At 68.2% G+C, this 57,055-nt stretch carries 54 protein-coding genes and 1 pseudogene (2 of these 55 running past the window's edge); 24 read left to right on the forward strand and 31 right to left on the reverse strand.

The window, feature by feature from the left end; genetic code table 11:
* Positions 1–840: the 3' portion of an ABC transporter ATP-binding protein gene (locus DQW50_RS05940; protein ID WP_112078371.1), read on the forward strand. 1,104 nt of this gene lie to the left of the window's left edge; 840 of the gene's 1,944 nt are visible here — the last part of the coding sequence; its start codon lies off the left edge, out of view; its stop codon occupies positions 838–840.
* Between the two features lie 80 nt (positions 841–920).
* Here the strand turns inward: DQW50_RS05940 and DQW50_RS05945 are convergent, their stop codons facing one another.
* Complete coding sequence (locus tag DQW50_RS05945; protein ID WP_112078372.1) at positions 921–1,244, reverse strand: hypothetical protein; 324 nt, start codon at positions 1,242–1,244, stop codon at positions 921–923.
* Between the two features lie 118 nt (positions 1,245–1,362).
* On the opposite strand from DQW50_RS05945, the gene DQW50_RS05950 reads away from it, so the two are divergent.
* Positions 1,363–2,142 (forward strand): creatininase family protein, encoded by a 780-nt coding sequence (locus DQW50_RS05950; RefSeq protein ID WP_112078373.1) that lies wholly within the window; start codon positions 1,363–1,365, stop codon positions 2,140–2,142.
* 31 nt (positions 2,143–2,173) lie between these two features.
* Here the strand turns inward: DQW50_RS05950 and DQW50_RS05955 are convergent, their stop codons facing one another.
* The 4 genes from DQW50_RS05955 to mdh form a co-directional block, all read right to left on the reverse strand.
* Positions 2,174–2,458 (reverse strand): hypothetical protein, encoded by a 285-nt coding sequence (locus DQW50_RS05955; protein ID WP_112078374.1) that lies wholly within the window; start codon positions 2,456–2,458, stop codon positions 2,174–2,176.
* An 81-nt stretch (positions 2,459–2,539) separates the two neighbouring features.
* Positions 2,540–2,941 (reverse strand): DUF5790 family protein, encoded by a 402-nt coding sequence (locus tag DQW50_RS05960; RefSeq protein ID WP_112078375.1) that lies wholly within the window; start codon positions 2,939–2,941, stop codon positions 2,540–2,542.
* A gap of 147 nt (positions 2,942–3,088) precedes the next feature.
* Positions 3,089–3,250 carry a hypothetical protein gene (locus DQW50_RS17820; RefSeq protein ID WP_157964848.1) on the reverse strand — a complete coding sequence of 54 codons (162 nt, stop codon included), beginning with the start codon at positions 3,248–3,250 and terminating at the stop codon, positions 3,089–3,091.
* Positions 3,251–3,372: 122 nt separating this feature from the next.
* Positions 3,373–4,287 carry a malate dehydrogenase gene (gene mdh / locus DQW50_RS05965; RefSeq protein ID WP_112078376.1) on the reverse strand — a complete coding sequence of 305 codons (915 nt, stop codon included), beginning with the start codon at positions 4,285–4,287 and terminating at the stop codon, positions 3,373–3,375.
* Between the two features lie 146 nt (positions 4,288–4,433).
* Here mdh and DQW50_RS05970 point away from each other — a divergent pair, with 146 nt between their 5' ends.
* From DQW50_RS05970 to DQW50_RS05980, 3 genes are all read left to right on the forward strand, one after another.
* Positions 4,434–5,027 carry a hypothetical protein gene (locus tag DQW50_RS05970; RefSeq protein ID WP_112078377.1) on the forward strand — a complete coding sequence of 198 codons (594 nt, stop codon included), beginning with the start codon at positions 4,434–4,436 and terminating at the stop codon, positions 5,025–5,027.
* 39 nt (positions 5,028–5,066) lie between these two features.
* Positions 5,067–6,497, forward strand: a complete 1,431-nt coding sequence (locus tag DQW50_RS05975) for an MFS transporter (protein WP_394338572.1) — start codon at positions 5,067–5,069, stop codon at positions 6,495–6,497.
* Between the two features lie 71 nt (positions 6,498–6,568).
* Positions 6,569–8,380, forward strand: coding sequence for a histidine kinase N-terminal 7TM domain-containing protein (locus DQW50_RS05980; protein WP_112078378.1), 1,812 nt, complete (start codon positions 6,569–6,571; stop codon positions 8,378–8,380).
* A 321-nt stretch (positions 8,381–8,701) separates the two neighbouring features.
* Here DQW50_RS05980 and DQW50_RS05985 read toward each other — a convergent pair whose 3' ends face one another.
* From DQW50_RS05985 to DQW50_RS05995, 3 genes are all read right to left on the reverse strand, one after another.
* On the reverse strand, positions 8,702–9,445 hold the full coding sequence (locus tag DQW50_RS05985; protein ID WP_112078379.1) for a DNA polymerase sliding clamp: 744 nt from the start codon (positions 9,443–9,445) through the stop codon (positions 8,702–8,704).
* A 92-nt stretch (positions 9,446–9,537) separates the two neighbouring features.
* The gene (locus tag DQW50_RS05990; RefSeq protein WP_112078380.1) at positions 9,538–10,917 is read right to left on the reverse strand and encodes a phosphoglucomutase/phosphomannomutase family protein; all 1,380 of its coding nucleotides are present in this window, start codon (positions 10,915–10,917) and stop codon (positions 9,538–9,540) included.
* A 275-nt stretch (positions 10,918–11,192) separates the two neighbouring features.
* Complete coding sequence (locus DQW50_RS05995; RefSeq protein WP_112078381.1) at positions 11,193–11,435, reverse strand: amphi-Trp domain-containing protein; 243 nt, start codon at positions 11,433–11,435, stop codon at positions 11,193–11,195.
* A 130-nt stretch (positions 11,436–11,565) separates the two neighbouring features.
* On the opposite strand from DQW50_RS05995, the gene DQW50_RS06000 reads away from it, so the two are divergent.
* On the forward strand, positions 11,566–12,099 hold the full coding sequence (locus tag DQW50_RS06000) for an NADPH-dependent FMN reductase (protein ID WP_112078382.1): 534 nt from the start codon (positions 11,566–11,568) through the stop codon (positions 12,097–12,099).
* A gap of 104 nt (positions 12,100–12,203) precedes the next feature.
* On the forward strand, positions 12,204–13,451 hold the full coding sequence (locus tag DQW50_RS06005) for a magnesium transporter (RefSeq protein ID WP_112078383.1): 1,248 nt from the start codon (positions 12,204–12,206) through the stop codon (positions 13,449–13,451).
* 20 nt (positions 13,452–13,471) lie between these two features.
* Here DQW50_RS06005 and argF read toward each other — a convergent pair whose 3' ends face one another.
* The 15 genes and pseudogenes from argF to DQW50_RS06080 all read right to left on the reverse strand — a co-directional run bounded on the left by argF (position 13,472) and on the right by DQW50_RS06080 (position 29,923).
* Positions 13,472–14,383: an ornithine carbamoyltransferase gene (argF, locus tag DQW50_RS06010; RefSeq protein WP_112078384.1), complete on the reverse strand. Its 912-nt coding sequence runs from the start codon at positions 14,381–14,383 to the stop codon at positions 13,472–13,474.
* 128 nt (positions 14,384–14,511) lie between these two features.
* Positions 14,512–15,702, reverse strand: a complete 1,191-nt coding sequence (locus tag DQW50_RS06015) for a [LysW]-lysine hydrolase (protein ID WP_112078385.1) — start codon at positions 15,700–15,702, stop codon at positions 14,512–14,514.
* A complete protein-coding gene (locus tag DQW50_RS06020) occupies positions 15,699–16,826 on the reverse strand; it encodes an aspartate aminotransferase family protein (RefSeq protein ID WP_112078386.1) in 1,128 nt (375 codons plus the stop codon). The genes DQW50_RS06015 and DQW50_RS06020 overlap by 4 nt, the downstream gene beginning before the upstream one ends.
* A complete protein-coding gene (locus DQW50_RS06025; protein WP_112078387.1) occupies positions 16,823–17,797 on the reverse strand; it encodes an acetylglutamate/acetylaminoadipate kinase in 975 nt (324 codons plus the stop codon). The genes DQW50_RS06020 and DQW50_RS06025 overlap by 4 nt, the downstream gene beginning before the upstream one ends.
* Positions 17,794–18,879 carry an N-acetyl-gamma-glutamyl-phosphate reductase gene (gene argC, locus DQW50_RS06030; RefSeq protein WP_394338573.1) on the reverse strand — a complete coding sequence of 362 codons (1,086 nt, stop codon included), beginning with the start codon at positions 18,877–18,879 and terminating at the stop codon, positions 17,794–17,796. Before argC ends, DQW50_RS06025 begins: the two co-directional genes overlap by 4 nt.
* A gap of 65 nt (positions 18,880–18,944) precedes the next feature.
* Positions 18,945–19,844: pseudogene (gene lysX, locus DQW50_RS06035) on the reverse strand (lysine biosynthesis protein LysX); the annotation flags it as partial.
* A 41-nt stretch (positions 19,845–19,885) separates the two neighbouring features.
* Positions 19,886–20,074, reverse strand: coding sequence for a lysine biosynthesis protein LysW (gene lysW / locus DQW50_RS06040; protein WP_112078390.1), 189 nt, complete (start codon positions 20,072–20,074; stop codon positions 19,886–19,888).
* 259 nt (positions 20,075–20,333) lie between these two features.
* Complete coding sequence (argH, locus tag DQW50_RS06045; RefSeq protein ID WP_112078391.1) at positions 20,334–21,920, reverse strand: argininosuccinate lyase; 1,587 nt, start codon at positions 21,918–21,920, stop codon at positions 20,334–20,336.
* The gene (locus DQW50_RS06050) at positions 21,921–23,150 is read right to left on the reverse strand and encodes an argininosuccinate synthase (protein ID WP_112078392.1); all 1,230 of its coding nucleotides are present in this window, start codon (positions 23,148–23,150) and stop codon (positions 21,921–21,923) included.
* Between the two features lie 318 nt (positions 23,151–23,468).
* Complete coding sequence (locus DQW50_RS06055) at positions 23,469–24,806, reverse strand: glutamate-1-semialdehyde 2,1-aminomutase (protein ID WP_112078393.1); 1,338 nt, start codon at positions 24,804–24,806, stop codon at positions 23,469–23,471.
* Positions 24,807–24,955: 149 nt separating this feature from the next.
* Positions 24,956–25,402 (reverse strand): hypothetical protein, encoded by a 447-nt coding sequence (locus tag DQW50_RS06060; RefSeq protein WP_112078394.1) that lies wholly within the window; start codon positions 25,400–25,402, stop codon positions 24,956–24,958.
* 121 nt (positions 25,403–25,523) lie between these two features.
* Complete coding sequence (locus tag DQW50_RS06065; RefSeq protein ID WP_112078395.1) at positions 25,524–27,203, reverse strand: ammonium transporter; 1,680 nt, start codon at positions 27,201–27,203, stop codon at positions 25,524–25,526.
* Positions 27,204–27,681: 478 nt separating this feature from the next.
* Positions 27,682–28,713 (reverse strand): DNA repair and recombination protein RadA, encoded by a 1,032-nt coding sequence (radA, locus tag DQW50_RS06070; RefSeq protein WP_112078396.1) that lies wholly within the window; start codon positions 28,711–28,713, stop codon positions 27,682–27,684.
* A gap of 150 nt (positions 28,714–28,863) precedes the next feature.
* Positions 28,864–29,364, reverse strand: coding sequence for an amino acid-binding protein (locus tag DQW50_RS06075; RefSeq protein ID WP_112078397.1), 501 nt, complete (start codon positions 29,362–29,364; stop codon positions 28,864–28,866).
* 85 nt (positions 29,365–29,449) lie between these two features.
* Positions 29,450–29,923 (reverse strand): DUF6789 family protein, encoded by a 474-nt coding sequence (locus DQW50_RS06080; protein WP_112078398.1) that lies wholly within the window; start codon positions 29,921–29,923, stop codon positions 29,450–29,452.
* Between the two features lie 234 nt (positions 29,924–30,157).
* Here DQW50_RS06080 and DQW50_RS06085 point away from each other — a divergent pair, with 234 nt between their 5' ends.
* Positions 30,158–32,347 carry an ATP-dependent DNA helicase gene (locus DQW50_RS06085; RefSeq protein ID WP_112078451.1) on the forward strand — a complete coding sequence of 730 codons (2,190 nt, stop codon included), beginning with the start codon at positions 30,158–30,160 and terminating at the stop codon, positions 32,345–32,347.
* 28 nt (positions 32,348–32,375) lie between these two features.
* Here the strand turns inward: DQW50_RS06085 and DQW50_RS06090 are convergent, their stop codons facing one another.
* Positions 32,376–32,735, reverse strand: coding sequence for a hypothetical protein (locus tag DQW50_RS06090; protein ID WP_112078399.1), 360 nt, complete (start codon positions 32,733–32,735; stop codon positions 32,376–32,378).
* 53 nt (positions 32,736–32,788) lie between these two features.
* Entirely contained in the window at positions 32,789–33,349 is a 561-nt protein-coding gene (locus DQW50_RS06095; RefSeq protein ID WP_112078400.1) for a TATA-box-binding protein, read from the reverse strand.
* Between the two features lie 666 nt (positions 33,350–34,015).
* Between DQW50_RS06095 and DQW50_RS06100 the strand changes: the two genes are divergently transcribed.
* The gene (locus DQW50_RS06100; protein ID WP_112078401.1) at positions 34,016–34,918 is read left to right on the forward strand and encodes a CoA ester lyase; all 903 of its coding nucleotides are present in this window, start codon (positions 34,016–34,018) and stop codon (positions 34,916–34,918) included.
* A gap of 2 nt (positions 34,919–34,920) precedes the next feature.
* Here the strand turns inward: DQW50_RS06100 and DQW50_RS06105 are convergent, their stop codons facing one another.
* The 3 genes from DQW50_RS06105 to DQW50_RS06115 all read right to left on the reverse strand — a co-directional run bounded on the left by DQW50_RS06105 (position 34,921) and on the right by DQW50_RS06115 (position 37,704).
* Positions 34,921–35,715, reverse strand: a complete 795-nt coding sequence (locus DQW50_RS06105) for an IclR family transcriptional regulator (RefSeq protein WP_112078402.1) — start codon at positions 35,713–35,715, stop codon at positions 34,921–34,923.
* Positions 35,716–36,141: 426 nt separating this feature from the next.
* The gene (locus DQW50_RS06110; RefSeq protein ID WP_112078403.1) at positions 36,142–36,960 is read right to left on the reverse strand and encodes an aldo/keto reductase; all 819 of its coding nucleotides are present in this window, start codon (positions 36,958–36,960) and stop codon (positions 36,142–36,144) included.
* A gap of 60 nt (positions 36,961–37,020) precedes the next feature.
* Positions 37,021–37,704, reverse strand: coding sequence for a 4-carboxy-4-hydroxy-2-oxoadipate aldolase/oxaloacetate decarboxylase (locus DQW50_RS06115; RefSeq protein ID WP_112078404.1), 684 nt, complete (start codon positions 37,702–37,704; stop codon positions 37,021–37,023).
* Positions 37,705–37,815: 111 nt separating this feature from the next.
* On the opposite strand from DQW50_RS06115, the gene DQW50_RS06120 reads away from it, so the two are divergent.
* Complete coding sequence (locus DQW50_RS06120; protein ID WP_112078452.1) at positions 37,816–39,255, forward strand: amidase; 1,440 nt, start codon at positions 37,816–37,818, stop codon at positions 39,253–39,255.
* Between the two features lie 23 nt (positions 39,256–39,278).
* On the opposite strand, the gene DQW50_RS06125 is transcribed toward DQW50_RS06120, so the two are convergent.
* Positions 39,279–39,725, reverse strand: a complete 447-nt coding sequence (locus DQW50_RS06125) for a universal stress protein (RefSeq protein ID WP_112078405.1) — start codon at positions 39,723–39,725, stop codon at positions 39,279–39,281.
* Between the two features lie 213 nt (positions 39,726–39,938).
* Between DQW50_RS06125 and DQW50_RS06130 the strand changes: the two genes are divergently transcribed.
* The 10 genes from DQW50_RS06130 to rpiA all read left to right on the forward strand — a co-directional run bounded on the left by DQW50_RS06130 (position 39,939) and on the right by rpiA (position 51,481).
* Positions 39,939–40,604 carry a hypothetical protein gene (locus DQW50_RS06130; RefSeq protein ID WP_112078406.1) on the forward strand — a complete coding sequence of 222 codons (666 nt, stop codon included), beginning with the start codon at positions 39,939–39,941 and terminating at the stop codon, positions 40,602–40,604.
* Positions 40,605–40,764: 160 nt separating this feature from the next.
* A complete protein-coding gene (locus DQW50_RS06135; RefSeq protein ID WP_112078407.1) occupies positions 40,765–41,670 on the forward strand; it encodes an ABC transporter permease in 906 nt (301 codons plus the stop codon).
* Positions 41,671–42,714 (forward strand): ABC transporter ATP-binding protein, encoded by a 1,044-nt coding sequence (locus tag DQW50_RS06140; protein ID WP_112078408.1) that lies wholly within the window; start codon positions 41,671–41,673, stop codon positions 42,712–42,714.
* Positions 42,711–43,775 (forward strand): ABC transporter ATP-binding protein, encoded by a 1,065-nt coding sequence (locus DQW50_RS06145; RefSeq protein ID WP_112078409.1) that lies wholly within the window; start codon positions 42,711–42,713, stop codon positions 43,773–43,775. Before DQW50_RS06140 ends, DQW50_RS06145 begins: the two co-directional genes overlap by 4 nt.
* Before the next feature lie 115 nt (positions 43,776–43,890).
* Positions 43,891–44,889, forward strand: coding sequence for an ABC transporter permease (locus DQW50_RS06150; RefSeq protein ID WP_127341312.1), 999 nt, complete (start codon positions 43,891–43,893; stop codon positions 44,887–44,889).
* A gap of 141 nt (positions 44,890–45,030) precedes the next feature.
* Complete coding sequence (locus DQW50_RS06160; RefSeq protein ID WP_127341313.1) at positions 45,031–46,881, forward strand: ABC transporter substrate-binding protein; 1,851 nt, start codon at positions 45,031–45,033, stop codon at positions 46,879–46,881.
* Between the two features lie 140 nt (positions 46,882–47,021).
* A complete protein-coding gene (locus DQW50_RS06165) occupies positions 47,022–47,801 on the forward strand; it encodes a fumarylacetoacetate hydrolase family protein (protein WP_112078412.1) in 780 nt (259 codons plus the stop codon).
* 592 nt (positions 47,802–48,393) lie between these two features.
* Positions 48,394–49,431, forward strand: coding sequence for a THUMP domain-containing protein (locus DQW50_RS06170; protein ID WP_112078413.1), 1,038 nt, complete (start codon positions 48,394–48,396; stop codon positions 49,429–49,431).
* Between the two features lie 145 nt (positions 49,432–49,576).
* Positions 49,577–50,704: an ORC1-type DNA replication protein gene (locus DQW50_RS06175; protein ID WP_112078414.1), complete on the forward strand. Its 1,128-nt coding sequence runs from the start codon at positions 49,577–49,579 to the stop codon at positions 50,702–50,704.
* Positions 50,705–50,779: 75 nt separating this feature from the next.
* A complete protein-coding gene (rpiA, locus tag DQW50_RS06180) occupies positions 50,780–51,481 on the forward strand; it encodes a ribose-5-phosphate isomerase RpiA (protein WP_112078415.1) in 702 nt (233 codons plus the stop codon).
* 71 nt (positions 51,482–51,552) lie between these two features.
* Here the strand turns inward: rpiA and DQW50_RS06185 are convergent, their stop codons facing one another.
* Positions 51,553–51,720: a DUF1931 family protein gene (locus DQW50_RS06185; protein ID WP_004267503.1), complete on the reverse strand. Its 168-nt coding sequence runs from the start codon at positions 51,718–51,720 to the stop codon at positions 51,553–51,555.
* A gap of 182 nt (positions 51,721–51,902) precedes the next feature.
* Between DQW50_RS06185 and larB the strand changes: the two genes are divergently transcribed.
* Positions 51,903–52,733 carry a nickel pincer cofactor biosynthesis protein LarB gene (gene larB / locus DQW50_RS06190; RefSeq protein WP_112078416.1) on the forward strand — a complete coding sequence of 277 codons (831 nt, stop codon included), beginning with the start codon at positions 51,903–51,905 and terminating at the stop codon, positions 52,731–52,733.
* 6 nt (positions 52,734–52,739) lie between these two features.
* Complete coding sequence (locus DQW50_RS06195; RefSeq protein ID WP_112078417.1) at positions 52,740–52,988, forward strand: GIY-YIG nuclease family protein; 249 nt, start codon at positions 52,740–52,742, stop codon at positions 52,986–52,988.
* A 60-nt stretch (positions 52,989–53,048) separates the two neighbouring features.
* Here DQW50_RS06195 and hisG read toward each other — a convergent pair whose 3' ends face one another.
* A complete protein-coding gene (gene hisG, locus DQW50_RS06200; protein ID WP_112078418.1) occupies positions 53,049–53,939 on the reverse strand; it encodes an ATP phosphoribosyltransferase in 891 nt (296 codons plus the stop codon).
* Positions 53,940–54,100: 161 nt separating this feature from the next.
* On the opposite strand from hisG, the gene DQW50_RS06205 reads away from it, so the two are divergent.
* Entirely contained in the window at positions 54,101–56,011 is a 1,911-nt protein-coding gene (locus DQW50_RS06205) for a hypothetical protein (protein WP_241964364.1), read from the forward strand.
* Positions 56,012–56,083: 72 nt separating this feature from the next.
* A protein-coding gene (gene uvrB, locus DQW50_RS06210) for an excinuclease ABC subunit UvrB (protein ID WP_112078419.1) crosses the window boundary here: on the forward strand, positions 56,084–57,055 show its beginning. 1,083 nt of this gene lie beyond the right edge of the window; only the first 972 of its 2,055 coding nucleotides appear in the window; it begins with the start codon at positions 56,084–56,086; its stop codon lies off the right edge, out of view.

Raw genomic sequence — 57,055 nt, forward strand, 5'->3', positions numbered from 1 at the left:
CAGGACGCGGACGCCCCGGACCTCGTCGTCGACGATGGCGACGTGATCTACGATGGCGTGACCTTCGGCTACGACGACGAGCCGATAATCCGGGACGTCGACTTCGCCGTCGAGGGCGGCGAGACGCTCGCGCTCGTCGGCCCGACGGGGGCCGGCAAGTCGACCGTGCTCAAGCTCCTGCTCCGGATGTACGACGTCGACGAGGGGGCGATCCGGATCGACGGCCAGGACGTGGGCGAGGTCACGCTGCGGTCGCTGCGGCGGTCGATCGGCTACGTCGGGCAGTCCTCGTACCTGTTCTACGGGACCGTCCGCGAGAACATCACCTACGGGGCCTTCGACGCGACCGACGAGGAGGTCCGCGAGGCCGCGAAGGCCGCGGAGGCGCACGCGTTCGTCGAGAACCTTCCCGACGGCTACGACACGATGGTCGGCGAGCGCGGCGTAAAGCTCTCTGGCGGCCAGCGTCAGCGGATCACCATCGCCCGCGCGGTGCTCAAGGACCCGGAGGTCCTCGTGTTGGACGAGGCCACCTCGGACGTCGACACGGAGACCGAGATGCTGATCCAGCGGTCGATAGACCGGCTCACCGCCGACCGGACGACGTTCGCGATCGCCCACCGGCTCTCGACGATCAAGGACGCGGACACCATCCTGGTGTTGGAAGGCGGCGAGGTCGTCGAGCGCGGCACCCACGACGAGCTGTTGGAGAACGCCGGCCTATACGCGCACCTCTGGGGCGTTCAGGCCGGCGAGATCGACGAGCTCCCACAGGAGTTCATCGACCGAGCCCAAGAGCGGACGGCGCGCGTGCTCGAGGACGCGGAGAGCGACGACTAACGACTCGGAGGACCGACTGGGAGCGACTAGCCGGCGATCCGGGCCGACTGCGAACGACTAGCTGGCGATCCGGGCCGACCTCACGGCGACAGCGGGCTCCAGTCGCCCGTCTCGACCCCGACGTCGTTCGCGTCCGGATCGACCGGGGCCCCGGATCCGTCGACCCCGACCACGCCGAGGATCGCGTCCCGGACCTGCCGCGGGTCGCGGAACGACGCCACGTCGGCACGGCGTAACACCTCCTCCAGCCGGTCGGTGCCGTCGGCGTGTTCGAGTTCGAACCCGCCGTACTGCTCTATGAGTTCCTCCTTCGTCACCGGGTATGCGTGCTCGCGGAGCGCCGGTTTCAGCGGGCCGAAGACCACGCCGTAGACGGCCCGCGAGGCGACTTCGTCGTCGGGCATACCTGCCGATCCACGCGCGACGAATTAAGTACCGGGGCCGAGGCAGGGGGCAAGTCGGGTCCCGGGCGGGCGCGGCGTCGACCGTCGACTATACGGGGCCGGTCGACGCAGGGAGGGTATGCGACTCGCGGACGCGACCTGGACCGACGTGCGGGACGCCGACGTCGACGTGGCGCTCCTTCCCGTCGGCAGCACCGAACAGCACGGCCCCCACGCGCCGCTCGGCACCGACACGCTGAACGCGGTCGCCGTCGCGGAGGCTGCCGCAGCGGCGTACGACGCGGAGCCGCGGGGCGGCGTCGCCGACGGCGTCCCCCGCGGCGAGGCGCTCGTCGGCCCCCCGATCCCCGTGGGCGTCGCCGAGGAGCACCGCGCGTTCGACGGGACGATGTGGGTGAGCCCCGAGGCCTTCCGGGCGTACGTCCGGGAGGCGGCGGCCTCGCTTCCGGCACACGGCGTCGACCGCGTCGTGTTCGTGAACGGCCACGGCGGGAACGTCGAGGCGCTCGCGGAGGTCGCCCGGCGCTTCTCGCGGGACCCCGCACACGACGGCTACGGCGTGGCGTTCACCTGGTTCGAGGCGGTCGGCGAGCACGCGGGCGACATGGGCCACGCAGGGCCGCTGGAGACGGCGCTCCTTCGCGCGACGAACCCCGCGCTCGTCCGCGAGGACCGCGTCGACGACGCGTGCGACGGCGGGAGCGACCGCTGGGGCGAGTGGGTCTCGGGCGTCAACCTCGCGCACGACTCCGACGAGTTCACCGACAACGGCGTCGTCGGCGACCCGACCGCGGGCGACGCGGCGCGCGGGCGGGAGCTCCTCGAGCGGGCGAGCGACGCGCTCGCCGAACTGGCGCGGGCGGTCGCGGACCGGGAGGAGCGGTCCGACCGCGAGTGAACGCGACGGCTCGAACCGTTCGGCGACCGGCTCAGATAACGTCGTCGGGGTCGTGAGCCACGCGCATCCGTCGCGCCTCCGTGGCGTACCGCTCGCGTAGCTCCGGGTCGTCGACGGAGCCGAGCTCCCCCGGGCCGGCCTCGACGGCGGCGGTGGTGTCCCGGACGTCCGAGAAGGACGTGAGCGCGCGCTCCTTCCGGAAGTACTGCGTTCCGTCGGGCGTGGCGTACGTCAGGATCACCACGTTCTGCTCGTCGTCGGAGTACGTCCGCTCGACCAGCCAGACGCGAACGTCCTCCGTGGTTGATTCCACCATACCCGGTGTTTCGGACCCACGAAACATAAACGAGGGAGGGTCTTCCCGCTCGAAGGGGACGGGAGGCTCGAAACGGGAGAGCTACTCGTCGTCGTCCACAGCGTCCTGGAGCGCGCCGCGGATCGCGGGGATCGTCCCGGTGAGCGAGCCGACCTCCTCGGCAGCTGACTCGATGTCGCCCACGAGCGACTCCAGGTCGGCGATCTCGCTCTCGAGGTCGTCGGCGTCCTCGAAGGCGTCGGCGCGCGCGCCGAGGACGTACGCCTTCTTCGCCGACCGGACGTGATCGATCGCGTCGCCGACGTCGAGAGCGGATTTGAGCCCGTTGAGCGCGCCGAGCACGTTCTCGGCGTCGGTCACCCACACGTCGTCGGGGTCCGGTAGCTCCTCGCGGGCGGCTGCGAGGTGCTCTTCGACCTCCGCGCGGGTCTCCGCCGCGGCCTCCCCGAACAGGTCGTCGTCGTCGAACGTGGACTGGCTCATGCGGGGACCGTCGTCCCGACGGGCTTTATATTCGAGCCCGAAAGCGAAAGTGAAATCCGTCGATCGCGGGGCCCTCCGTGAGATCGACGGCGACGTGGGACGGGATCGACGGCGACGTGGGACGGGATCGACGGCGACGTGGGACGATCAGAACCGTCCGAGGAGTTCGAGGGTCACGAGGAGGATCGCGAGCGTCAGGAATCCGGCAAGGGTCGCGAGCGTGCGGAGCCACGGCAGTACCACCTCGGCGTCCGGGATCGTCGCGATGAGGGGACGGGGCGCGCGACGGTCGGCGTCGTTCTCGCTCATGATCGCCCCTCGTCGCGGCGACCACAAGAACTCGACTATGAGGGAACCGTCCGGGATCGGAGCGAGACGGAGAGTTCGGGAGCGATACGGAGGAGTACGTATCCCCCGGGAAGCCCCGTCGTCTACGCGATCTTCTCGTACTGTTCGGAGAGCTTCTCGGCGGCCTCGTCGAGGAGGTCGGCCTCGTACTCGTCGAGCTCCCACTCGATCACCTCCTCGACGCCGTTCGAGCCGAGCTTCGCGGGCACGCCGAGGGCGGTGTCGTCGTAGCCGTACTCCCCGTCGAGCACGACCGAGCAGGGGAGCACCTCGCCGGTGTCCTCCAAGATCGCCTCGACGGTGTGGGCGACGCCGGTGGCGGGCCCCCACTGGGTCGCACCCTTCCGGCTGATGACGTCCATCGCGGACTCCTGGAGGTCCGCGAGGATCTCCTCCCGCTCGTCGGCGTCGAATTCGGGGTCCCGGCCGTTGACGCGCACCTTCGAGAAGACCGGTGCCTGCGCGTCGCCGTGCTCGCCGAGGATCGTCGCCTCGACGTTCTTGACGGGCGCGTCGAACCGCTCGGAGAGGACGTAGCGGAAACGTGCGGAGTCGAGCCGGCCGCCGAAGCCGACCACCTTGTGGCGGTCGCGGTCGCCCGCCTCGTAGAGGTGACGGTTCAGCAGGTCGACCGGGTTGGAGGTGGTGACGGTGACGAAGTCGTCGTTGTGCTCGGAAAGTGACGAGCCGATGTCCTCCATGATGGGCGCGTTGTCGCCGGCGAGGTCGATCCGGGTCTGTCCCTCCTTTCGGGGGATCCCGGCCGTGATCACGACGACGTCGGAGCCGGCGGTGTCCGCGTACTCGCCCTGTCGGACGGTCGTGTTCGAGTCGTAGGCGACGCCGTGGTTCGTGTCGGCTGACTGGCCGATCGTCGTCTCGCGCTGGTCCGGAATGTCGACGAAGACGAGCTCGTCGACCACGTCGCGCAGTGCGAGGTTGTAGCCGGCCGCGGCCCCGACGGTCCCCGCTGCGCCGATCACACTGACTTTTGTCATACCACCTGATACCGGGACCGGGCAGTGAGTAAACGTTTCGGAACCCGTGGGGACCCGTGGCACGTGTGTGGCGTGGGTGTCGGTGGTGGGTGACGTGGACGGCGCGTCACGAAAACGCTAACTCCGGCGGCCGCACACGGGAACCCGTGCCGACGTTCCGCTACCCGTGTCCCGGTTGCCGGACGACCAACAGCCTCCACGACGCCGACTGCGACTTCGAGGGCGTGAGCTGGCCCACCGTCGAGAAGGCGTACACGGACCTGCTCGCGGTCCTCACCGCCGAGCCCGACGGGCTGTCCGAGTCGGCCCTCCGCGAGGCCGTCGACGACGAGTGGAGCGGGCTCCACAAGGCCGGGTTAGGCGCGCTCGAACGCGAACAGCGGGTCGTCCGCGAGGACGACCGCCTCCGCCTGCTCACCGCCGCGGAGTTCAAGGAGCTCGTTTCGGAGCCGACCCGCGAGCCGATGCGGACCGTCTACGAGCGCGGCTCCGTCCCCGGCTGTCACGACAACGCCGTCTTCGCGATGGTCGCGTGGTACGAGATGGTCGGGCTCTCCTGGCCGGAGACCAAGGAGAACGTCGTCGAGTGGCTCCGCACCTCCGGCGCGTGGGACCGCGGCGGCTTCGAGGAGTCCACCCCGGAGGAGCTCGTCGAGGCGAAACGCCACGTGTACGACGCGGGATACGGCTGGAAGGAGAAGGGACAGGCGGCGAAACGCGTCATCGAACGACACGGCTGACGCCCGCCCGTTTAACACCCGGGAGAACGTTTCACGACCGTGACACACCCCGAGGCGGGAACAGCGTCGATCGGGGGCGCGGGATCCGACGGTCCGGACCCCGACGACCCGGAACCCGGCGGGGACGACTCGGGACCCGGCGGGGACGACCCGACGACGGCCCCGTCCGGGGAAGACGCCGACCACGGCGTGGCCAACCCGCGGCGCGCGCTCGCGGTCGTGGTCGGCGTCGTGTTCATCGACCTCGTCGGCTTCGGGATCGTGATCCCGATCCTCCCCTTCTACGTGCGATCGTTCGGCGTCAGCGACGCGTACATCGGGCTGTTGGCCGCGTCGTACTCGCTCGCGCAGTTCCTCGCCGCGCCCGCGCTCGGCCGACTCTCCGACCGGATCGGTCGCCGACCCGTCCTGCTCGCGTCGCTTTCGGCCGCCGGGGTCGCGTGGGTGACGTTCGGCTACGCCGGCGAGTCGGGCGCGCGGTTCGGGACGACGGCCGCGCTCGCGACGCTCTTCGCCTCCCGGGGGCTCGCGGGGGCGATGGGCGGCAACATCGCCGCTGCGCAGGCGTACGTCGCCGACATCACCCCGCGCGACCGACGGGCTGGCGCGCTCGGGCTGGTCGGCGCGGCGTTCGCGCTCGGCTTCGTCTTCGGCCCGGCGATCGGCGGGCTCCTCGCTGCCGACCCGGTCGTGGCCCGCGCCGACGCGCTCTTTCCCGCGTTCGTCCCGGCGACCCCGTACTCGCTCCCGAGTTTCGCCGCAGCCGGGATGAGCTTCCTCGCGGTCGGGGTCGGCGCCCTCCTCTTGGAGGAGCCGAACCGGGACCGGTCGCGGGACCGGCGAACGACCGCGGTCGGCCAGTTCCGCGACGCGCTCGCGTCCCCTGCGCTCCGGCCGCTCACGGTCGCGTACTTCGTCGTCGCCGTCGCGTTCGCGGGCGTCCAGGTGATGTTCATCCCGTACGTCGCCGACCGGTTCGGGTACGACGCGACCGCCGCGGCGTTCCTGCTCACCTACGTGGGCGTCCTCGGCGCGGTGAACCAGGGCGTGCTCGTCGGACGGCTCTCCCGGATCGTTCCCTCGCGGACCCTCGTGGCCGCCGGCGCGGGGGTCCTCGCGTGCGCGCTCGCAGTGCTCCCGGCGACCGCGGGGGTCGGCCGGAGGATCGACCTCGGCGGTCCGGCGTGGCTCACGGTCCCGCTCGTCGCGCTACTCGTCGCCCTCGCGGGGCTGTCGCTCGGGAACGCCCTCGTGAACGTCTCGCTGGCGACGCTGGTCTCGACGTCGGCCGACGACGCGGGCCAGGGCGCGGCGTTCGGCGTCACGCAGGGCGCGGCGAGCCTCGGACGGACCGTCGGCCCGCCGGTGATGGCCGTCCTCTACACGGTCGCCGTCGCGTCGCCGTTCCTCGCGGGCGCGGCGCTCCTGGTCCCGGTCGCCGTCGCCTTCGGGCGACGCGCTGTGGAGTGAAGACGCCGAACCGACGGACGGGGGGAACTACACGACAGCTTTAGGCTGGGCGTCTCCGTCGTACCGGGCGTATGGTCCCCCTCCCCGCGTGGCCCGCCGTCGGGTCGCTCGCCGGCGGGGTCGGCGCGCTCGCGCTCGCGTGGGCGATCCGTCGTCACCGCGGCCGGCCGGGCGTCGACTGGTTCCTCGGCGTGTTCGCGGCGCAGGCGACGTGGTGTCTCTCCTACGGGGTCGCCCTGCTCGTCGACGACCCGACGCTTCGGGTCGTCCTGGAGGCGACAACGTGGCTCGGTATCGTCTGGACGGGGATCGCCTTCCTCGGGTTCGCGCTCGAGTACACCGGGCGCAGCGACGTGGTCCGGAGCCGCCCCTTCGCCGCCGTCGTCGGGTTCGGGCTCCTCTCGACGGTCGTTCTCGCGACGAACCCGTTCCACGGCGCGTTCTGGACGGGGCTCCGGTTCGACCCGGTCTTCGGCGTCTCGGCCGTCTCGTACGCCTTCGGCCCGTGGGCGTACCTCGTCGTCGCCGTCGAGTCGGTCCTCGTCGCGAGCGCGGTCTTCCTGCTCGTCGACACCCTGCTCAGCTACGGGCCCCTCTACCGGCGCGAGAGCACGGCGGTGGCGTTGAGCTCGCTGCCGCCGGGGTTCGCCCTCGTCGCCTGGACGCTCGGAGCGGGACCGGTGTCACAGCTCCAGTTCGCGCCCCTCATGTTCGTCCCGCACGTGCTACTCGACGCGTACGCGTTCAACCGCGCGGAGATGTTCGACCGGAACCCGACCACCAGCCGCACAGCAGAACGCACGGCGATCGACGACCTGGCAGACCCCGTCGTGGCGCTCGCGCTCGATCACCGGGTCGTCCGGCTCAACCCCGCCGCCGAGACGGTGCTCGGCGTCGACGCCGAAACCGCCCGCGAACGCCCGTTCTCGGCGTTCCTCGACGTGCCGGTGACCGTCGACGAGGACGCCGAGATAACCGTCGACGCCGGCGGTCGACGTCGCACCTACGCGGTGTCGACCTCACGGCTGGCCGACCCGAACGGGACCCACGTCGGGTACACCGTCGTCCTCTCGGACGTCACCGAGCGCGAGCGCCGCCGCCAACAACTGGAGGTGCTCAACCGGGTCCTCCGGCACAACCTCCGCAACGACGCCGGCCTCGTCCACGGGTACGGCGAACTGCTCGTCGACCGGCTCGACGACCCCGAACTCGTCCGGATGGCCGACGCGATCGAGCGACGATCGGGGGCGCTGACTGCGCTCGGCGAGAAGGCCGGCACCGTCGAGTCGCTGCTCGCCGACGCCGACCCCGTCGCGATCGACGCCGCCGACGTCGTCGAGGGGGCCGTCGCCGACGCGCGCGAGCGCGACCCGGACGCGGCCGTCGACCTCACGATCGACGTGGGCGAGGAGGGAGGGGGAGAAGCGGCGGGGACGGGAGGAACGGGAGAAGCGGAGGGAGCGGAAGGAGGGAACGTGGCGGGCGGACCGACCGCCCGGCTCAGGCCCGACGCGCTTCGGGCGGTCGTCGTGAACACCGTCGAGAACGCGCTCGAGCACCACGACGGCGCGGGCACCGAACGCGAGGACGGCGGCGCGTGGGTCCGGGTGACGCTCCGACGCGAGGGCGTGGAACGCGACGAGGGTCCCGCCGGTGGCGACCGGCTCGTCCTCGTCGTCGAGGACGACGGTCCCGGGATCCCCGACCACGAGGTGAGCGCGGTCGAGTCCGGCCAGGAGACCGCGCTCGAACACGGCTCGGGGCTCGGGCTGTGGGTCGTCGAGTGGGCCGCCGGCGCGCTGGGTGCCGACGTGGCGTACGCCGACCGCGACCCGCGCGGGACGCGGGTGGCGGTGGAGATGCCGATCGAGAGCGATCTATAACGCCCGCGCCTCGCCGTACGCCTGTGCCTTCAGGCGGTCGTAGCGTTCTCGTGAGTCGAGAACCCACTTGTATTCGAAGCCCGGGGGCGGGTTCCCCATCCAGTCGAGAAAAGCGGGAGATTCCGGGCGTGAGAATCGGATCTCTCCCCGTTGGAAACCGGGATCGAACCCGTGACTCCGGAACAGATCGAGAAGGAATTCGGATCGATTCGACTCGGTTCGTACTCGGATCGTGGCTCGTGGCGTTCGATCGCGATCGACGTCGAGACAGCCCTCGGAAATGTACCAAAATTTTACTATTTCCAGGTCGGACAGACCGCGTTAGTCACTTTGTATTCTCGGAGCTAGCATGAACGTAACGTTCCCGAGCCCCTCAGCGAACCCGTAGTGGAGCTTGACGGGGAACTCCTCGCCGAGCTCGACGGTGACCTCGGCGTCGCCGGGGATCGCCTTGTTCATGTCCTTGAGGTAGTCGAGGCTGAAAAGCGAGTCCGCGGGGCCGGCGGTGAGCGCGATGAGGTCCTCGCGGGCGAGTTCCAGGTCGACGTCGTCGGTGTCGCCCTCGGCCTCGATGAGGAACGTCTCGGCGGCCTCGTCGACGCGCAGGCGGATGTGGTCGGAGACCATGTCGGCGGCTTTCACGCCGCGGTCGAGCTGGGCCCCCTCGACGACGATCTCGGCGGGGAGATCGAGCTCGGGGATGTCCGGCTCCTGGCGGATGGAGTCCGGGTCGATGAGCGCGAGGGTGTACGAGAGCCCGTCCGTCTCGATGTGGAGCTTGCGGGTCTCCTCGTCGAGTTCGAGGTGGATCAGGTCCCCGGAGTTGGCCATGCCGGCGATGTCCTCGAGGCGGGCGAGGTTGACGCCGATGACGCCGCCGTCGGCCTCGTAGGACTCGAACGCGGCGGCCTCGAGGGTGAGATCGACCATGCCGACGTTCGCGGGGTCGACCGCGCGGATCGAGAGCGCCTCCTCGTTCAGGCGGATCTTACACTCGTCGACCAGCACGCTCACCGAATCGAGCGCGTCCTGTAGCGTCGACGCGCTCACGATGGCCTTGAACATATACGCCCGACTAGGGTGGTATCCCCTAAAAAGGCACCCAATCCGAGCGCGTCGGGACGGGGCGCCCGGGGCGTCTGCCCGATGTGCTCGGCTCAGACGAGCGGCTCGACGAGTTCCCGGCCCGCCGCCAGCAACGACTCGACGCGCTCGTCGCTGTCGGCCTCGGCGTACACCCGCAACTTCGGCTCGGTCCCCGAGGGGCGGACGAGCAGCCAGGATCCGTTCTCCAGGAGGAGCTTGAAGCCGTCGAGCGTGACGACCTCGGCGACCGCGTGCCCGTCGACGGACTCGGGGATGTGCGCTTCCAACTCGTCGAGGACGCCCGCCTTCCGGTCGTCGGGACAGTCGAGCGAGACCTTCCCGGCGACGATCCGGCCGTGTTCCGCGAGCAGGCGGTCGACGCGGGCGTCGAACGGCTCCGCGACGGCGGCGTCGGCCGCGAGTAGCCCCATCAACACGCCGTCCTTCTCGCGGACGTGCCCCCGCACGGAGAACCCCCCGGACTCCTCGCCGCCGAACAGCGCGTCGTGTTCGCCCATCGCCTCGGCGACCCACTTGAACCCGACCGGCGTCTCGTACACCGCCTCGCCGTGTGCCTCCGCGATCCGGTCGACGAGGAACGTCGTCGAGACGGTCCGGACCGCCGGGCCGGAGTCGTCCTCCAGCAGGCGGTCGTAACAGGCGACGTAGAACAGGTTCGCGTCGAGGACGCCGCGTTCGGGCGTCACCACCGCGACTCGGTCGGAGTCGCCGTCGTTGGCGACCCCCAGGTCGACGTCGGTGCCGGGGTCGGTGACGAGGTCGGCCAGCTCCTCGAGGTGCTCCGCGCTGGGCTCCGGGGGCTCGCCGCCGAACGTCGGATCCCGGCCACAGCGCAGACGGCGCACCTCCGCGCCGGCCGACTCGAGCAGGGCGTCCGTGACTCCGCGGCCGCTGCCGTACATCGCGTCGTACGCGACCGTGAGCCCGTCGAGGTCGGCGTCGACGAGGTCGCGGGCCGCCTCCGCGTGTGGGGTCACGAAGTCGTGTCGGCGGACCTCGCCGTGTTCCTCCTCGGGGAGGAGGTCCGGTTCCGCGAGCCGCGCGACGACGTCCTCGGTCACGTCGGGGAGCGCGGGGGCCCCGTCGCTGGGGATGAACTTCACGCCGTTGTATTCGGGCGGGTTGTGGGAGGCGGTCACCATACACGCGCCCGCGAGCCCCTCCGCGACGATGGCGTACGCGACGAGCGGGGTGGGGACGTCGCGCTCGGGGATCAACACGTCGAAGCCGTTCCCCGAGAGCACCTCCGCGAGGCTCTCCGCGAACCCCTCCGAGGTCTCGCGGGCGTCGTAGCCGACGGCGACCGGCTCGTCGTGGCCCGCCGCCGTGAGATGGTCGGCGACCGCCTGTCCCACGATCCGCACACGGTCGTCGGTGAAGACGTCGAGGGTCGCTCGCCAGCCGTCCGTGCCGAAAGATATCTCGTCCATGTTCGTCCCTCGGATGCCGGGACCATAACGTCCGGTGTCGCCTGCGAACCTTGCGTGGGCGAGTCGACGGGGCCGATCCGGTGAGAGTCGACGGGGCCGATCCGGTGAGAGACGAGAGCAGACCTCTCGCGTACAACCGACGCTACGCGCCGGCGACGAGGGCGAGGAATCGTGAGGTGCGGGGCCGTGTCGGGTGCGCTTCGCGAGCGTTCTCCGCGGAAGGATCGGTCTCGTCCCGAACGGCTCGAGGAACCCACCGTAACACGACGAGCGGACTACGCCGTCCACCTGATCTCGTACTCGAGTTCGTACCGCTGTTCGCCGGTCTCCGAATCCGTGAGTCGTTCGAGTTCGACTTCGAACCGAGGTCGCTCCGGGACGGTTACGTGCCGTTCTTCCGCGTCGCTCACTAACGTGACGTCGCCCGTTTCGACCTGCTCAGCCGCGTCGCGTAACGCTTCGGCGATCTCCGTTCTCGACACCTGTTTTTCGGTTTTGAACAGCTCTTCTTCGGGCATCAGTTCCGACTACGAACCCAACTGTCATATAGCCAATCGTTGATCCCGGACCGAGAGGACCGATCGACACGGCTCGGATACCCTACGGCGAACCGCCCCCGTTTTTGCCGCCACACCCCGAACCCGCGGTATGACACGGATCGTCGCGATCTCCGGCAGCCGAAGCGGAGCGAGCACGACGCGGGCCGCCCTCCGGGTCGCGCTCGGCGCCGCGGCCGACGTCGGCGCCGAGACCGACCTGATCGACCTCGGTCGGGTCGAGCTCCCGTTGTACCACCCCGACGAGGACGAGCAAGGCGACAGCGAGCGGCTCACACGGCGGGTCAGGGAGGCCGACGGGGTCCTCGTCGGCACGCCGGTGTATCACGGCTCCTACTCCTCGACGTTCAAGAACTTCCACGACTTCTGTGGCTCCGAAGAGTACGAGGACACCGCGGTGGGGCTGCTCGCCACCGCCGGCGGGGGTTCGTACGGCGGCACGCTCGAACACCTCCGATCGACGTTCCGGAACGTCCACGCGTGGACCGTCCCCCACGAGGTCGGGATCCGCGGGGCCTCCTCGGAGATCGACGAGGAGGGACGGATCCGCGACGGGGACCTGCGACGGCGGACAGAACAGCTCGGCCGCGTCGTCACCGAACACGCCGAGCGGATGCGGGAGTGACTTCTCCCACGACTACAGTCGTGGGCTTCCCTCACTGAGGGTAACCCGGAACGGGACCCGTCCGGACACGACCGTTTAATTGACTCCGCTCCGTTCCACGAGGAATGAACGATCTGACAGGCGCCCAACAGTCGATCGCGACCTCCGCGAACCCGTCCGCGGAGTTCGATCGGCTGTCGCCGAGCCGGCGACGGGAGGTGTTCTTTCTGCTTCCGGAGACGATGCGACGGGCCCTCGTCGAGGACCTCGACGACGAACGGCTGGGCCGGTTCGTCAACCGGCTCGACCCCGACGAGGTGGCGGACGTGCTCGGGCTCGCGGACGAAGCGAGACGGGAGACGGTGCTCCGGCGGCTCGAGGAGGATCGCCGCAGGAAAGTCGAGTTCCTGCTCGAGTTCGGCCCGGAGAGCGCGGCCGGCCTCATGCGGCTCAACTACGTCACCGTCGACGTCGACCGCGACCTCGACGTCGTCGCGAGCAGGGTCCAGCGACACGAGGAGCGTACCGGCGAGTTCCCGACGATCCTGCTCACCGAGGGCGAGGAGCTCCTCGGCGAGCTTCCGGGACAGGTGCTCGCGATGGACCACGGGGGGACCGTCGACCTCCGGGGGCACGTCCTCGAGCTTCCGGTCGTCGCCTACGACACCCCCCAGGAGTCCGTCGTCGACGTGTTTCGGGAACATCCGGAAAGCACGGTCGCGGTGTTGAACGACGACCGGACCGTTATGGGGGTCATCCACGCCGAGGACCTCCTCCGCGTCGTCGAGGAGAGTGCGGCCGGCACGCTCTACGAGTTCACGGGCGTCAGGAAGGAGGAGAGCATCCTCGACGGCCCGGTCTCGAAGATCCGGTACCGGTACAAGTGGTTGATAATCAACCTCGGGACGGCGTTCCTCGCAGCCGGGATGGTCGGCGTCTTCGAGGACACCATCCAGGCGTTGACGCTACTCGCGGTGTACATGCCGGTCGTCGCCGGGATGGGCGGGAACGCGGGCACGCAGTCGATGGCCGTGACCGTCCGCGGGATCGCCCTCGAGCAGATCTCGCTGGCGACCGGGAGTCGTGCCGTGGTCAACGAGGTGATCGCGGGGGCCGCGAACGGGCTCATCACGGGCGTGCTCGTCGCGATCATCGCGTCGGTGTTCAACCAGAGCCCGCTTCTCGGGCTCGTCCTCGGCGTCTCGATGGTGTTGAACCTCGTCATCGCGGGCTTCTTCGGGACGCTCATCCCGTTGCTACTCGACCGGATCGACAAGGACCCCGCGACGTCGGCGACCATCTTCATCACGACGATGACCGACGTGCTCGGGTTCTTCGTCTTCCTCGGGCTGGCGCGAGCCGTGCTGATGTGAAGCGGACGCGTCGGGGGGCCCTACGACACGTCGTCGTCGGCACCCAACAACTCGACCAGCAACGCGTTCTGGGCGTGCATCCGGTTCTCCGCCTGTTCCCACACCAGGGCACGGTCGGACTCGAGCACGTCGTCCGTGATCTCCTCGCCGCGGTGGGCGGGCAGACAGTGCATCACCGTCGCGTCGGTGCCGGCGAGGAGGTCGGCGTTCACCTGGAAGCCGTCGAAGGCGGCCAGCTTCTCGTGGCGCTCGTCCTCCTGGCCCATCGAGATCCACACGTCGGTGTAGACGACGTCGGCCCCGTCGACGACCGCCTCCGGGTCCGTCGTCGGCTCCACGTCCGCGCCGAAGGCGGCCGCCCGCTCGAACACCCCGGGGTCCATCCCGTAGTCGGCGGGGGTGGCCACCCGCACGTCGATGCCGGCCATCGCCGCGCCGACGACGAAGGACTGACCCACGTTGTTGCCGTCGCCGACCCACGCCACGGTCGCGTCCTCGCCGACCGACTCCCGGATCGTGAGCAGGTCGGCGAGCGTCTGGCAGGGGTGGGCCTCGTCGGTGAGCCCGTTGATCACTGGGCAGTCGGCGTGCTCGGCGAGCGTCTCGACGTCGGCGTGGTCGAACAGCCGCGCCATCACGACATCGACGTAGCGACCGAGCACGCGGGCGGTGTCCCGAAGCGGCTCGCCGTGGCCGAGATGGACGTCGTCGGGGCCGAGGAACATCGCGTGGCCGCCGAGCCGCGTCATCCCCGTCTCGAAGGAGATCCGCGTCCGCGTCGAGGGTTTCTCGAAGATCATCCCGAGCGTGGTGTCGGGGAGCCGCGGGTCGGTTTCGCCCGCCTTCATCGCTGTCGCGCGATCGAGCAGGGCGTCCAGTTCGGCTGGCGTCACGTCGTCGATGTCGAGGAAGTCGTCGGTAGCGAGTGGCATGTGGGTTCGTGGATGTGGTGGGTACGGGTGGCGTCGTTCGTCGGGTTCGAGTCGGTCGGATCGGCCGGATCAGGTTCGGTAGCGTCGGTCCCGTCGAGATGGGTGCGCCGCGGCACGCGGCCGCGACGCTAGGGTCGGTCGCGACAGACGTCCGCGAGGACGGTCGTCGCCCGGTCCAGCTCCGAGAGCGGGAGCCGCTCGTCGGGCGCGTGGTCCAGCTCGGAGTTCCCGGGGCCGTAGGTGACCATCGGGCAGTCCCACTCGGCTGCGAAGAGGTTCATGTCGCTCGTCCCGGTCTTCCTGAGCAGGCGGACGTCGCCGCCCGCAGAGCGGATCGCCACGCGGAACGCCCGCGCGAGGTCGGTCCGGGGGCTCTCCATCACGGGCGGGATCGGCTCCTTCCAGTGGACCGACCCCGTCGAGAGCTCCGCTTCGGCCAGCTCGTGGACCTCGTCGACGGTCCGCGAGGGCGGCACGCGGAGCTGGACGTCCATCGCGGCCTCGACGGCGAGCCCGTCGTCGGTCAACCCGCCGTCCATGGAGACGGGTTTCGTCGTCACCTGCTCGAAGACGGGCGTCCCCGGGTCCGCCGGCGAGAACGCCTCCTCGACGCCGTGCCACCAGTCGATCGCGTGCTGGATCGCGTTCGGCTCCGGCCGCGAGGAGTGGCCCGACTCGCTAGTGTTGACGTACGTGCCGGCGAGGAAGCCGCGGTAGCCGAGGGTGACGCCGTCCCAGCCGGACGGCTCGCCGTTCACCACGGCGTCGGGCGCGTCGCGGTCGGCGACGAGGTGGCGTGCCCCCCGCGAGCCGGTCTCCTCGCCGACGACCCCCGCGAAGGAGACGCCGGTCTCGACGGCGGCGACCGCCATCGCGACGAGCGGCCCGGTCGCGTCGACCGACCCCCGACCCCACAGCACGGGCTCGCCCGGCTCCCCGATCCGGACGTCGCTCGCACCGAGGTCGTCGGCCTCGGCGGGGGCCGGCCGTACCTCGACGGGGATGTCGCCGGGGACGGTGTCGACGTGGGAGGTGAGGAGGACCGCGTCGTTCGCGGGCGCGCGGACGTTCCCGACCTCGTCGATCCACGCCTCGCGGCCGTTGGCCTCGAAGAAGTCGACGAGCCGCTCGGCGGCTGACGCCTCCTCGCCGGAGGGTGAAGGGATCGACACGAGGTCGAAGAGCAGCTTTCGTCCCGGCGTGTCGCAGGCCTCGGGGTAGCCGCCGCCGGCGACGACGTCGGTGCCACGTTCGTCGGTGGCAGTATCGCCGGTTGTGTGCTCATCGGTCGACTCCGCCGAGTCGGGCGCGGCGGTCACGCGATCACCTCCGCCAACGCGTCGACCACGGTGTCGACGTGCCCGCGATCGACCGTCAGCGGGGGGAGTAGCCGCAACACGGTACGACCCGCCGGCAACGCGAGGATCCCGTGGTCGAGGGCGAGGTCACGGAGGAGCCGGTTGGAGCCGCGTTTCACCTCGATCCCGACCATCAGGCCCTCGCCGCGGACTTCGCGGACGTCGTCGCCGAGCCGCGTCTCGACCTCCTCGCGGAGGTACGACCCGACCTCGGCAGCGTGGTCGGCGAGCGCCTCCCGTTCGATCACGTCGAGGGTCGCGCCGGCCGCCGCCGAGACGACGGGGCCACCCGAGAAGGTCGAACCGTGGTTCCCGCAGTCCTCCGCGATCCAGTCGCGACACAGCGTCGCGCCGATCGGGAGCCCGCTCGCGAGCCCCTTCGCCGTCGTGAGCACGTCGGGGACCACGCCGTGGCGCTCGACAGCCCACATCGAGCCCGTCCGGCCGAGGCCGGTCTGGATCTCGTCGAGGACCATCGCCGCGCCCGCCTCCTCCGTGGCCTCCCGCACCGCACGCAGGTAGTCGGTCGAGGCCGGGTTGATCCCCCCCTCACCCTGGAGGGGCTCGAGGATCACCGCGGCGGTCTCCTCGTCGACGGCCTCCAGCATCGCCGCCGTGTCGCCGTACTCGACGAACTCGACGCCGCCGGCGAGCGGCTCGAACCCCCGCTTGTACTTCCCCTTCCAGGTGGTCGCGAGCGCGCCCATCGTCCGGCCGTGAAAGCCCTGCGTCGTCGCGACGATCTTCTCGCGACCGGTCGCGTGCCGCGCGAACTTCAGGGCGGCCTCGTTGGCCTCGGTGCCGGAGTTACACAGCCAGACGTCGTCGACGTCGCCCGGCCCCGCGTCGGACAACCGCTCGTACAGCGCCGTCCGCGCTGCGTGCGGGTACGACGCCTGGACGTACATGAGCTCCTCCAGCTGGCTCGTCGCCGCGTCGACGACCTCGGGGTGACAGTGGCCGACCGGGGTACACGCGTAGCTCGCGCCGAAATCAAGGTACTCGGTGCCGTTCGTGTCGGTGAGGTGGACCCCCTCCCCGCTGGCGATCGCGATCGGTTTCTCCGAGAAGACGAAACCGCTCATGCGTCGACCGCCTCCGTGTCCTCGGCGTCGTCGCCGTCCTCGACGCCATCACCGTCCTCGACGCCATCACCGTCCTCGACGCCGTCCGCGCCGAGCGCCGAGCGCTCGATCGTCGTCCCGCCGCCGCCGAGCGCGGCGAGGACCGGATCGTCGGCGTTCGCGTCCCCGACGACGACGCGACCGGAACCGCCGGCGAGCGCCTCCGTCGCGGCCATCACCTTCTTACCCATGAACCCCTCCGCGGCCCCTTCGAGGGTCGCGAGTTCGTCGGGCGTCGCCGCAGACTCGATCAGTGTGTCCGGGTCCTCGGGGTCGGCGTAGACGCCCGCCACGTCCGTCAGCAGGACGAGGTCCGCGCCGAGCGCGCCCGCGACCGCCCCAGCTGTGCGGTCGGCGTCGGCGTTGACGGGGGTCACGCCGCCATCACCTTCGTTGCCCGCCATCGGGGGCGAGACGACGGGGGTGTAGCCGTCCGCGAGCAGGCCGGCCAGCAGGTCGGCGTTCACCGACTCGATCCTGCCGGAGTGTTCGCCGCGGCGGATCTTCCGTTTGCCGTCCTCGACCACGCGGACCGCGGACTTGCGGGGCCCCGAGAGGAGCCCGCCGTCGACGCCCGAGAGGCCGACCGCGTCGACGCCGGCCCCGCGGAACAGCGCCGTCAGTTCGGTGTTGAGTTTTCCCGCCATCGCCATCGTGAACGCCTCCATCGCGTCGGCGTCGGTGAACCGGCCGGTGACGCCGGAGGCGGACTCGACGTACTCGGGTTCCATCCCCAACTGCTCGATGGTCTCGTCGACGACCGTCGAGCCGCCGTGGACGACGACGACCTCTCTGCCGTCGTCGACGAGGGTTGCGACGTCCGCGACCGCGCCGGCCGGGTCGACCGCCTTCGCGCCGCCGATCTTGACGACGACGGGGGGGTCGACAGCGTCGCCTCCGCCGTCGGCGGACGCGCGTCCGGTCCCGCTCATGGCGACCCCACGGGGTGAAGCCCCCCGAACTCCAGGCCGGCGGTCTCGGGCAGTCCGAGCGCGACGTTCACAGCGTGGACCGCCTGGCCGGCCGAGCCCTTCGTCATGTTGTCGATCGCCGAGAAGACGACGACGCGCCGGTTGCCGGGGTCGAGTTCGAAGCCGACCTCGCCGTGGTTCGTCCCCGCGACCGACTTCGGCTCGGGGTAGCGGTAGACGCCGCCCCCGCCGGAGACGATCCGCATGAACGGCTCGTCCGCGTACGCGTCGCGATAGCTCGTCCAGAGGTCCGCCTTCGAGACGGGCTCGTCGGGGAAGACGTGGCAGGTCGCGCTCGCGCCGCGGACCATGTCGACCGCGTGGACAGTGAAGGAGACGGAGAGTCCGAGGTACGCCTCGATCTCCGCCTCGTGGCGGTGGCCGGTCGGCGCGTACGGCCGCACGACGCCCGAGCGCTCCGGGTGCGAGGAGGCCGCGCCGCCACCGGCGCCTCCCTCCGAGGAGCCGACTTTCACGTCGACGACGACCTCGCCGGTCTCGGAGCCGAGCACGCCCGCGTCGACGAGCGGTTTGAGCCCGAGGATCGTCGCGGTCGCGTTACAGCCGCCGCCGGCGATCAGCTCCGCGCCGGGGAGGTTCTCGCGGTTAAGCTCGGGGAGCGCGTACTCCGCGCGCTCGAGGTACTCCGGCGACTCGTGGCCGTCGTACCACTCGTCGTAAGCGTCCTCGGCGGGGAGCCGGAAGTCGGCCGAGAGGTCGACCACCGTGTCCGCGACCTCGAAGTACTCGTCGACCCGTCCCATCGAGACGCCGTGGGGCGTCGCCGAGAAGAGCACGTCGACGGACTCGAGGTCGTCGGGGTCCGAGAAGCGCAGGTCGAGCCCGCGCAGGTTCGGGTGCGAGCGACCGACGGTCATGTTGTCGGCCGAGCGCGACGTGGCCTGGACGACGTCGAAGTTCGGGTGGGACGCGAGGATCCGCAACAGCTCGCCGCCGGTGAAGCCGGTGCCGCCGACGACGCTCGCGGTGTAGGTTTCGGCCGTTTCCCGTTCTGCGTCCATCCCTCCGGCCGTCCCGCTCATAGGACGACCTCGTCGGCGGCGTCTTCGGCGTCGGCGTCTTCGGCGTCGGCGTCTTCGGCGTCCGCGTCGATAGCGTCACCGTCCGAGCCCGCGGCGTCGGCCGCGAACGCCTCGGCTTTGGTCTCCAGCCAGTCGACGACCCGTGCGGGGACGTCGACCTCGCTGGCCTCCGTGAGCGCTTTGAACTCCACCGTGTGGTTCACCTCGTGGACGGTGTACTCGCCGGAGTCCTCGCCGCCGACCTCCATCAGGTCGATGCCGAGCATCCCGCCGCCGACGGCGTCGGAGGCCCGCTCGACCAGGTCGAGCGCGCGGTCGTCGATCTCGAACTCCGCGGTCGTCCCGCCCTTCGCGGCGTTCGTGAGCCAGTGGTCCGACGAGCGCGTCATCGCGGCGATCGGCTCGCCGTCGACCGCCACGACCCGGATGTCCCTGCCGGGTTTGTCGACGAACTCCTGGACGTAGAACACCTTGTGCTCGTAGTGACCGAGCGTCTCCTTGTGCTCTAAGATCGCCTCGGCGGCGCTGCGGGTGTCGATCTTCGCCATCAGCCGGCCCCACGAGCCGACGACGGGTTTGAGCACGCAGGGGTAGCCGAACGACTCGATCGCCTCCATCGCGGCCTCCTTCGTGAACGCGACCTCCGTCGCGGGCGTGGGGACGTCCGCCTCCGCGAGCGCGAGCGAGTTCTTCGCTTTGTCCGCACAGACGTCGCCCGTCTCGGGGGAGTTCACCACGGGGACGCCGTAGCTGTCGAGGAACTTCGTCGCGTACAGCGAGCGGCTCGTGGAGAGACAGCGGTCGACGACGATGTCGAGGTCGGCGACGTTCGCCGTCGTCGACTCCAGGCCGAACCGCTGTTTGCGCACGTCGATCTTCTCGACGTCGTGGCCGCGGTCGCGGAGCTCCTCCAACAGGAGCTTCTCGTCGCGGCGGACCCGCGAGTAGAGGATCCCTATGCGCATGTCGACCACTCGCGTGTCGCCGTCGTGACGGTCGTCACCATCTATTCTCCCCAGTCCTCCTCGAGTTCGGGCGCCTCCTCCAGCGTGACGGGGTCGAGCGAGATGACCTCCAGTTCGGTCCCGGTGACCGGACTGTCGATTATCTCGCCGACCTCGACGTCGGCCGGAAGTTCGATCTCCTCGCCCGTGATCGGGTCCTCTGCCAGCACCGGGTCGGTTTCGGTCGTCATCGTGAACGGTACTCGCCGCCGATAAAACATAAACCCTTCGAACTTATAATCTGTGTTACATTACACGAAGAGTCCTCTAACGGTACAGAAAGGCAACGGACGGGCCGTGTGAAATCCGATATCAGATTTCAGTAATTAGTTGTCCCCTCGCGGGGACGGCGGCGATCGCGGCGGTCGCGGCGGCTGTTTGGGCTGCCGGGAGCGCTGGAACCGTTTGGGGTGCTGGGACGGGGGGGTCGAACCCGCGTCGCGGACCGGCTCAGACATACGTCGCCACCTCCGCCTCCAGCCGGTCGCTCGCGACGGCGAGCGCGTCACTGCGCGCCTCCAGCGCCCCGCGGTCGTCGTCGATACCCGCCTCGCTCGCCGCGAGCGCCTCGGCGACCGCCCCGGGGGCGGGCCCGCCGGTCGAACCGCGGCTCGCGACGCTGTGGACGGGGTCGAGCACAGCCTCCACGTCCTCGCGGCTCACGTACGTCGAGAGGGGGTCACCCGTGATCTCCCGTGCGGCCTCGTCGACTTTCCCGGCCGCGGTCGCCGGCGTGTCGTCGTCGCCGATCCCCTCGGCGGCGGCCGCGACGATCTCGTGGGCGCTCCGGAAGGGCATCCCCCCCATCGCGAGCAGGTCGGCGACGCCCGTCGCCGTCGAGAAGCCGTCGCCGGCGGCCGACGCGAGCTCCTCGACCGCCCAGTCGGCGGTCGCGACCGCGCCGGCGGCGACCGCTGTCGCCTCCCGCACGTCGTCGGCGATCGCGAACACGCTCGCGTGCGCGCGCTGGAGGTCGCGGTTGTACGCGCGGGGGAGCCCCTTCAGAAGCGAGAGCGTCCCCGTCGCCTCGCCGATCGCGTCGCCGGCGACGCCGCGGGTCAGCTCCAGCGTGTCGGGGTTCTTCTTCTGGGGCATGATCGAGGAGGTCGACGAGTAGTCGTCGGACAGCTCGAGAAACCCCCTGTTCGAGAAGAGGATCAGGTCCTCCGCGAGCCCGGACAGCGTCGTCGCGAGCGTCGCGCACGCGGTCGCCCCCTCCGCGAGGAAGTCGCGGGCGGAGGCCGCGTCCATCGAGTTGTGGACGAGCCCGTCGAACCCGAGCAGGTCGGCGGTGCGCTCGCGGTCGACGTCGAACGGCGTGCCCGCGAACGCGGCCCCGCCGAGCGGCGAGCGGTTCGTCCGGTCGTACGCGCCGAGCAGGCGCTCGGTGTCGCGGGCGACCCCGCCCGCATACGACAGCAGGTAGTGGCCGACCGTCGTGGGCTGGGCGGGCTGGAGGTGGGTGTACCCCGGCATCACGGTCTCCGCGTGCTCGCCCGCGACGTCGACGAGCGCCTCCCGCAGGGTCAGCGTCGCCTCGGCCGCCGAGAGCAGGTCCTCTCGCAGCCGGTAGCGGATACACGTCGCCACCTCGTCGTTCCGGGAGCGCGCCGTGTGCATCCGGCCGCCGTCGGGGCCGATCCGGTCGATGACGGCCGTCTCGATCGCCTCGTGGACGTCCTCGCCGTCCGGGAGCGCGCCGTGGCCGGCGTCCTCGACGTCCGCGAGCGCTACGAGGATCTCCCCCGCGACCGCGTCGTCGACGATCCCCTGCTCCGCGAGCATGACCACGTGCGCGCGATCGACCGCGAGGTCGGCGGGGAAGATGGCCTCGTCGGCTGTGAGACTCGAGAGGAACTCGCGGGCGGGGCCGCCGCTGAACCGATCGCGGCGGACCGCGGTACCGCCCTCGGCCGCGTCGCCGTCGCTCGAGGAGCCCGCGGCCGCGTCGCCGTCGGCACCGATCCCGCCAGGAGCGGGGCCGTCCTCGCCGGGAGCGGAGCCGTCCTCGCCGGAACCGGAGTCGTCCTCGCTCATCTACGCGGAGTCGTCGTTCGTGGCGCCGCCGTCGGTGGCGATCTCGGGCTTTCTCACGCCCGCGCTCACGTCGTTGGCGAGGCGCTCCTGGAGCCCGTGGTACTTCGCGACGCCCGTCGCGTCCGACTGGGCGATACCGGCGACGTCCTCCGTGTTGAACGAGGCCATCTCCTCGGAGTACACCGCGTACTCGGAGTCGCGGGCGACGACGCGGCAGTTGCCGCCGGAGACCTTGACCGTCGCCGTGCCGGTCACCACGTCCTGCGTCTCGTCGATGAAGGCGTTCAGCGCGTCCACGACGGGCGCGAAGGTGAGCCCCTGGTAGGCCTTCTCGGACCACTCGTGTTCGATCCCCTTCTTGAACGAGCGCTCGTTCTTCGTCAAGACGAGGTCCTCGAGCGCGCCGTGGGCGGTGAGCAGGACGGTCGCGGCCGGGTGCTCGTAGTTCTCGCGCACCTTCAGCCCGAGCATGCGGTCCTCCATCACGTCGGTGCGGCCGATCCCGTAGCCGCCCGCGTACTCGTTGAGGTGCTGGATGAGCGGGACCGGGTCCATCTCCTCGCCGTCGACGGCGACGGGGACGCCCTCCTCGAAGGTCACCTCGATGGTCGTCTCCCCCTCGGGCTCGGCGGTCCACTCGTAGATGTCCTCCGGCGGCTCGTAGTTCGGGTTCTCCAGTTTCCCGCCCTCGACCGCGCGTGACCAGATGTTCTCGTCGATGGACCAGACGCCGCCGTCGCCGGCCTCGACGGGCAGGTCCTTCTCGGCCGCGTACTCGATCTCCCACTCGCGGGTGAGCCCGAGCTCGCGGACGGGCGCGATGACCTCGAGGTCGGAGCCGCGCCAGACGGCCTCGAACCGGAGCTGATCGTTCCCCTTCCCCGTACAGCCGTGTGCGATCGCGTCACAGCCCTGCTCCTCGGCGACCTCGAGGATCGCCTCGGCGATGACGGGACGCGCCAGGGCGGTCCCGAGCGGGTAGCCCTGATACGTCGCGTTCGCCTTCACCGCATCGAAACAGAGATCGGCGAACTCGGCCTTGGCGTCGACGACGTGGAGGTCGAGTCCCAGCGCCTCCGCGGTCTCTTCGGCCTCGTCGAACTCGTCGGTCGGCTGCCCGACGTCGACGTTGACGCCGATGACCTCGTCGTAGCCGTACTCCTCTTTCAGGATCGGTACGCAAACCGTGGTGTCGAGTCCTCCGCTGAACGCGAGTGCAACGCTCGTCATTACCGGGATAGAACCACCTCACACCCTTAAATTCATCGGTTTAGATATTGTAACAAATTTACGGAGCCGACGCTCGCGAACGATATGGAGACGGCTCTTGGGGACGAAACGGCGCGAACGCGACGAGTGAAACCTACGGCCTCAGGGGGCCGGTCGTCGCGCCGCGCCGGAGACCGGTCGCGGCGGTCGGACTGCTCGTCGCGGTCGCGGGGCTCGTCGCTGTCGGAAGAGGGCGAGGTCGCGACGAGCCTCCGCGGTCATCACTAGGACGTAATTCCGTTCCCGGATAAAAAGGTTCCGCAACCGTCCCGGGCGACGTCAGAGCGCCTCGCGGTACGCCTCCAGCGTCTCCTCGACGTCCGCCTCGGTGTGTGCGTAGGAGGTGAACTGACACTCGAACTGGTTCGCGGTGAGGAAGACGCCGCGGTCCTTCATCTCCTGCCAGAACACCCGCTCCCAGCGGTCGGTGGCGGCGTCCGCGACGTCCGCGCCAGTCTTCGGACAGGCGTCGTAGCGGGCGCAGTCAGGGCTCTGTCGACAACCGCCCGCACAGCAGGCGTCGACGTCGTCGGGGGCCTCCCGGGTGAAGATCGTCTTGAACATCGAGTCGGTGCCGACGACGGTGTACTCGGGCGCTCGATCGGCACAGATCTCCGCGATCCCCTCCCTGAGCGTCCGGCCGAGCCGGTTCACGTGTTCGTACACGTCGTTCTCGGCGGCGTACTCCAGGGTGGCCTTCCCCGCGGCCATCGTGACCGGATGGCCGGAGAACGTGCCCGACTGGAAGACGTCGCCGGCGGGGGTGAACCCCTCTATCACGTCCGCCCGGCCGCCGATCGCGCCGACCGGGAACCCGCCGCCGAGTATCTTCCCGAAGGTGGTCACGTCCGGAGTGACGCCGAACTTCGACTGCGCACAGCCGAGCCCGCCCACGCGGAACCCGGTGATCACCTCGTCGAACACGAGGAGCGCACCGTAGTCGTCACAGAGGTCCCGAAGCGTCTCGTGGTAGCCGTCGACCGGCATGACGATACCCGTGTTCGCGAGGATCGGCTCGACGAGCACCGCCGCGATCTCGTCGCCGTGTTCGGCGAACACCTCCTTCGCGGCTGCCGGGTCGTTGAACGGGATCGGCAGGGTGTGTTCGGCGAACGACTCCGGGATCCCCGCCGTCGACGGACGGGGGTTCTCGGCGGAGCCCTCCACGAGCGTCGACTCCTGTGCGCCGTGGTACCCGCCCTGCATCACGACGACCTTGTCGCGGCCGGTGTGGCCGCGCGCCAGCCGGACCGCCGACACCGTCGCCTCCGTCCCCGAGTTGACGAACCGGATCGACTCGACGCTCGGGACGTGTCGCGCCACGAACTCGGCGTGTTCGACCTCGACCTCCGTCGGCGCGCCGTACATCGGCCCGGCAGCGACGTGCGACTGGATCGCCGCCTCGACCGGCTCGGGGAGGTCGTGACCGTACAGCAGCGGCCCGTACCCCATGACCCAGTCGACGTAGCGGTTGCCGTCGGCGTCGATCACGTGACCGCCGTCGCCGCGCTCGATGAAGAACGGGTGCGGCATCGTCGCCCGGACCGAAGAGTTGACCCCGCCCGGCATGACCGACAGCGCGCGGTCGTACAGTTCGCGGGAGCGCTCGTGGTTCATACGTACCGGTTCGGCCGCCCCGTGGAAAGGTGTTACCGAGTCGGCCGCGGTCGCCTCAGTCGGCCCAGTCGTCTCCGCCGGCCCAGTCGCCTCAGTCGGCCCAGTCGTCTCCGCCGGCCCAGTCGCCTCAGTCGGCCGGGACCGATCGCCTACATACCGTCGTCGCTGCGGAGCATTATCGCGCCGCTGGCGAGCATGAGGGACGCGAGCACGACCATCCCGAGGTCCCACGGCATCGCCGCGGTCATCGTTGCGTCACCGCCCATGCTCCCCATCGCGCCACCCCCACCGTCCATCGATCCGTCCACGCCACCCATACCGTCCCCGGCCAGTCCACCCATCAGGCCGGTCGCCAGCGCCGCCTGGTTCGCGAGCATGACGACGGCGTACGCGAGCATCAGCCCGCCGCTCGTCCCGTCGGCGAGGGGAACCGACGGCGCGAGGAGGAGGGCACCGTGGACGACGACCACGAGGCCGAGAAGGAGCATGAGCCACATGCTCGCCGTCGTTCGAGTCGCCCCGAGCGCGCTCGCGAGCGAGTAGCCGCCGGAGGCGAACGCGATCGCCGCGCCGTACAGTCGGCTGTCGGATACCATGCGGTACGTGGCGACGGTGGGGACAAAAGCGTTGGTCGGTCGTGTGCCGGTTCCGCGAGGAAGTGGTCCGCGGAGGGTCACCCCCGAGAAGCCACCGGAGCGAGCGCGTTCGGCCGTCGAACTACACCGCCTCGGGACCGGTCTCGCCGGTCCGGACCTGAAGGGCGTCCTCGACCGGCAGGATGAACACCTTGCCGTCGCCCGGTTCGCCGGTCTCCGCGGCCCCGCGGATCGCCTCCGCGACTTCGTCGGCCGGGATGTCGGCGACGACCACGTCGACTTTCACCTTCTGGTGGAGGTCGACGGTGAACTCCTCGCCGCGCCACTGGCCCGTCTTCGCGGGCTGTGAGCCGCGTCCGGAGACGTTCGTCACGGTGAGCGAGGGCGCGTTGACCTCGGCGAGCGCCTGTTTGATGTCGCCGAGCTTGTCCGGGCGGACGATGGCGGTGACCATCTTGATCGCCGTGCCGTCCTCCGCGCCGCCGTCGGCACGCGGGGAGCCGTCGACATCGCTCGAGGAGGCGACCGTCCCGCCGTCGGTGCTGACGGTCGGCTTGCCGAACTCGGGATACGTCTCGACGCCGTGTTCGCTGACGTCGAGGCCGTCGCGCTCGTGTTCGGGCGTGACGCGGGCCTGACCGACGGCCTTGAACACGCCGAAGACGGCGGCGGTCGCGGCGACCGTCCAGACGGTGATGACGGCGACCCCGATCACCTGCGAGACGAGCAGGCTGGAGGAGAAGCCGTCGACGTGGACGAACGGCAGCGCGAGCACGCCGATGACGCCGGCGGAGCCGTGGACGGGGAACACCGCACAGACGTCGTCGATCTTCATCCGGTCGGCCGCGAACTCGAAGACGAGCGGGAGCTGGAGGCCGCAGACAAGCGCGACCAGGATCGCTCCCCACCACGTGACGGCGTTCGCGATACCCGTCACGCCGACGAGACCCGCGAGCAGGCCGTTCGCGACGTACAGCGTGTCGACCTTCTTCGTGAGGTACAGCGAGGCGAGCGCGCTCCCGACCCCGCCCGCGGCCATGCCGAGCGTCGTCGCCAGGGCGACCCGGCCGACGACGGCGTAGCCGCCGAGCACGAGTTCGCCGCCGTCGACCGCGAACACGGTGGCGGTCGTGCCGACGTTGAAGCCGTACCAACCGAACGCCAGGACGAGGGTGCCGAGCACCGCGAACGTCATCGAGTGACCGGGGATGACGTTCGTGGAGCCGTCCTCCGCGTAGCGGTCCATGCGCGGACCGATCACGTACGCCGCGGTGAGGCCGGCGATGCCGCCGACCCCGTGGACGATCATCCCGCCCGCGAAGTCGGTGAATCCGAGCCCCGCGCCGCCGAGGAAGCCGCCGCCCCAGGTGATGCCCGCGACGACGGGGTAGATGACCGCCGAGAGGGCGATCGTGTACCCGACGTACGCGCGGAGTTTGGCTCTGCCGGCCACCGCCCCGGAGACGATCGTCGCGGCCGTCATCGCGAAGACCGCCCCGAACAGCCAGCTGTTGACCCAGTCGCCGTCGCCGAGGGCGGTCGCCGGGGAGAAGCCCGCGCCGCCGGCGACGCCCTCGATCCCGAAGCCGATCAGGAAGTACACGAGGACGCCGACGCTCCACGTGAGCAGGTTCTTCGTGAGCTGGTTGGCGACGTTCTTCGCGCGGACCTGCCCCGCCTCGAGCATCGCGAAGCCGGCGTGCATGAAGAAGATGAGGAAACACACCACCGCCACCCACATCAGGTTCACCCCTTCCGCGAGCACGCTCGGGTCGATGCTCGCGAGAACGCCGGTCGTCACGCCGAAGGCACCTCAATTAAACGTACGTCTAGCAGACGGTTCGATTTATCCGTGTTCATGTGCTGAATCACGTTCCTGGGTCGGGTATCACGGATATATAAACGTTTGAGTTGAGTTTCACAGGAAATATCTCTAATAATACAACTGATGTCAGATATAAGGACAACACTATTGAATATAAGGACGTATTCTCGCCGATCGTTCGGCAATCATTGCGAAAGAATCGATCGGATGTAGTGTACTATATTCGATGGTTCCGCTCGAACGGCGGGGATCGTGGGGGCGTCACGCCGGCCGCGACGCCTTCAAGCGAATATTGCCGACCGGGAACCCGGACTCATCATAGAACATCCGGTAGATCGGCCGATATCGGACGATACAGCGGGTGTATAGAGAAGTTGACGTTCGTACACCGGACGACGACGGGCATCGCGAAAGAACGCGACGGATACGGGTGAACTGGGGGCGAACGGCCAGATTACTCCGGTTTCAGTCCCTCACCCTGAACGCGCATCACGGCCTCGCCGTCGGCGAGGTTCGGCGCGTCGACGAGCCGGACGATCCGCTTGTTCCCCTTCGACTTGCGGAGGTACATCCGGAACGTGGAGGCGTGTCCGAGGATGTTGCCGCCGATCGCCTGGGTGGGGTCGCCGAAGTAGGAGTCGGGGTTCGACGCGACCTGGTTGGTGACGAGGATGGCGGTGTTGAACAGATCGCCGATCCGCATCAGGTCGTGGAGGTGTTTGTTGAGCTTCTGCTGTCGTTCGGCGAGTTCGCCACGCCCGACGTACTCGGCACGGAAGTGGGCGGTCAGCGAGTCGACGCAGACGATCCGGATGGGCCACTCGCCCTCCTCGTGTTCGCCCGCGAGTTCCTTGGCCTTCTCGGCCAGCAGGATCTGGTGGTTGGAGTTGAACGCCTTCGCGACGTGGATCTGATCGAGGAAGGCCTCGATCAGTTCCTCCATCGCCTCCTCGTTCCCCGGCGTGCCCTCGATCTCGCGCCGTTCCATCTCGTCGGCGAGGACCTCGTCGTCGAGCCCGCGTACCATGTCGTCGATCCGCTCGGGCCGGAACGTGTCCTCGGAGTCGACGAAGATACAGCCGCCGTCGAGACCGCCGTTCTCCCGCGACAGCTGGACGTTGACGGCCATCTGGTGGGTCACCTGCGACTTGCCGGACCCGAACTCGCCGTACACCTCCGTGATCGACTGGGTCTCGATGCCGCCGCCGAGGAGCTCGTCGACCTCCGGGATCAGCCAGGAGAGCTTGCCGATCTCCTGGCGGCGTTCGAGCACGGTCGCGCCCGTCTCGAACCCGCCGACGTCGGCGGCGTCGCGGGCGGCGTTGATGATGTCGCTCGCGGACGACTCGCCGATGTCGGCCGTGTTCGACATCTCGCCGGGGCTCGCCACCGCGATCGACTGGTAGCTCTCGAATCCGTTCTCGACGAGCTTGTCCGCGGTCGCCGGGCCGACTCCTGGGAGGTCCTCGAGTTCGTCTTCAGGCATGTACACCCGGCTTGTGCGGCTTCGGATATAAACCCTGGTTAACAGCCAAGTGGAAGTGAAGTACAGCCGACGGTGATGGACAAGTGGAAGTGAAACGGCCGACGGATCGACGGGCCAGAGAACGGTTCGCGCGTCCGAACGCGAGCCGGGTCAGAACCCGACGCGACGGACGTATCCCAGTTCGCGGATCTCGACGAGCAACTGGCCGGGAAGTTCGACGTCCGTGATCACGTACAGTTTGGGGTCGTCGGTGAACTCGGGGTCGTCGCTCAACACCTGTCGGATGGGAACGCCGTGGTCCGCGAGGATCCCGGTGACCTCGGCGACGATCCCGGCCTCGTCGGCCGCGGCGACCTCGATCGTGAGGACGGTGAGATCGAGGACGGGAGCCAGGTCCATCAGACTCGGTACCGACGAGATGTTGGTGAAGATGCGTTTCAGTTCGGGGTCCGCGAGGATCGCGTCGGTCGTGGAGTCGACGACCCGCCGGTCGACGTCGAGCTCGCGCGCGATCCCCGTGTAGGGGATCTCGATCCCGCCGGAGACGACCCGCCCCTCCTCGTTGATGGAGAAGCCGCGCTCCAAGAAGAGCCGGATGACGGCCTGCTGGCTCGGGGACCCCTCGAACTTCTCGAGGATCTCGTCGAACATTCGTTACTACCGATGATCGTCGCTCGTTCTTAAAAGGACGCGGTGACGAGCGGACGGGGACGACCGCGGAGCGAGTGGTACAGCCCTACTCCGCGAGCGCGGAGTAGACGCCGCCGAGGACCGTCCCGTAGACGACGTGGCCGACGAGGCTCTCGACGCCGACGTTCGGTAGCGGCGGCGCGCCCGGGAAACCGACGGCGCCCAGCCAGATCGGCATCACGATCACCGCGAGCACGATCCACACGAGGAGCCCGTAGCCGGCACCGACGGCGAGACTCGTTCCGGCGGAGCGTCCGAGGTCCGGCTTCAGGCTCGCGATCGCCGCGAACCCGAGACCGATGACCGCGCCGTGAGACATGTGGATCGCCCAGCCGACGGCGCCGGCCGGACCCTCGATTCCGTACATCGCCGGGATCGCCATCTGCAGTACGCCGGGGGTCATCATCGACATCATCGCGCCGAAGACGAGACCGCCGACCAGTCCACCGGTCACGCCCGCCTTCCAGTTACCGGTCTCCGTCGATACCTCGGTCGTCGCGGTGGCGGTTTCGGTTGCCATACCGGTCCGTCGACACGTAACCGGTAATATATGCCGCAATGTGGCGGGGAGGACGCACGCTCGCGGAACGTATATATACGTTGTGAAACTAATGTGATGGGGGAAACTCGCCGCGACCGTTCGTTCGGAGGCAACTCCATCGAGTTCTCGTTCGACCGCCCATCGGCGTTCCCCCCCGACCACTTCCGCCGAGGTACCCGACCCCTTTTGCCCGATGGCGCCGAAACGGCGACCGTGTCAGAGTCGCCGCACCTGCGGTTCTTCCCGTACGAGGAGCCGTACCCGAACCAGCGCGAGGCGATGGATCGGGTCGCCAACGCGCTCTCTCGGGGCCAGGACGTGCTGTTCGAGGGCGCACCGGGGACGGGGAAGACCCTCTCCGCGCTCGTGCCCGCGCTCGAGCACGCACGTGAGAACGATCGAACGGTCGTCATCACGACGAACGTCCACCAGCAGATGCGCCAGTTCGTCGAGGACGCCCGGTCGATCACCCGGACCGAGCCGATCCGCGCGGTCGTGTTCAAGGGGAAGTCGTCGATGTGTCACATCGGCGTTGACTACCAGGAGTGTCAGACGCTCCGGGACACCACCCGCTCGATGGTGGAGACGGAGTCCGAGAAACGCGAACTCGAACGGCGCCAGCGCGAGCTGCTCGCGGAGAGCCGCGAGGGCGACGCCGGGGCCGCCGAGGCCCGCGAGGCCGTCATGGACGAGCTCGACGACCTCGAAGGGGAGCTCGACGAGTTCGAGGCGACCAACGTCTGTGAACACTATCACAACAACCTGACCCGAGATACGGACGGCTTCTTCGAGTGGCTCTTCGAGGACGTTCGGACCCCGGAGGACGTCTACGAGTACGCCGAAAAGCGCGACCTGTGCGGATACGAGCTGTTGAAGGAGGGGATGAACGGCGTCGACCTCGTCGTGTGTAACTACCACCACCTGCTCGATCCGAACATCCGCGAGCAGTTCTTCCGCTGGATCGACCGCGACCCTTCGGAGGTGATCACCGTGTTCGACGAGGCGCACAACGTCGAGGACGCCGCCCGCGAGCACGCCTCCCGGTCGCTCACGGAGAACACCCTCGACGGCGCCCTCGAGGAGCTCGCCGACAGCGACGACTCCCGTGCCGAGCCCGCAGCGAACGTGCTCTCGGCGTTCCGCGACGCCCTCGTCGACGCGTACGACGGCGCGCTCGGGTTCGGCGCGCGCGAGTCCGTCGGCGAGGGCTGGGAGGACGTCTCGATCGCCAACGACGACCGCCGGGACGACCTCACGCTGGCCTTCCTCGAGCGGTACGAGGGCCGGGGGATCGACGCCGAGCTCGAGCTCGCCGTCCAGCTCGGGAAGGCGATAGACGAGGAGTACGAGCGGGCCTACCGCGAGGGCGAGGCGACGAGTCGGGCGGAGTGTCGCACGCTCCAGGCCGCCCGGTTCGTCTCGACGTGGATGGAGGAGGGGACCACGCTCGGCCAGTACCCGGTCGTCTCCGTGCGCAGGGACGGCGGCACCGACGAGGTGTACGGCCGCGCCGAACTGTACACGTGTATCCCGCGTGCGGTCACCTCGGCGCTGTTCGAGGAGGTCGCAGCCTCGGTGTTGATGAGCGCGACCCTCCGCCCCTTCGACGTGACCGAGGACGTGCTCGGCCTGGCGGACGTCGCCACCCTCGCGTACGGGATGGGGTATCCGGCGGGGAACCGGCGGACGTACGCCGTCGACACGCCGCCGCTTTTCGCCTCCGAACGGAACGACCCGGAGACCCAGGAGGCGGTGGCCGGGCTCCTCCGCGACGCGATCCGGTTCACGCCGGGCAACACGCTCGTCTTCTTCCCGTCGTACGGCGAGGCCGAACGGTACTACGAACGGCTCGGCGGCGGCGGCGGGCTCTCCGGGGCCGACCTCGGATCGCTGTACCTCGACGGCCCCGGCGAGGACGAGGAGGACCTCCGTCGGCGGTTCGTCGCGAGCGACGACGCCGCGCTCTTCACCTCCCTGTGGGGGACGCTCGCGGAAGGGGTGAGCTTCGACGGCGACGACGCCCGGACGGTCGTCGTGGTTGGCGTTCCGTACCCGCACCTCTCCGACCGGATGGAGGCGGTCCAGGACGCCTACGATCGGGCGTTCGCCGACCGTGACCGCGCACGCGATCCCGGCTGGGCCTACGCCGTCGAGATACCGACGGTTCGAAAGACGCGGCAGGCGATCGGTCGGGTCATCCGCGGACCCGACGACTTCGGCGTCCGGATCCTCGCCGACCGGCGGTACACGACCGCCGACATGGGGAAGTACTCCGTGCGGGGGACGTTCCCGCCCGAGGAGCGTGAAGAGTTACTCGACGTCGACCCCGGGAAGCTGAAGTTCGCGATGCTCAACTTCTACGGCGACCACGACGCCTACGGCGGTGACCCGCCGCAGCCGTGATTGGCCCCTTCTCGGACCGAACCCGAACTCACGTCGGGCGCGTCGAGAGCAGTAGCGCGACGCCGCCCAGAACGACGCCGACGAGGATCGTGACGGCAGCGTGGATGACGGTCAGCAACGCGACGACCCGCGGCGGCTGGTCGTAGCTCCACCGGAACATGAGGGCGTCGAGCGCGAACGCGACGGTCACCGTCACGCCTGCCGGAACGGCGAACCCGCCGCCGACGACGCTGACGGCGGCTGGGAGCGGCCCGACGTAGAGCGCGCGGCGCGGGTCGACGTCGCCGAGGACGTTGCGGGCGGCGAGGTGGGCGGTGACGGAGAGGAACAGCGCGAAGAGCAGGGTCGTCACCAACACCGACAGCGGCGTCACCGTCTGAGCGGGCATACCCGGCGTAGGCGGCCGAGACTAAAAGGACCGACGGGATCCGGCGGTCGGGGTCACCCGAGGAGACCGAGCCCCGAGAGTTCCTCGACGATCACGTCCACGGCCGCGGCCGCGTCCGCCGGATCGGTGCCGCCGGTGACGACGAGCTTGCCGCTGCCGAAGAGCAGGGCGACGACGTCGGGCTCGTCGATCCGATAGACCAGTCCGGGGAACTGCTCGGGCTCGTACTCGATGTGCTCCAACCCGAGCCCGATGGCGATCGCGTTGAGGTTGAGGCTCTCGCCGAGGTCGGCGGAGGTGACGATGTTCTGGACCGTTATCTCGGGGTCGTCCTCTATCGGGATCTGGAGGGCTCGAAGCTTCTCGAAGACGATATCGAGGCTCTCGTGGACCGCCTCCGTCGAGTTCGCGCCGGTACAGACGATCTTCCCGGAGCGGAAGATGAGCGCCGCCGACTTCGGATCGGTCGTGCGGTAGACGAGTCCGGGGAACTGCTCGGGGTCGTAGTCCGCGCCCTCGAGGTCCATCGCGACGCTCTGGAGGTCGAGCTCCTGTCCGATCCCGGTAGAGGCGACGACGTTCTCTATTGTGATCGTGTCCTTCGGGTCGGCCATTCACCCGGACGTACGACGGTCGGGATCTTAAAGCGGTCGGTAGCCGGATCGACGGATCAGTGACCCAGGGCTTCATCGTGGGTGATTTCCTCGTACGTCCGGGGAAGGGGACGAACAGCCCGACCACAAACCTATTCAATAAAAATAATACAATTTTTTCTGATAAGTATGCGCAGAGAGGGCGGCCGATCCCTCGAAAACTGACGTAAGGGATCGATCCGGTTCGAGTCGCTCTCCGGTCGTAAAGTCCAAACAGCGCCACGAATCGGGAGATACTGTTTTCATATGCTCTTCGTCACGGATAGTCGTGAGAACGTATTCGAGCGATAGAACAAAAAAAAAACGATTTACACGGGAAATAGCTAGGATACGAACTCTTTAAGCGATATAGTAGAGAATAGATAGCAGGCTATGAGAGAGAAGACAATGTTCGTTGGAAAGTGAGCGGTATAAAGTATAATTCAAATAGATGGTTAGAGAAATACTAATTTAGATTAGTAATTTGACGCCACGCCGCCGGAAGCGTCGAACGGGAGTGTACACACATACATTACAACAATAGGATTGTAACGCCAACGGCGGGCAGCGAGCCCGACTGGACCTCACGATCTGTCGAAGGTGATCGTCGGGTGAGGGTTTTTTACCTCAGTGCGTGATACGGAATCCATGAACCTCAAACGCACGCTCCTCATCACGCCCGCCTCGGACGAGGAACTGATTCGAAAGGGTCGTACGACGGACGCGGACGCGTTGTTCCTCGACCTAGAGGACGCGATCCTTTCCGAGGAGAAAGCGAGGACCCGGAGCGACCTCGTGGAGTTCTTGACGTCCGGTCCGGACCTCGAGAAGTCGGTCGCCGTGCGGATCAACGCGGTGACCACCAAGTGGTGGTACGAGGACCTGATCGAGACCGTCACCGCCGCTGGAGGGGAGGTCGACAGCCTCATCGTCCCGAAGGTCACGGAGGTGGAACAGCTCCACGCCGTCGACTTGCTGTTGCGACAGGTGGAGCGGAACGCCGGGATACCAGTCGGCGAGATCGGACTGATCCCACAGCTGGAGAGCGCGGAGGCGATCAACAACGCGACGGGGATCGCTCGGTCGGTCGATCGGTTGACCGCCCTGCTCTTCGGGCCGGGCGACTACGCGGCCAGTATCGGCGTCGGGGAGACGAGGGACGGCACCGAGGCCGGTCAACACTGGGAGTACGCCCGTTCACGGGTCGTGAACGCCGCGCGGGAGGTCGGGATACAGGTGATAGACGGAATGTATCCCGACACCGGCGACACACAGGGGTTCCGCACGGCGTGTCAGCGGAGCCGTGCCCTCGGGTTCGACGGGAAGACGGTCGTCCACCCGAACCAGATCCACATCGCGAACGAGATATTCACCCCGAGTCCACAGGACGCCCGTCGGGCGCGCCGGATCTACGAGGCGTACACGGCGTCCGATCACGGCGAACACGGGACGGTCGAGGTCGACGGACAGGTCATCGACGAGGAAACGTTCGCGATGGCGAAAGAGATCGTCGAGAAGGCGACGGAGGCCGACGAACTGGACGACCTCTGAGGTCACTTGAAGTGGCCGTGCCAGGAGTGCTTGGGGGAGAACGTCGAGCGGGAGTCGTACCAGGACGTGAGCGAGAGTTCGATGCGCTCGACCGTCTCGAGCAGCTGATCACCCGCCGAGAGCGGGCTGCCGACCTCGCCCGGAACGGTCACCGTCAACGCCCCGATAACCGTCCCGTCCCGGCGAGAGAGCGCGCCCGCGAACGTCCGGTCCGACCCCTCCGGTCCCGGTTCGACCGCGTATCCCCGGCGGCGGATGCGGTCGAACCGGTCCCGGACGTCGTCGGCGATCTCGGGTATGTCCCCGGCGGCGGTGCGATCGTCGCCCCCCTCGTCGTCCTCGCCGGCTCGCTCGTACTCGACGAGCATCACGGGTCCGGCGATCGACTCGGAGAGCGGCGTCCGCTCCCCGAGGTGTCGCTCCCGAACCCCCGGGTAGTACCCTTCCTCGGCGATCATCGTCGCGTCGTCCCCCTCTTTGAGGTAGAGACGGACGACGCCGTCGGTCTCGGTCGCCAGCGACTTCATCTCGATCCGCGCCGCCTGATACAGCGGCGACTGGTCGCGGAGTCTGCCGCCGAGCCGGAGGAGCTTCGTCGAGACGTGGTACTGTCTGTCGTGATGGGTCACGTATCCGCAGTCGACGAGCGTCGTCAGGTGACTGTGGACGGTGCTCTTGCTCATCCCGAGCGCGGTGGCCACCTCGGTGACGCCGGCACCGTCCTCCCGCTGGAGGAACTCCAAGATGGTGAACGACTTCTCGGTGGTCCCCACCCGGTTCCGCGATGGTTCGGTCATACGTAACGATCGATCTATGTATACTAATCTGTTCGGATATGCTAAATATATGATGTGTATGTCGACGCGATCGGCGTCCGATCGGGGATGGGGACGGTGCGATCCTGGTCCGAGAACCGCTATACTACACAGATATTCATTATAGTTGAACGGGATCGTGGGTTGTGAAGACAACCCACACGAGAATACGGGATATATAGCCGTCAAATCGGTCGTTTTCGGGTCTCACGTCCGTTCGCGAGTTCAGCGGATCGAAGCAGAACGTCGGCGTTCAGCGATATTGAACGGGTCATCGAGGAGGATTCGACACCTCGGGTACGGGACGACGAACGGTGGCGAAAAGGGATGGAACGTCGAGGGTGGCGAAGGTGGCGAAGGCGGGGTGAGGGTGGCGAGAACGGACAGCGTAGGAGAGTCTCCCGACCGTCAGTTCGACCACGTCGGCGCGTACGGCGGGTCGTACTGCCGGTCGCGCCGATCGAGCGCGTCGATCCGGTCGATCTCCTCGTCGGTCAGATCGAGGTCCCGAGCCCGAACGTTGTCGACGATGTGGTCGCGGCTCGTCGCCTTCGGGATCGGGACGACGCCCTTCCTCATGGCCCACGCGAGGCTGACGCGTGCCGGGCTGACGTCATGGGCGTCCCCGATCTCGGCGAGTTCCGGCACGTCGAGGACGCGTCCGTTCCCGAGCGGCGCGTACGCGACGAGGTCGATGTCGTGGGAGTCACAGTACGACCGGAGTCGTCGCTGGGGGAGGAGCGGGTGCATCTCGACTTGAAGCGCGTCGATCGGGATGGGTGACCGATCGCGTGCTTCGTCGATCCCGTCGGGGGTCATGTTACAGACACCGAGCCGGTCGAAGAGTCCCTCGTCGTGGAGCTCGGCGACCGCGTCGAACGTCGTCTGCGGGCCGTAGCCGTCGGCGGGCCAGTGGACGGCGTAGAGGAGGTCGACTCGATCGACCCCGAGCCGGTCGAGACACGCACGCGCGTTCTCCTTGACGCTCGCCGCCGAGTAGTCGTCGGTGAACTTCGGGTGTAACACTTTGGTGGCGAGGAAGACGTCCTCGCGGTCGACGTCGGCGGCGGCGAGTCCCTCACCGACGGCGACTTCGTTCCCGTACGCCTCCGCGGTGTCGACGTGGCGATACCCCTCCTCCAGTGCGGTCCGGACGCTCCGGACGCAGTCGTCGTGGTCCGTGACCCGATACGTACCGAGCCCCGGCGCAGGGATGTCCGTTTTCATGCGAGCGATTCACACATGCGGAACGAGGGTAGTAAGTGTTGTCCTCGCCCCGGGTTCAGCTCAGACGTCGTCGGGCGAGTCGACGACCCGGACGTCGGCGTCGTCGATCAGTTCGTGGATCCCGAGCAGGTCGGCCAGGGTCTCCCCGTCGTCGATCCGCTCCCGCAGGGTGGCCTCGTGGTCGGCGATCCCGGCGACAGCCGTAGCCGTCGCGTCGACCGCCTCACGCGGGACCACGGTGACCCCGTCCCGGTCGCCGACGACGACGTCGCCCGGGCGGACGGCGACGCCGCCGACCGAGACCGGCACGTTCACCGACCCGGGGGTCTCCTTCACCGCGCCCGCCTGCGAGACGGCAGACGAGAACACCGGAAACTCGCTTTCCGACAGGTGTGCCGTGTCCCGGACGTTGCCGTCGGTGACGATCCCTCCGAGCTCCTGTCGCTTCGCGTTGCGCGTGAGTAACTCCCCCCAGACGGCCGCCCGACGCGACTCGGCGGCGACGACGAGGACGTCGCCCGGCTTCGCCAGGTCGGACGCGAGGTGGACCATCGCGTTGTCGCCGGGCGGAACCCGGACCGTACAGGCGGGGCCACAGACCGTGACGTCCTCGTTTATCGGGCCGATCTCCGGGTCCATCGCCGTCCGTTCCCCCACCGCCTCGTGGACGCTCGCGGCATCGAACCGGTCGAGCGCGTCGATCGTGTCCCGGTCCGGCCGTTCGAAGTCCTTCACGACGACCATACGAGCGAGTGTCACCCGCGGGTCAAGAACGTATCGGCGATCGGAGCCCCGCGACGTTCGTGTCCGGGCCGGGAGCAAACACTTTTTCCGGTCCGCGTGTTCGGTCGGATCGTGAGCCGAGTTCACACACGATCGGCGACGGCGCTCGCCGAGGACATCCGCAGGGGGGATCGATCCCCGGTCGAAGTCGTCGAACGCCTGCTCGACAGGATCGACGAGCGGAACGACCGGACGAACGCGTTCGTGACGGTGGCCCGAGAACGGGCGCTCGAGCGCGCGAGGGAGGCGGAACGGGCCGTTGAGGCCGGCGAGGACCTGGGGCTGATCCACGGAGTCCCCGTGGCGATCAAGGACCTCGACGACGTGGCGGGCGTGCGGACGACCTCCGGCTCGCTGCTGTTCGAGGACCGGATCGCCGAGGAGTCGGACCCGTTCGTCCGCCGGCTGGTCGACGCGGGGGCGATCGTGATCGGGAAGACGAACACGCCGGAGTTCGGGCTCGGGTGTACGACGGACAACCGGGTCGTCGGCCCGACGGGGACCCCGTTCGACCCGACGCGGATCGCCGGCGGCTCCTCCGGGGGAGCCGCCGCGGCGCTCGCGGATCGGCTGGTTCCGCTGGCACAGGGGACCGACACCGGCGGGTCGATCCGAACGCCGGCGTCCTGTTGCAACGTGTTCGGTCTCAAGCCGTCCTTCGGCCGGGTCCCCCGCGTCGGTCGACCGAACGCGTTCGGCGACCACACGCCGTTCTCGCACACGGGTCCGATGACCCGAACGGTCGAGGACGCCGCGCTCATGCTCGACGTGATGGCCGGGCCGGACCCGCGTGACCCGTTCAGCCTGCCCGACGAGGGGACGGACTACCTCGCTGCGACCCGGGAACCGATCGACGACCTCACGGTCGCGTACAGCCCGGACCTCGGCATCTATCCGGTCGCGTCGTCGGTTCGGGCCGTCGTCGACGAGGCGGTCGGAGCGTTCGAGGACAGCGGGGCGACCGTCGAGCGAGCCGACCCCGACCTCGACCTCGAGAACTCGGACGTCCTCGACGCGTTCTACACGTTCGCGAAGGTGAAGTGGGAGGCGTTGTTCGACGGCCTCGAGGAACGGGGGTTGGACCCACGGGGGGAAGACCGGTCCGAGCTTCGACCGATCACGGTGGAGACGATCCTCGAGAGCGACCCGGTCACGACCCGGGAGTACAAGACGGCCGACCGGACCCGGACGCGAGTGTACGACGCGGTCGTCGACCTCCTCGGGGAGTACGACCTCCTCGTGACGCCGACGCTCGGCGTCGAGCCGTTCCCCCACGGGGAGTACCCCACGGAGATCGAGGGAACCGAGATCGAGCCGCTCCGTGGATGGCTCCTCACCCAGCCGTTCAACTTCTCGGGCCACCCCGTGGGGGCCGTCCCCGCCGGGATCTCCGAGGACGGGCTCCCCGTCGGGATGCAGGTCGTCGGGCGACGTCACGCCGAGGCGGACGTGCTGGCCGCCAGCGCCGCGATCGAGCGCGAACGCTCGTGGCACGACGACTACCCGGCGTGAGATCTGGTCGCGGTGGCGGACCGTCAGTCCGTCATCACGGTGACGACGGGACAGTCCACGTCGAGTAGCACGTCCTGGGTGACGCTCCCGAACAGCGCCTTGCCGACGGGCGATCGGCGTCGACCGCCGAGCACGAGGAACCGCGGATCGAGCTCGTTCGCCATCGAGACGATCTCCTCGGACGGCTCTCCGACGGCCCCACGCGCGTCGACTCGCGCGTTGTCGGACTCCGGGACGGCATCGCGGACCGCACGGCGGGCGAACCGGGCGGCGCTCTCCTTCTCCTGGGTGATCGAGATGTCGTGAAACCGCTTCGAGCTCTCGATGGTTTCCTTGTGGTCCTCGAACTCCGATCGCGGGACGACGTGGAACGCCGTGGCGGTGTCGTCGTATCGCTCCGCGAGCTCGTAGCCGAGAGGGATGACACGGTTCATGGCCTCGGTCTCGCCGACAGCTATTAGAACGGTCATACCCGTGATGATCGATTCCACCTGTAATATAGGTTGGCCCGGGACCGACAGCAGTCCACGTGTCCGTGCTGAACGGTGTTCGGAGGGAGGAGGCCAACGGTGTTCGGAGACGGAGGAGGGCGACCGGAGCAGAGGAGATGGCGCGTCCGTCGACGACCGAACCGTTCCGTTGCGGAAGCGTTTATATAGATACGGTGACCGGATAGGGACACCATGTCAGCCGACAACCCGCTTTTCGCGTCCGGCGTCCTCACCACCGAGGAGAGATCGGTGACGCTCTCCGAGGGGTTCGAGGAGGCGGTCGAAACGTACCTGTCACGGTTCGAGGGACACACGAGCGAGGAGTTCGCCGCCGAGATCGAAGCCGCCGTCGACGACGACGTCGCGGTCGAGCCGCTCGCGGCGCTCGGCGAGGAGGACCCGCGAACGATCGCCGAGCTGTGCGTCCTCGCCGAGCGCCTGGGGGCCGACGACGCCAAGACGGACGGAAACCCGGTACAGCTGCTTCCGTCCCTGCGGCTGTTTCGGGACGACGACGTTCGGTCCGACGGCGCCCCCGAGTCGTTCGTCCCCGTTGCTGCGACGCAGCTTCCACAGCTGTTACGGATCTACTCGCCGGCGCTGGTGTACGTGTGGCTGGACGACTCCGAGAAGTGTGACCTCGCGAAACGCGACCTCGAGACGGTGTTCGAGGAGCCACAGGATGTGATGCCGTTCGCGGTGTACGGCCCGGCGTACAAGGAGTTCCTCGACCGGGAGTACTCCCTGACGGCGGGTCCGGCGGTGTTGTTCACGCGTGACGGCGCGGTAGAGGCACGGATCTACGGCGCTCACGGACCCGGGACCATCGAGACGGAACTCGAACGACATCGACGGTGAACACGTCCCGCCGGACACTGACCCGAGAGGATCACCGAGCCGTCCCGGATTGACACCCTCATCCACCCGAACTTTTATTAAGTATTGGAAGAAGCCGACATACACCCCACAATGGCAATAACGGAGAGTATACACACTATCGAGAGGTCCGCACAGACCGATGAGCATTGCTGACAAGATCCACGCGTACCGCAACAGCGATCTCGCGATCATCGCGAGACGGGCGCTAGGGAACCTCCTCGAGGAACGGATCACCAAGGCGGCCTTCGTGATCCTGGCGATCATCCTCGTCATGGGTCTCGTCGGCCCGGTGATCGCGCCGTACTCGTACAACACCCAGCAGACGACGGACGACGGCGAGTTGATGCGGTACGCCGAGCCGTCCCTCGAACATCCGCTCGGTACGAACGACCGCGGGGAGGACGTGCTCTCGCGGCTGTTGTTCGGGGCGCGGTCGACGCTCATCACCGGCCTGCTCGCCGGTGGCCTGATGATGGTGATCGGGTTGACGGTCGGGATGACCGCCGGATACGTCGGGGGGAGGACGGAGAGCGTCCTCATGCGGTTCGTCGACTTCATGTACGGGATCCCCTTCATCCCGTTCGCGATCGTCCTCATCACGTTCTTCGGGGCGGGGTTCTACACGACGGTCGCGATCCTGGGACTCGTGCTCTGGCGGTTCATAGCCAGGGTGATACGATCCCAGGTGCTTCAGATAAACCAACGGCCGTACATCATGGCCGCACGAGCGACCGGGGCGAGCACTCCGTGGATCATGCGGAAACACATCCTCCCGAACATCGCGAACATGGCGGCGCTGTTCTTCGCGATGGGCGTCGGGTTGGCGATCCTCGAGCAAGCCGGACTTTCGTTCATCGGCGTCACCGACCCGTTCACGCCGACGTGGGGGATCATGATCCGGAACGCCAACCAAGCGGGTCGTATCGCCGAAGCCTGGTGGTGGACGTTCCCGCCGGGCATCATGATCGCGTTGACCGTGCTGTCGCTGTACCTCCTCGGCCGCGGGTACGAGGGGAGCGGCGGAGACGACGAGGTGGTGGTGTAAATGACGGACCCGATACTGGAATTCGAGAACGTCGACATTCGCTATCGGACGGAGAAAGGAAACGACGTATACGCGGTCAACGACGCGTCGTTCTCGATAGACCGGCACGACTACTTCGGGCTGGTCGGCGAGAGCGGGTGCGGCAAGAGTACGATCGCGGACGCCATCGTCGGTGGCCTCGACTCCAACGGCGAGGTCACCTCCGGGACGATCCGGTACAAGGGCGAGGAGATCCAGGACTACTCCGAGTCGGAGTTCAACGAGAACGTCCGGTGGAAGGAGATATCGGTCATCCCCCAGTCGTCGATGAACAGCCTGGACCCGGTGATGAAGCTGAGCAACCAGGCGGTCGAGATGGCGAAGTACCACACCGACCTCACGAAGACGGAGGCGGTCGACCGCCTGCGTGAGCTGTTCGAGGTCGTCGGGCTCTCCGAGTCGCGGATCCACGACTACCCGCACCAGTTCTCCGGCGGGATGCAACAGCGGGCGATCATCGCGTTCGCGCTGTACCTCCAGCCTAGCCTCATCATCGCCGACGAGCCGACGACGGCGCTGGACGTGATCATGCAGGACCAGATTATCGACTACATCAACGGCCTGAAAGACGAGTGGGACATCAGCATGCTGATGATCACCCACGACATCTCGGTCGTCTTCGAGAACTGCGACTCGATGGCCGTGATGCACGGCGGGCAGGTCGCCGAGACAGGGAGCGTGGTCGACGTGTACGACAGGCCGCGTCACCCGTACGCGATCCTGTTACAGAACGCGTTCCCGGACGTACGGTTCCCGGACCGCGAGCTGGCGGTCATCGACGGGCACCCGCCGCAACTCCGCGACGAGGTGGACTTCTGTACGTTCGCCGACCGGTGTCCGTGGGCCCAGCCCGAGTGTCGCGAGGGTGCCCCGGACGCCCAGCCCGTCGCCGGCGACGACGACCATCAGGCCTGGTGTGTCCGGGCCGACGAGATGGAGGAACTGGCGGCCGATCACCTCGAACCGAACGCCGACGAGGAGAGCATCCTGGAGGGACAAGAATGAGCGCGAACGATCCCGTCCTCGAACTCCAGTCGGTGGACAAACACTTCCAGACGACGTCGAGCTTCGTCGAGTCGGTCAAAGAGCGGATCTTCGGGGAGGGCCCGAAGCTGGTCCGTGCCGTCGACGACCTGGACATGACGCTCGAACAGAACCAGGTCCAGGGCGTCATCGGCGAGAGCGGCTGTGGAAAGACGACGCTCCTGCGGACCGTGATGGGGCTGTACGACCCGTCTGGCGGAGACATCCGATTCCAGGGGCAGTCGACGAGCGAGTTCGACAAGTCCGACTGGAAGGAGTTCCGTCGGAAGGTTCAGATCGTGTTCCAGGACCCGTTCAACTCTCTGGACCCGAAGTTCAGCGTCCGGCGCACGATCGCCGAGCCGCTGGAGATACACAATATCGAGTACGAGCGGTCGGACATCGAGGAGATGCTGGAGAAGGTCGGACTGACGCCCGCGAGCCAGTACATCCAACAGTTCCCGAACCAGCTTTCGGGCGGAGAGAAACAGCGCGTCGCCATCGCGCGAGCGCTCATTACCGACCCCGAAGTGATCCTCGCCGACGAGCCGTCGTCGATGCTCGACGTCTCGACGCAGGCGTCGATCCTCAACCTGTTGAACGATCTGACCACCGAGTTCGGCGTCTCGATGATCTACATCTCCCACGACCTCTCGACGGTATCGTACGTCTGTGACGAGATCAACGTGATGTATCTGGGACGGATCGTCGAGAAGGCCGAGACCCGGAAGCTACTCTCGGACCCGAAACACCCGTACACGAAGGCGCTGATCCAGTCGATCCCGATCCCCGACCCGCACCACGAGCGCGAGCGAGCGACGATCGGCGGGGAGCCGGGCGACCCGATCGACATGCCGGAGGGGTGTCGGTTCAAGACCCGCTGTCCGGAACGGATGGACGTCTGTGACCACGAACCGCTGGACGTCGATCCGGACGGTGACGGGGAGCGCACGGTCGCCTGTCACCTCTACTACGATCACGAAACGACGGCCGGCCAGGTGAACGAGCCGGCCGGGGAACACACTCCGGAGACACCGACATGACTCGATACGACCCGAGAGCGAACACGCGACCCGACGTGCAACGAGCGACGAACGCCCTCGTAGCCGGAGACGGCGAGGGGGGCAGAGCGAGATCCCAACCCGGAGGTGAGCGCCCGTGAGCCGTCTGAGCTACTTCGTCCGCCGGACGGCGATAACGGTGGGGCTGATCTTCCTCGTCGCCTCGGCGCTGTTCTTCTTCTTCCGGGCGATGCCGGGGGATTACTCGTCGCTACTGGTCCAACAGGGGATGAACCCCGAACAGATCGAACGGCTCCGGGCCGACTGGGGACTTGACGCACCCCTGTACGTCCAGTACTACGAGTACATCACCAACCTCCTGACCGGGAACGCGGGGCAGTCCTTCCGCTTCAGCGAGCCGGTCTGGGAGCTCGTGGCCCCGCGGATCTTGAACTCGTTCGTGCTGGTCGCACCGGCCATCACGGCGACGTACATCGTCGGCGGGCTGTTCGGCGCGTACATCGGGCGTCGCCGCGGGAGCCCGCTCGAGAAGTCGGGGATCATCTCGGTCTCCGTCTTCCACTCGATCCCGGACTTCTTCCTCGGGATCATGCTGATCGCGCTGTTCTCCTCGACGCTGGGGATCTTCCCGACGTCGGGGATGCTCCCGCCGGCGGCGATGCTCCAAGTCCAGGACCAGGCGTACTGGCAACGGTTCCTGTTGCCGGAGTTCTGGAGACACTACACGCTACCGTTCATGACGGTGCTCCTCTACTTCATGCAGTATCCGACGCTGATCATGCGTAACAGCGTCGTCGAGGTGAGCAACCAGGAGTACCTCCACTACCACCGGCTGAAGGGGCTTCCCGAGTCGAAGCTACTCCGGAAGATCATTCGTCACGCCTCGCTACCGGTCATCACGCTGTATCCGATCTCGCTGGCGGCGTCGATCAGCGGGCTCGTCCTGATCGAGGTCGTGTTCAACTGGCCCGGGATCGGCCAGCTGCTCGTCTCCTCGGTTCTGGCGAGGGACTTCCCCGTGATCCAGTTCGTGTTCCTCATCGCGGCCGTCTGGGTCATCATCGGGAACTTCGTCGTCGACCTCCTGTACGGCGTGCTGGATCCGCGCGTGTCCGTCGCCGGCGACGAGGACTGAGGGCGTCCTCGTCGACACCGACGGCCACGCCGGCCCGTTCATATGTTCGATCTCGAGCCATGAGGCGGGTCGAGACGTAACGTACGTCAGAAATTCTAAGTATCACAAATTTTTTAAATAGTTCCTTCGAACGCATAAGACATGCCACCAAGTGGCAACCGCGTGGAGGAGAAGGGTATCGACCGTCGGCAAGCACTGAAAGTCATCTCCGTGGCCTCTGCCGCGGCCCTCGCCGGCTGTGGCGGGAACGGCGAGGGCGGCGACGGCGGCGACGACGGGGGGGGCGGCGACGACGGAGGAGGCGACGACGACGGCGGCGACGACGACGGCGGCGACGGAGGAAGCAGTCCGGAGGGCCTCGGGGAGCGCGTCCCCACGTTGACCTTCCAGTACTGGTCGGACCAGGGGCCGCCGACGGTGCTGTTCGAGGAGACCATCTCGAGCATCCAGTCGGTCGCCTCGGACATCGGCATCGAGGTGGAGACACAGCCGATGACGACCGCGGAGGGCATCACGGCGGTCAGCGACGACGTGCGCGACTTCCACCTGGCCGTGAACAGCCACGGGCCGGACCCGGGCCGACTCGATCCCAACGGGCTGTTACAGGCGTACAGCATCGGTAACGCCGGATCGAACGGGCAGTACAACCCGTCGAACTACGCCAACACGGAGTACTCGGATCTCGTCAACGAGCAGGTGTCGATGGGCGTTCCCGACGAGCGTCGAGAGGTCGTCGGCGAGGCGATGAGCCTCTACTCGGAGGACCTCCCGTTCATCCCGACGATCGAGCGACCGACGACGGCCGCGATCAACACCGACATGGTGGAACCGGTCGAGGCGGGCGGTGCGGGCCTCTCCGCGGTTAACTGGGCCGCACTGGTCGAGTCGGGTGCTCAGACGACGGGCGGCACCGACACGATCCTTGCGAACCTCCCGGGGGAGTTCCTCACGGACAGCTTCTACCCGACGGTCGGCGACACCGACTCGCTGGGGCTGTACACGCAACTGACGCACTCGCCGCTGATGCTGTACGACTCCGACTACGAACGGGTTCCCGTGCTCGCGGAGGACTGGGAGGTCTCCGACGACGGGACGGAGGTGACGTTCAACCTCCGCGACGCCACGTTCCACAACGGGGAGCCGGTGACCGCGAGCGACGTCAAGTGGACCTACGAGTTCCTGAGCGAGCAGTACCACGACGGGCCCTACCAGTGGACGGACCTCCCGGAGGACCTGACCGTAGAGGCCGTCGACGAGACGACCGCTCGCTTCGAGACGCCGGAGCCGGCACCGACGCTGTTGACCGCACAGTTGCCGACGTTCGGCGTGTTGCCGCGTGACGCATACGTCGACGCCGGCATCGAGGAGAACCCGACCGACTTCGAGGACCCCATGATCGGCGCGGGCCCCTACGAGATCGCGACGTACAACAACCAGGAGAACATCGAGCTGGTGCCCCACGACGGGAACCCGGCGTTCGAAGTGGAGTCGCCGATCATCATGTCGATCTACGACAGCGTCTCGGCGGTCCGCCGGGCCTTCGAGAACGGGGAACTCGGCATCGCGGTAACGCTGACGCCGGACGCCGGCCGACAGATCGGCGAGACGATGGGCGACACCGCCCAGATCGTCAACGGGGCGGCGTTCCTGCCGTTCGGCATGATGCCGCAGATGTCCTACGCGCCCGGGATGCACCACGAGTTCCGGCAGGCGCTCTCACACATGGTCGACCGGCAGGGCCTGAACGAGACGTACGCCTTCGGGGAGTCCGACGTGGTGACGTACTGTACGTTCAACTCCCAACAACACCCCTGGTACAACGAGGACGTCCTCACGGAGGCCGGCCCGGAGACTCGCGACGTCGAGGCTGCCCGGCAGGTCCTCGAGGACGCTGGCTGGGGCTGGGACGACGACGGCAACCTCTACTACCCCGAGGACGCGGACCTCGAGGCGTGGCCCGAGGGCGAGGAGCCGAACCCGGACAACTTCTGACCGGCGTCGGTCACGACCCGGGAACGCCCTATTATTGTTCGCAGAACGTACCGAGTTTCGACGCCGTGATGGATCTGAACGGCGGATCCGCGGCGTCACCCAGAACCTTTTTTTAGAAGAGTCTCACACAGTAACTCGCCATGCGAAAGGTTAGATTCCGAGATCCGGCCGGATCCGTCCGTACCGGCGAATGGACCGACGATGACGAGATCCGGTTCGGCGGGGAGCAGTTCGACCCGTCCGAGGTCGACGTCCTCCCACCGACCGAACCGAGCAAGATCGTCTGTGTCGGCCTCAACTACTCCGCGCACGCCGAGGAGACCGACTCGGAGGTCCCCGAGCGGCCGCTGTTGTTCCTGAAGGGGCCGAACACCCTCGCGGGCCACGGTGACACGATATCGTTACCCGAAGGGAAAGAACGAGTCGACCACGAGGCCGAGTTCGGCGTCGTCATCGGCGAGCAGTGTCGAAACGTCCCCGAGGACCGCGTCGAGGAGGTCATCGCGGGGTACACCTGCGTGAACGACCTCTCGAACCGTGACGACCAGCGGAAAGAACAGAACTGGGTCCGTGGGAAGGCGTTCGACAACTCCGCGCCGGTCGGGCCGGTCGTCGCCGACCCGGAACACGTCCCCGACGACGCGACGATCAAGCTGACGGTCAACGGCGAGGAGAAACAGCACTCCTCGATCGACGACCTGATCTTCTCCGTCCCGGAGCTCATAAGCGAGATCACGAAGCTGATCACGCTCGAGCGCGGCGACATCATCGCGACCGGGACGCCCTCGGGCATCAGCCCGCTCAGTGACGGCGACACGGTCGCGATCGAGATCGAGGGGGTCGGTCGACTGGAACACGACATCGTCGGACCCGAGGAGTTCTCCGGCGACGTCGACCACCGGTTCATGCCGAACCAGTGACCGACGCCGAACGGGCTCGGAAGGCTCGGCGTGGACGGGCCTCCACGACGGACGCGTAACACGAGACGACGGGAACACGGGACCGACCGAACCGAGAACGACGACACGGAGGCACACGATCGGCGGAGCCGAACTCGCACGACGCCCAAAAGGGAAACGGGACCGCGTGTCCGATCCGTCGAGTCCCACGACGACGCCCGTGAATCCCATAAACATCAATATTTTATATATCACCGTTTACCGATAGTATACGCCAATATTTTCCACAAGTTTTTGTATAGGTGAAAGTAGCTCGATAGACTAGAGGTTCTATATAGCGATTTAGAGCTGAATAATCGAATTCAGTCACGACGTGGTCCAACGATCGAGAGATATCGATGTCGGTTCGAAGAAAACACTGAGATGGGATCCAAACCAGGTTAGACGTCGACTGCGTCGGAACGCTCGGATCGTGTTTACGATCGTTGGCATACCGAGAAAGTATAGTAATTCAGGTATTTCATGAGTATCATAGTATTTTCGATACTATGTCGGCGTCGATCCACAGCCCGGATCCGTCACGCTCATGCGGCGTCCTCCCGGAGTTCCGGGCGTGTACTGGCTCGAACTCGCGGGCGAGACGGACGCGTTCGCGGCCTACGAGGCGACGACGGGCGCGGCCGGCGTCGAACTCCTCGCGCCCGGTATCGCGCGCGCCGGCGGCGTCGGCGAGGGGATCGACCGGCTGGCGTACACCCGCGCCGTTCACGAGGCGGTCGCCCGGACCGACGCGACGGTCCCTACAGCGGTCGCCGCCCTCGAGGCCGTGCCGATCGATCGGGAGGGGAGCGTCGCGGTCCGCGCCCGCAACGTCCGGAACACGACCGACGTCTCCACGGCCGACGCCGAGCGGGCGCTCGGGAGCGTCCTCGTCGACCGTGGGTTCCCGGTCGACCTCGACGACCCCGACCACGTCCTTCGCGCGCTGTTCGCCGCGGGTGAACGCGCCGACCACGACGCGGTCGCCGGCGCGGACGGGGGGACCGCCTCCGTCTGCGCGCTTGGCTGGGTCGCCCGGGAGACGACCCGCGAGTTCGCGCCCGATCCGACCGATCGGCCCTTCTTCCAGCCGGGGAGCATGGCCCCCGCGGACGCCCGCGCGTACGTCAACCTCGCCGGGGCGGCCCCCGGCCGGACCCTGCTCGACCCGATGTGCGGGACCGGCGGGCTCCCGCTGGAGGCGGGGCTCGTCGGGGCCAACTCGATCGCCTGCGACGCTCAAGCGAAGATGGTCCGCGGGACGAGGGAGAACCTCCGGGCGTACGTGGGGCACGGCGACGGCGACGGCTCGCCGGGGTGGCACGTCGCCCGCGGCGACGCCACCGACCTGCCGCTCGTCGACGACGCGGTCGACGGCGTCGCCTTCGACGCGCCCTACGGCAGACAGTCCAAGATCGCCCGCCACGAGCTCGCGGACCTCGTCGCCGGCGCGCTCGCGGAGGCCGCCCGCGTCGCTCCCCGCGCCGTCCTCGTCGCCGACCGCGACTGGCGGGGTCGCGCCCGCGAGGCGGGCTGGGACGTCGCCACAGCCTTCGAGCGTCGGGTTCATCGGTCGCTGACCAGACACGTGCTGGTCCTCGACCGGGAGTGAGCCGGGACCGTGAAGGCCGGTCCGGAAGCGACGTGAGAGTGAAACCGAACGTCGGGTTTCCGCGCGTTTCGGTGGTCTTCCGGACAGCTTTCAGTTTCGCCGTGGCCGGGCAATCGTTAAGTGATCGGCGGGGAGTGATCTCCCCATGCCCGGGGACGCCGACGACGACATGCTCGCGTGGGACGAATCGGTGTTCCGCGACGAGTCGGTGTTCGAGATCGACCACGTCCCCGAGACGTTCCACCACCGCGAGAGCCAACTCGAGAGCCTCAAGTACGCGCTCCGTCCCGCGGTCAGGGGCTCCCGCCCGCTCAACACGATCGTCCGGGGGCCGCCGGGAACGGGCAAGACCACCGCGGTACAGAAGCTCTTCGCGGAACTGCGCGCGCGTACCGAGGTCCGAACCGTCCGCGTGAACTGCCAGGTCGACTCGACCCGCTACGCCGTCTTCTCCCGGCTCTTCGAGGGGATATTCGAGTACGAGCCGCCCTCCTCGGGGATCTCTTTCAAGAAGCTGTTCGGCCAGATCACTGACCGGCTCGTCGACGAGGACGAGGTGCTCGTGGTGGCGCTCGACGACGTGAACTATCTCTTTTATGAAAACGAGGCGTCGGACACGCTCTACTCGCTTTTGCGCGCGCACGAGGCGCACTCCGGCGCGAAGATCGGGGTGATCGTCGTCTCTTCGGACCTCTCGCTCGACGTCATCGACGACCTCGACGGTCGGGTCCAGTCGGTGTTCCGTCCCGAAGAGGTGTACTTCCCGGTGTACGACGCGACCGAGATCTACGACATCCTCGGCGAGCGCGCGGATCGAGGGTTCCACGAGGGCGTCATCGGCGACGCGGAGTTGGACCGGGTGGCCGAACTGACCGCCGAGAGCGGCGACCTCCGCGTCGGGATCGACCTCCTGCGTCGCGCGGGGCTCAACGCCGAGATGCGCGCCTCGAAGGCGATCGCGACCGAGGACGTCGAGTCCGCCTACGACAAGTCGAAACACGTCCACCTCTCGCGGTCGCTCCGCGGGCTCTCGGAGTCCGAGCGCGCGCTCGCCCGCGTGCTCGCGGACGTCGACGGCGAGCAGGCCGGGACGGTGTACGAGGCGTTCCACGAGGCGACGGGCCTCGGGTACACCCGCTACTCGGAGATCATCAACAAGCTCGACCAGCTCGGCGTGATCGACGCCGAGTACGCCGACGTCGAGGGACGCGGGCGCTCGCGCGAGCTCTCCCTCGCGTACGACGCCGAAGCGGTGCTCGACCGCCTGGAGTAAGTCGACGACGGTCCCGTCGCGATCGAGTCGAACGACGGCGACGCCTTTTCAATCCCTCCACGCGCACCCGGGGACATGAAGACGAGCGGCGGCACGGACGCGATGAAACGACGCGCCGGCGAGTCGGCCGCGGAGACGGTCGACGGCGGCGACGTGGTCGGGCTGGGGACCGGCTCGACGGCCGCACACGCGATCCGTGCGATCGGCGAGCGCGTCGACGCCGGGCTCGACGTCCGGGGCGTGGCGACCTCCTTCGCGAGCCGGGAACTCGCCATCGAGGAGCGGATCCCCCTCCTCGACCTCGACGAGGTCACCGGACCGGGAGCGGACGGGATCGACGTCGCCATCGACGGAGCCGATCAGGTCGCCGACGGCGACCTGATCAAGGGCGGCGGGGGCGCACACGCCCGCGAGAAGCTCGTCGACTCGGCCGCCGACCGGTTCGTCGTCGTCGCCGACCCCTCGAAGGAGACCGCGGTCCTCGACCGCCCGGTTCCGGTGGAGGTCCTCCCGAGCGGTCGCGGCGTCGTCGCCGACGCGGTGCGGGCCGCCGGCGGCGAGGCGACGCTCCGGCGGGCCGAACGGAAGGACGGCCCCGTCGTCACCGACAACGGGAACCTCCTCCTGGACTGTGCGTTCGGGTCGATCCCGGACCCGGAGGCGCTGGCTACGAGGCTCGCGGGCACGCCGGGCGTCGTCGAGCACGGACTGTTCGTCGGGCTCGTAGACGAGATCCACGTCGGGACGGCCGACGGGGTTCGGGTTCGGACCCCGTGATCGGCCGAGAGTGACCGATAGCGGGCACTCACCGGGTCGATCGCGTCAAAAAAACGGCAGGGTCGGACGCCTTACAGGTCGCGAGGCTGGACCGTCTTTCGGTCGTTGGCCTCGGCGCGGCGTGCGGCGTCTTCGAGCAGCTCGTCCACTTCTTCGTCCAGCGCGTCGTAGAAGTCCGAAGCGACGTTCTTGTCGTCCAGGGCTTCCTTGACTGCCGCTTTGACAATGAGGTCTGCCATGCGATCGGTGATATCCGTTGGGAGTTAATAAGAGTTCCTGAATTCGCCCGCGAGGGGCGCCGTGCGGGCGGTTCACGGCGAGGGGGCGATAGGAGAGTATATATGTCTTTTGAAGCCGGAGGTCGGACGGAACGCCGACGCGGATCGACGGCTACGAACCCCTGCGTCCCGAGGAGTCGACCATGCGCGAGGAACACGAGCACGGAACGGACGGTTCGCCGACGCGACGGACGTTGGAGGCGCTTTCGGCCGGCGAGATCGGCGTCGCGGAGGCGGAATCGCGGATCGCGGGGTACGCGACGACGGCTGTGGGTCGGTTCGACGCCGCCCGCGAGGACCGTCGCGGGATCCCCGAGGCGGTGCTCGCGGAGGGGAAACGCCCCGCGGAGACCGCCGCGCTGGCGACGACGGCGCTCGAGACGACGGGACGGGCGCTCGTGACCCGGGCGAGCCCCGACCACGCGGCGGCGGTCAGGGAGGCGGTGGGGGACGTCGCGCCGGACGCCGCGGTCGACCACGACGAGGTGACCCGAACCGTCGTCGTCCACACCGACGGGTACGAACGGCCCGCGCTCGCCGCGACCGTCGCGGTCGTGACCGCGGGGACCGCCGACGCGCCGGTGGCGGGCGAGGCGGAAGTCGTCGCCCGGGAGGTCGGCGCGAGGATCGACCGGATCGAGGACGTGGGCGTCGCGAACATCGACCGCCTGCTCGACCAGATCGAGCGGATCCGGGAGGCTGACGTGGTCGTCGTCGCCGCCGGCCGGGAAGGGGCGCTTCCCACGGTGGTCGCCGGGCTCGTGGCCGCGCCCGTGATCGCCGTGCCGGTCTCGACGGGCTACGGCGAGGGCGGCGAGGGCGCTGCCGCGCTCGCCGGAGCGCTCCAGTCGTGTACCGTCCTCACGACGGTGAACGTCGACGCCGGGTTCGTCGCCGGCGCGCAGGCGGGACTGATCGCCCGCGCGATCGACCGGGGCGGCGTCGACGGCGAGGGCGTCGACGGCGACGAGTGACCGGCCATGGCCGACCACCACGTCTACGTGCTCGAGTGTGCCGACGGCACCCTCTACACCGGCTACACCACCGACGTGGAGCGTCGGGTCGCCGAACACGACGCCGGCGAGGGGGCCAAATACACCCGGGGGCGGACCCCCGTGACCCTGCGACACGTGGAGTCGTTCAACTCGCGGTCGATGGCGATGTCGCGCGAGCACGCGATCAAGTCGTTGTCGCGTGCGGAGAAGGAGGAACTGATCGACGAGGGGTGAGCGCGCGACGAGGGGTGAGCGCGCGACGAGGGGTGAGCGCGGCGGTAGCCGAGGAGAGCGCTACTCGACGAGCCGTTCTATCTCGGTGACCAGGATGCCGCTCGCGCCGACCGCCTTCAGCTCCGAGATGGTCGCGAAGACGTCGCGCTCCTCGACGACGGCGTGGACCGCGACCATGCCGTTCCCCTCCGCGTCGGCCTCGACGTCCATCACGGTCGGGCCGCCGAGCCCGGGGATCACGTCCTTCACCTCCTCGAGCCGTCCCTTCGGCGCGTTCATCATCAGGTAGCGCCGGCCGTCGGCGGCCAGCACGGACTCGAAGGCCGTGGTCACCTGCTCGACCTTCGGGTCGTCGACGACGTCCGGGCGGGCGAACAGCCGGACCGAGGAGTCGAGCACGTCGTCGAGCACGGCGAGGCGGTTCACCTTCAGCGTCGTCCCCGTCGAGGTGATGTCGACGATGGCGTCGGCCATCTCGACGTGGGGGGTCAGCTCCGTCGCGCCGGTGACGGTGACCACGTCGGCGTCGACGCCCATCCGGTCGAGGTAGTCCCGGGTGACGGCCGGGAACTCGGTGGCGACCGTCTTCCCCGAAAGGTCCTCGACGGTCGCCACCTCGCCGTCCTCCGGCGCGGCGAGGACGAGCCGACAGGAGCCGTACCCCAGGTCCAGGAGATCGACGAGGTCGTCCTCGGACGCGTCCGCGGGATCCGCAACGACGCCGCCGGACTCGGCGGCCTGATCGAGGCCGGTGACGCCGAGGTCGGCCGCGCCGTCGCGGACGTACTCGGGGATGTCGGCCGCCCGGACGTAGAGGACCGTCACGTCCTCGTCGACCGTGTCGGCGTACAGCTGTCGGTCGGCGGTCTCCGCGACGTGGAGCCCGGCGCGCTCCAGAAGCGAGAGCGTCGGTTCGTGTAGGCGACCCTTGTTGGGGACGGCGATGCGCATACGGAGAGCGTCGCGGGGGGACGGGGAAACGTTTTCGTCCGGTGGCTCGGTCGCTGCGAACCCGAGACCGACGGCGGATCCGGGATATCGGACGAGCTACGTGCGAGTTAGCGCGCTAATATACGCTATCTTATATACTTATAAAACGTTATGAATATGGCATGAGTACAAAACCCACCGCCGCGAGACGCCGAACCGGAGGCCGTACCGACGGACTCGGACCGACGAGACGGGCGGTTCTCGCCGCCGGTGGGGTAGTCGCGCTCGGCGGGCTCGCGGGGTGTTCCGGCCTCGACGGACTGGTGGACCGCGCCGGCGAGCAGGTGCTCGGGACGACGGTCTCCACGCCGGCGGCGTTTTACGTCGGACGGCCGTCGGTAGACGGGTTCGCGGGCGGCGCCGGCGACGACGGAAGCAGCGGCCAGACGCAGGTCCGCCGAACCGGTCCGGTCGAGGTCGCATACGTGCCGGCGACGGCTCGGGCCGACTCCCGGGAGATCGAACTCGAAGGCTTTTCGACAAGTGGGGTGACGAAAGCCCGGGATTACAACTCCTCGCGCTCGAACAAACCCAGCTCGGAGTGGTGGGCCGGTCCCGACGACGACATCGACGACGCCGACGATGACGCAGACGGCATTCTGGACGTCGAACTCGAGTTGCTGGGCCACGTCGTGACCGCACAGGGCGCCGTGGACAGACGCGCTCCGGACGAAGCGAGACGCGCCCTCGACGCGTTTATCGACGCCACCGTGAACGCTCTCAGACCGGCCCTCGACAAGTGCGGGACCGGCGTCTGTGAGACGGTCCGTGAGAACTCCGAGATCCGAGAGCAGGGAATCCGGAACGCACGCCGGGGCGTCGAGGACGCCAACTGGGCCGTGGCGGTGCGAGAGCTCGCGGGCGTCGAGGAGATCGTCCTCGGAGACATCGAGCGGCTCGACGACCTCCTCGTCGAACGTCGCCCCGGGCGACCGCGGTTCATCGATGTTATCGAGTACCTGCGAGGCACGCCGACCGTCGGCGAGCGCTTCACCGTCAGCCTGCCCGACGCCAGGCTGCCGGGCGATCTCGGCTCGCTGGCCGAGGAACTCACGCCGGGACGCGTGCTCAGCTACTTCGCCGCGTCGTACGAGGAGGGCGGCAAGCGGGCGCCGTTTCACGATCGGTACGGCGCGAGCGGCGTCTCGTACGACGAGGAGGGCTGTATCCGGCTCGACGGCCCCGTCTCGTTCCATCGGGACATCTCCTGTGGGACGATACTCTCGGCCGAACTCGACACGTACCGCACCGAGAACCGGGGTATCGTCGGCTACAGCACCGAGGGCGGTGCCGTGGTGAGCGGCGCGCCCGCGTCGGCCGACACCGACGGGAAGTGCGTCTTCGTCGCGGCCGACGGCACCCTCCGCGAGCCCGAGACGCTCGACTCGTGGGGCGAGATCATCCTGGGTGAGGACAGGGATATGGTGATGCCGGGAGACGGCGACGTCTCAGTGAGCCCGACACTCGTCTGTCCCGTGGCCGTGACGCCTGCGGACTGCCCGTGTCCGTTACCCGGGTTGTTCTACGTCCGGCGGATCGTCCGCGACGATCAACTCGTCTTCGCCGGCGGGTGGATCCTCGACGAGGGCGCACTGTACGAGGATTCGGTGACCCTCCTCTTCGACGAGGGGCCGACCGAGGTCGCGAGCGTGGCCCCGGAAGACATCGAGAGCGATGACTACGACGACCGCGTCGTCGAGGGGTTCTCCCGCGACCGGAGCCGATACGGGTCGGCGATCGGTAGCGCTCGGGTACAGGGAACCGAGATGAACAAGGCGGAACTGATCGAGGCGATGGCGTCGCACGCGTTGACGCAGACCGATACGGGGCGGAAGGGACTCAACGCCGTGAACGTCAAGATACTCGGCAGACAGGGAGACGATGACGGCGACGAGGGGCCGACCTACGCGAGCGCAACCGCCTTGGACGCCCCGCTCGTCCATCTGGCCGGAGCCGGAGAGCGATCGCCGGACGAGAATATCGGGCTGTTGTTGCGAGGTATCGATAAGAAAGATATCCGCAGGGGGATGTGACCGCTCGCACGGGACCGCGCCGCCGTCGATCCCCGCGCCGCTCAAGTGCCTCCATCGCCAACGACGCGTATCGTGAGCGACGCCGACTCCCCCCTCTCGGAGGACCGCCCGACCGTCGACCGCCCCCTCCGCGTCGACGCCCCGTTCGAGCCCGCGGGCGACCAGCCCGAGGCGATCCAGGAACTCGTCGAGGGGTTCGAGTCGGGCGCGGACACGCAGACCCTCCTCGGCGTGACCGGCTCCGGAAAGACCAACACCGTCTCGTGGGTCGCCGAGGAGTTGGACCGGCCGACCCTCGTGTTGGCCCACAACAAGACGCTCGCGGCCCAGCTGTACGAGGAGTTCCGCGAGCTGTTCCCGGACAACGCCGTCGAGTACTTCGTCTCCTACTACAACTACTACCAGCCGGAGGCGTACGTCGAGCAGACGGACACGTTCATCGACAAGGAGATGTCGATAAACGAGGAGATCGACCGCCTGCGCCACTCCGCGACGCGCTCGCTGCTCACCCGCGACGACGTGATCGTGGTCGCCTCGGTGTCGGCCATCTACGGACTCGGCGACCCGGGGAACTACCGCGACATGGCGCTCCGCTTAGCGGTCGGCGAGGCGGTCGGTCGCGAGGAGCTGCTCGCCCGGCTCGTCGACCTGAACTACGAGCGCAACGACGTGGACTTCACGCAGGGCACGTTCCGCGTGCGCGGCGACACCGTCGAGATCTACCCGATGTACGGCCGGTACGCGGTCCGGGTCGAGCTGTGGGGCGAGGAGATCGATCGCATGCTCAAGGTCGACCCGATGAAAGGCGAGGTCGTCTCCGAGGAGCCCGCGGTGATGCTCCACCCGGCGGAGCACTACTCGATCCCGGACGACCAGCTGGAACAGGCGATCGCCGAGATCGAGTCGCTGATGGAGAAGCGGGTCGGCTACTTCGAGCGCCAGGGCGACCTCGTCGCGGCCCAGCGCATCGAGGAGCGCACCACCTTCGACCTCGAGATGCTCCGCGAGGCGGGCTACTGTTCGGGCATCGAGAACTACTCCGTC

Source organism: Halorubrum sp. 48-1-W (assembly GCF_003287355.1).
Taxonomy (GTDB): Archaea; Halobacteriota; Halobacteria; order Halobacteriales; family Haloferacaceae; genus Halorubrum.

Coding starts and splice junctions, on each gene's coding strand:
- DQW50_RS06130 (WP_112078406.1), top strand. CDS start 39,939: ATGTCAGCCGACAACCCGCTTTTCGCGTCCGGCGTCCTCACCACCGAG.
- DQW50_RS06000 (WP_112078382.1), top strand. CDS start 11,566: ATGACACGGATCGTCGCGATCTCCGGCAGCCGAAGCGGAGCGAGCACG.
- DQW50_RS05960 (WP_112078375.1), bottom strand. CDS start 2,941: ATGAGCCAGTCCACGTTCGACGACGACGACCTGTTCGGGGAGGCCGCG.
- DQW50_RS05950 (WP_112078373.1), top strand. CDS start 1,363: ATGCGACTCGCGGACGCGACCTGGACCGACGTGCGGGACGCCGACGTC.
- hisG (WP_112078418.1), bottom strand. CDS start 53,939: ATGCGCATCGCCGTCCCCAACAAGGGTCGCCTACACGAACCGACGCTC.
- DQW50_RS06055 (WP_112078393.1), bottom strand. CDS start 24,806: ATGAACCACGAGCGCTCCCGCGAACTGTACGACCGCGCGCTGTCGGTC.
- DQW50_RS06125 (WP_112078405.1), bottom strand. CDS start 39,725: ATGACCGTTCTAATAGCTGTCGGCGAGACCGAGGCCATGAACCGTGTC.
- DQW50_RS06165 (WP_112078412.1), top strand. CDS start 47,022: ATGCGAAAGGTTAGATTCCGAGATCCGGCCGGATCCGTCCGTACCGGC.
- DQW50_RS05945 (WP_112078372.1), bottom strand. CDS start 1,244: ATGCCCGACGACGAAGTCGCCTCGCGGGCCGTCTACGGCGTGGTCTTC.
- DQW50_RS05990 (WP_112078380.1), bottom strand. CDS start 10,917: ATGGACGAGATATCTTTCGGCACGGACGGCTGGCGAGCGACCCTCGAC.
- DQW50_RS17820 (WP_157964848.1), bottom strand. CDS start 3,250: ATGAGCGAGAACGACGCCGACCGTCGCGCGCCCCGTCCCCTCATCGCG.
- DQW50_RS06145 (WP_112078409.1), top strand. CDS start 42,711: ATGAGCGCGAACGATCCCGTCCTCGAACTCCAGTCGGTGGACAAACAC.
- DQW50_RS05995 (WP_112078381.1), bottom strand. CDS start 11,435: ATGCCCGAAGAAGAGCTGTTCAAAACCGAAAAACAGGTGTCGAGAACG.
- DQW50_RS06160 (WP_127341313.1), top strand. CDS start 45,031: ATGCCACCAAGTGGCAACCGCGTGGAGGAGAAGGGTATCGACCGTCGG.
- argF (WP_112078384.1), bottom strand. CDS start 14,383: ATGCCACTCGCTACCGACGACTTCCTCGACATCGACGACGTGACGCCA.
- DQW50_RS06080 (WP_112078398.1), bottom strand. CDS start 29,923: ATGGCAACCGAAACCGCCACCGCGACGACCGAGGTATCGACGGAGACC.
- DQW50_RS06105 (WP_112078402.1), bottom strand. CDS start 35,715: ATGACCGAACCATCGCGGAACCGGGTGGGGACCACCGAGAAGTCGTTC.
- mdh (WP_112078376.1), bottom strand. CDS start 4,287: ATGACAAAAGTCAGTGTGATCGGCGCAGCGGGGACCGTCGGGGCCGCG.
- radA (WP_112078396.1), bottom strand. CDS start 28,713: ATGCCTGAAGACGAACTCGAGGACCTCCCAGGAGTCGGCCCGGCGACC.
- larB (WP_112078416.1), top strand. CDS start 51,903: ATGCGCGAGGAACACGAGCACGGAACGGACGGTTCGCCGACGCGACGG.
- DQW50_RS06060 (WP_112078394.1), bottom strand. CDS start 25,402: ATGGTATCCGACAGCCGACTGTACGGCGCGGCGATCGCGTTCGCCTCC.
- argH (WP_112078391.1), bottom strand. CDS start 21,920: ATGAGCGAGGACGACTCCGGTTCCGGCGAGGACGGCTCCGCTCCCGGC.
- DQW50_RS06205 (WP_241964364.1), top strand. CDS start 54,101: ATGAGTACAAAACCCACCGCCGCGAGACGCCGAACCGGAGGCCGTACC.
- DQW50_RS06025 (WP_112078387.1), bottom strand. CDS start 17,797: ATGAGCGGGACCGGACGCGCGTCCGCCGACGGCGGAGGCGACGCTGTC.
- DQW50_RS06095 (WP_112078400.1), bottom strand. CDS start 33,349: ATGGCCGACCCGAAGGACACGATCACAATAGAGAACGTCGTCGCCTCT.
- DQW50_RS06100 (WP_112078401.1), top strand. CDS start 34,016: ATGAACCTCAAACGCACGCTCCTCATCACGCCCGCCTCGGACGAGGAA.
- DQW50_RS05985 (WP_112078379.1), bottom strand. CDS start 9,445: ATGTTCAAGGCCATCGTGAGCGCGTCGACGCTACAGGACGCGCTCGAT.
- DQW50_RS06135 (WP_112078407.1), top strand. CDS start 40,765: ATGAGCATTGCTGACAAGATCCACGCGTACCGCAACAGCGATCTCGCG.
- DQW50_RS06050 (WP_112078392.1), bottom strand. CDS start 23,150: ATGACGAGCGTTGCACTCGCGTTCAGCGGAGGACTCGACACCACGGTT.
- lysW (WP_112078390.1), bottom strand. CDS start 20,074: ATGACGACCGAAACCGACCCGGTGCTGGCAGAGGACCCGATCACGGGC.
- DQW50_RS06005 (WP_112078383.1), top strand. CDS start 12,204: ATGAACGATCTGACAGGCGCCCAACAGTCGATCGCGACCTCCGCGAAC.
- DQW50_RS06115 (WP_112078404.1), bottom strand. CDS start 37,704: ATGGTCGTCGTGAAGGACTTCGAACGGCCGGACCGGGACACGATCGAC.
- DQW50_RS06140 (WP_112078408.1), top strand. CDS start 41,671: ATGACGGACCCGATACTGGAATTCGAGAACGTCGACATTCGCTATCGG.
- DQW50_RS06195 (WP_112078417.1), top strand. CDS start 52,740: ATGGCCGACCACCACGTCTACGTGCTCGAGTGTGCCGACGGCACCCTC.
- DQW50_RS06020 (WP_112078386.1), bottom strand. CDS start 16,826: ATGAGCGGTTTCGTCTTCTCGGAGAAACCGATCGCGATCGCCAGCGGG.
- DQW50_RS06185 (WP_004267503.1), bottom strand. CDS start 51,720: ATGGCAGACCTCATTGTCAAAGCGGCAGTCAAGGAAGCCCTGGACGAC.
- argC (WP_394338573.1), bottom strand. CDS start 18,879: ATGAGCGGGACGGCCGGAGGGATGGACGCAGAACGGGAAACGGCCGAA.
- DQW50_RS06175 (WP_112078414.1), top strand. CDS start 49,577: ATGCCCGGGGACGCCGACGACGACATGCTCGCGTGGGACGAATCGGTG.
- DQW50_RS05955 (WP_112078374.1), bottom strand. CDS start 2,458: ATGGTGGAATCAACCACGGAGGACGTTCGCGTCTGGCTGGTCGAGCGG.
- DQW50_RS05980 (WP_112078378.1), top strand. CDS start 6,569: ATGGTCCCCCTCCCCGCGTGGCCCGCCGTCGGGTCGCTCGCCGGCGGG.
- rpiA (WP_112078415.1), top strand. CDS start 50,780: ATGAAGACGAGCGGCGGCACGGACGCGATGAAACGACGCGCCGGCGAG.
- DQW50_RS06110 (WP_112078403.1), bottom strand. CDS start 36,960: ATGAAAACGGACATCCCTGCGCCGGGGCTCGGTACGTATCGGGTCACG.
- DQW50_RS06090 (WP_112078399.1), bottom strand. CDS start 32,735: ATGCCCGCTCAGACGGTGACGCCGCTGTCGGTGTTGGTGACGACCCTG.
- DQW50_RS06075 (WP_112078397.1), bottom strand. CDS start 29,364: ATGTTCGACGAGATCCTCGAGAAGTTCGAGGGGTCCCCGAGCCAGCAG.